Annotated in this window: 42 protein-coding genes and 1 tRNA gene; 12 read left to right on the top strand and 31 right to left on the bottom strand. The window is 48.4% G+C overall.

Annotation, left to right across the window (positions count from 1 at the left end; translation table 11 throughout):
• Positions 1–98: 98 nt before the first annotated feature.
• The 3 genes from EBS36_04435 (at position 99) to disA (ending at position 3,499) form a co-directional block, all read left to right on the top strand.
• Positions 99–896: a DUF3109 family protein gene (locus EBS36_04435; protein NBU32399.1), complete on the top strand. Its 798-nt coding sequence runs from the start codon at positions 99–101 to the stop codon at positions 894–896.
• Between the two features lie 38 nt (positions 897–934).
• The gene (gene radA / locus EBS36_04430) at positions 935–2,308 is read left to right on the top strand and encodes a DNA repair protein RadA (GenBank protein NBU32398.1); all 1,374 of its coding nucleotides are present in this window, start codon (positions 935–937) and stop codon (positions 2,306–2,308) included.
• A gap of 135 nt (positions 2,309–2,443) precedes the next feature.
• Positions 2,444–3,499, top strand: coding sequence for a DNA integrity scanning protein DisA (gene disA / locus EBS36_04425; GenBank protein ID NBU32397.1), 1,056 nt, complete (start codon positions 2,444–2,446; stop codon positions 3,497–3,499).
• Positions 3,500–3,520: 21 nt separating this feature from the next.
• On the opposite strand, the gene EBS36_04420 is transcribed toward disA, so the two are convergent.
• Together EBS36_04420 and EBS36_04415 are read right to left on the bottom strand one after the other, a co-directional pair.
• The gene (locus EBS36_04420; protein ID NBU32396.1) at positions 3,521–4,204 is read right to left on the bottom strand and encodes a hypothetical protein; all 684 of its coding nucleotides are present in this window, start codon (positions 4,202–4,204) and stop codon (positions 3,521–3,523) included.
• Positions 4,205–4,323: 119 nt separating this feature from the next.
• Positions 4,324–5,271, bottom strand: a complete 948-nt coding sequence (locus tag EBS36_04415; protein ID NBU32395.1) for an asparaginase — start codon at positions 5,269–5,271, stop codon at positions 4,324–4,326.
• Between the two features lie 58 nt (positions 5,272–5,329).
• On the opposite strand from EBS36_04415, the gene EBS36_04410 reads away from it, so the two are divergent.
• On the top strand, positions 5,330–5,800 hold the full coding sequence (locus EBS36_04410) for a D-tyrosyl-tRNA(Tyr) deacylase (GenBank protein NBU32394.1): 471 nt from the start codon (positions 5,330–5,332) through the stop codon (positions 5,798–5,800).
• Here EBS36_04410 and EBS36_04405 read toward each other — a convergent pair.
• From EBS36_04405 to EBS36_04390, 4 genes are all read right to left on the bottom strand, one after another.
• Positions 5,797–6,774 carry a folate-binding protein gene (locus EBS36_04405; protein ID NBU32393.1) on the bottom strand — a complete coding sequence of 326 codons (978 nt, stop codon included), beginning with the start codon at positions 6,772–6,774 and terminating at the stop codon, positions 5,797–5,799. The two genes, EBS36_04410 and EBS36_04405, sit on opposite strands and share 4 nt — an antisense overlap.
• A 56-nt stretch (positions 6,775–6,830) precedes the next feature.
• The gene (locus EBS36_04400) at positions 6,831–7,259 is read right to left on the bottom strand and encodes a transcriptional repressor (GenBank protein NBU32392.1); all 429 of its coding nucleotides are present in this window, start codon (positions 7,257–7,259) and stop codon (positions 6,831–6,833) included.
• A 2-nt stretch (positions 7,260–7,261) separates the two neighbouring features.
• Positions 7,262–7,825: an FABP family protein gene (locus tag EBS36_04395; GenBank protein ID NBU32391.1), complete on the bottom strand. Its 564-nt coding sequence runs from the start codon at positions 7,823–7,825 to the stop codon at positions 7,262–7,264.
• A gap of 136 nt (positions 7,826–7,961) precedes the next feature.
• Positions 7,962–8,987: a class II fructose-bisphosphate aldolase gene (locus EBS36_04390; protein ID NBU32390.1), complete on the bottom strand. Its 1,026-nt coding sequence runs from the start codon at positions 8,985–8,987 to the stop codon at positions 7,962–7,964.
• A 77-nt stretch (positions 8,988–9,064) separates the two neighbouring features.
• Here EBS36_04390 and EBS36_04385 point away from each other — a divergent pair, with 77 nt between their 5' ends.
• A complete protein-coding gene (locus EBS36_04385; GenBank protein ID NBU32389.1) occupies positions 9,065–9,718 on the top strand; it encodes a DedA family protein in 654 nt (217 codons plus the stop codon).
• Here the strand turns inward: EBS36_04385 and EBS36_04380 are convergent.
• Positions 9,715–10,248, bottom strand: coding sequence for an orotate phosphoribosyltransferase (locus tag EBS36_04380; protein ID NBU32388.1), 534 nt, complete (start codon positions 10,246–10,248; stop codon positions 9,715–9,717). The two genes, EBS36_04385 and EBS36_04380, sit on opposite strands and share 4 nt — an antisense overlap.
• 59 nt (positions 10,249–10,307) lie before the next feature.
• Complete coding sequence (locus tag EBS36_04375; GenBank protein ID NBU32387.1) at positions 10,308–11,072, bottom strand: hypothetical protein; 765 nt, start codon at positions 11,070–11,072, stop codon at positions 10,308–10,310.
• Between the two features lie 99 nt (positions 11,073–11,171).
• On the opposite strand from EBS36_04375, the gene EBS36_04370 reads away from it, so the two are divergent.
• Positions 11,172–11,594 carry a hypothetical protein gene (locus EBS36_04370; GenBank protein NBU32386.1) on the top strand — a complete coding sequence of 141 codons (423 nt, stop codon included), beginning with the start codon at positions 11,172–11,174 and terminating at the stop codon, positions 11,592–11,594.
• A 27-nt stretch (positions 11,595–11,621) separates the two neighbouring features.
• On the opposite strand, the gene EBS36_04365 is transcribed toward EBS36_04370, so the two are convergent.
• The 5 genes from EBS36_04365 to dnaK are packed head-to-tail and all read right to left on the bottom strand — an operon-like array spanning position 11,622 to position 16,160.
• Positions 11,622–12,410 carry an SDR family NAD(P)-dependent oxidoreductase gene (locus EBS36_04365; GenBank protein ID NBU32385.1) on the bottom strand — a complete coding sequence of 263 codons (789 nt, stop codon included), beginning with the start codon at positions 12,408–12,410 and terminating at the stop codon, positions 11,622–11,624.
• A gap of 39 nt (positions 12,411–12,449) precedes the next feature.
• A complete protein-coding gene (locus EBS36_04360) occupies positions 12,450–12,794 on the bottom strand; it encodes a MerR family transcriptional regulator (protein NBU32384.1) in 345 nt (114 codons plus the stop codon).
• On the bottom strand, positions 12,791–13,750 hold the full coding sequence (locus EBS36_04355; GenBank protein NBU32383.1) for a J domain-containing protein: 960 nt from the start codon (positions 13,748–13,750) through the stop codon (positions 12,791–12,793). Before EBS36_04355 ends, EBS36_04360 begins: the two co-directional genes overlap by 4 nt.
• 47 nt (positions 13,751–13,797) lie before the next feature.
• Positions 13,798–14,349 carry a nucleotide exchange factor GrpE gene (gene grpE / locus EBS36_04350; GenBank protein ID NBU32382.1) on the bottom strand — a complete coding sequence of 184 codons (552 nt, stop codon included), beginning with the start codon at positions 14,347–14,349 and terminating at the stop codon, positions 13,798–13,800.
• Positions 14,346–16,160 (bottom strand): molecular chaperone DnaK, encoded by a 1,815-nt coding sequence (gene dnaK, locus EBS36_04345; GenBank protein ID NBU32381.1) that lies wholly within the window; start codon positions 16,158–16,160, stop codon positions 14,346–14,348. The genes grpE and dnaK overlap by 4 nt, the downstream gene beginning before the upstream one ends.
• 120 nt (positions 16,161–16,280) lie before the next feature.
• Between dnaK and EBS36_04340 the strand changes: the two genes are divergently transcribed.
• Genes EBS36_04340 through EBS36_04330 form a run of 3 tightly spaced genes read left to right on the top strand, consistent with a single transcriptional unit; the run spans position 16,281 to position 18,652 of the window.
• Positions 16,281–17,555, top strand: coding sequence for an aminotransferase class I/II-fold pyridoxal phosphate-dependent enzyme (locus EBS36_04340; protein NBU32380.1), 1,275 nt, complete (start codon positions 16,281–16,283; stop codon positions 17,553–17,555).
• Between the two features lie 6 nt (positions 17,556–17,561).
• Positions 17,562–18,080: a methylated-DNA--[protein]-cysteine S-methyltransferase gene (locus EBS36_04335; protein NBU32379.1), complete on the top strand. Its 519-nt coding sequence runs from the start codon at positions 17,562–17,564 to the stop codon at positions 18,078–18,080.
• Positions 18,081–18,088: 8 nt separating this feature from the next.
• A complete protein-coding gene (locus EBS36_04330) occupies positions 18,089–18,652 on the top strand; it encodes a hypothetical protein (protein ID NBU32378.1) in 564 nt (187 codons plus the stop codon).
• Here EBS36_04330 and EBS36_04325 read toward each other — a convergent pair.
• Positions 18,645–19,550 (bottom strand): DUF2236 domain-containing protein, encoded by a 906-nt coding sequence (locus tag EBS36_04325; protein ID NBU32377.1) that lies wholly within the window; start codon positions 19,548–19,550, stop codon positions 18,645–18,647. The two genes, EBS36_04330 and EBS36_04325, sit on opposite strands and share 8 nt — an antisense overlap.
• Positions 19,551–19,663: 113 nt before the next feature.
• Between EBS36_04325 and EBS36_04320 the strand changes: the two genes are divergently transcribed.
• Genes EBS36_04320 through EBS36_04310 form a run of 3 tightly spaced genes read left to right on the top strand, consistent with a single transcriptional unit; the run spans position 19,664 to position 21,532 of the window.
• Entirely contained in the window at positions 19,664–20,071 is a 408-nt protein-coding gene (locus tag EBS36_04320; GenBank protein ID NBU32376.1) for an arsenate reductase ArsC, read from the top strand.
• Positions 20,072–20,077: 6 nt separating this feature from the next.
• Positions 20,078–20,620, top strand: a complete 543-nt coding sequence (locus tag EBS36_04315) for an HPP family protein (GenBank protein ID NBU32375.1) — start codon at positions 20,078–20,080, stop codon at positions 20,618–20,620.
• A 48-nt stretch (positions 20,621–20,668) separates the two neighbouring features.
• Complete coding sequence (locus EBS36_04310; GenBank protein NBU32374.1) at positions 20,669–21,532, top strand: CHAD domain-containing protein; 864 nt, start codon at positions 20,669–20,671, stop codon at positions 21,530–21,532.
• 199 nt (positions 21,533–21,731) lie between these two features.
• Here the strand turns inward: EBS36_04310 and EBS36_04305 are convergent.
• The 17 genes from EBS36_04305 to EBS36_04225 all read right to left on the bottom strand — a co-directional run.
• Positions 21,732–21,803, bottom strand: a tRNA-Thr gene (locus EBS36_04305).
• A gap of 133 nt (positions 21,804–21,936) precedes the next feature.
• A complete protein-coding gene (pulA, locus tag EBS36_04300) occupies positions 21,937–24,918 on the bottom strand; it encodes a type I pullulanase (GenBank protein ID NBU32373.1) in 2,982 nt (993 codons plus the stop codon).
• Positions 24,919–24,935: 17 nt separating this feature from the next.
• Positions 24,936–25,877 carry a sugar ABC transporter permease gene (locus tag EBS36_04295; GenBank protein ID NBU32372.1) on the bottom strand — a complete coding sequence of 314 codons (942 nt, stop codon included), beginning with the start codon at positions 25,875–25,877 and terminating at the stop codon, positions 24,936–24,938.
• A gap of 8 nt (positions 25,878–25,885) precedes the next feature.
• The gene (locus EBS36_04290) at positions 25,886–27,400 is read right to left on the bottom strand and encodes an ABC transporter permease subunit (protein ID NBU32371.1); all 1,515 of its coding nucleotides are present in this window, start codon (positions 27,398–27,400) and stop codon (positions 25,886–25,888) included.
• 112 nt (positions 27,401–27,512) lie between these two features.
• Positions 27,513–28,718 (bottom strand): extracellular solute-binding protein, encoded by a 1,206-nt coding sequence (locus EBS36_04285; GenBank protein ID NBU32370.1) that lies wholly within the window; start codon positions 28,716–28,718, stop codon positions 27,513–27,515.
• Positions 28,719–28,768: 50 nt separating this feature from the next.
• Positions 28,769–30,301, bottom strand: a complete 1,533-nt coding sequence (locus EBS36_04280) for a hypothetical protein (protein NBU32369.1) — start codon at positions 30,299–30,301, stop codon at positions 28,769–28,771.
• A gap of 143 nt (positions 30,302–30,444) precedes the next feature.
• Positions 30,445–32,967, bottom strand: a complete 2,523-nt coding sequence (locus EBS36_04275) for a hypothetical protein (GenBank protein NBU32368.1) — start codon at positions 32,965–32,967, stop codon at positions 30,445–30,447.
• Between the two features lie 204 nt (positions 32,968–33,171).
• A complete protein-coding gene (locus EBS36_04270; protein NBU32367.1) occupies positions 33,172–35,274 on the bottom strand; it encodes a hypothetical protein in 2,103 nt (700 codons plus the stop codon).
• Positions 35,271–36,230, bottom strand: a complete 960-nt coding sequence (locus EBS36_04265) for a hypothetical protein (GenBank protein ID NBU32366.1) — start codon at positions 36,228–36,230, stop codon at positions 35,271–35,273. The genes EBS36_04270 and EBS36_04265 overlap by 4 nt, the downstream gene beginning before the upstream one ends.
• Positions 36,220–36,705: a hypothetical protein gene (locus tag EBS36_04260; GenBank protein NBU32365.1), complete on the bottom strand. Its 486-nt coding sequence runs from the start codon at positions 36,703–36,705 to the stop codon at positions 36,220–36,222. The genes EBS36_04265 and EBS36_04260 overlap by 11 nt, the downstream gene beginning before the upstream one ends.
• 45 nt (positions 36,706–36,750) lie before the next feature.
• On the bottom strand, positions 36,751–40,656 hold the full coding sequence (locus tag EBS36_04255) for a hypothetical protein (GenBank protein NBU32364.1): 3,906 nt from the start codon (positions 40,654–40,656) through the stop codon (positions 36,751–36,753).
• A 207-nt stretch (positions 40,657–40,863) separates the two neighbouring features.
• Positions 40,864–41,823, bottom strand: coding sequence for a sugar ABC transporter permease (locus EBS36_04250; protein ID NBU32363.1), 960 nt, complete (start codon positions 41,821–41,823; stop codon positions 40,864–40,866).
• A gap of 9 nt (positions 41,824–41,832) precedes the next feature.
• Positions 41,833–43,374, bottom strand: coding sequence for an ABC transporter permease subunit (locus EBS36_04245; GenBank protein ID NBU32362.1), 1,542 nt, complete (start codon positions 43,372–43,374; stop codon positions 41,833–41,835).
• Positions 43,375–43,473: 99 nt separating this feature from the next.
• Positions 43,474–44,718, bottom strand: a complete 1,245-nt coding sequence (locus EBS36_04240; protein NBU32361.1) for an extracellular solute-binding protein — start codon at positions 44,716–44,718, stop codon at positions 43,474–43,476.
• A 6-nt stretch (positions 44,719–44,724) separates the two neighbouring features.
• The gene (locus EBS36_04235; protein NBU32360.1) at positions 44,725–48,564 is read right to left on the bottom strand and encodes a hypothetical protein; all 3,840 of its coding nucleotides are present in this window, start codon (positions 48,562–48,564) and stop codon (positions 44,725–44,727) included.
• Between the two features lie 170 nt (positions 48,565–48,734).
• Positions 48,735–52,049, bottom strand: coding sequence for a hypothetical protein (locus EBS36_04230; GenBank protein NBU32359.1), 3,315 nt, complete (start codon positions 52,047–52,049; stop codon positions 48,735–48,737).
• Positions 52,027–52,848 (bottom strand): hypothetical protein (locus tag EBS36_04225; GenBank protein ID NBU32358.1); only part of this gene is annotated, 822 nt, incomplete at its 5' end. The genes EBS36_04225 and EBS36_04230, both read right to left, overlap by 23 nt.

Genomic DNA, 52,848 nt, shown 5'->3' with positions numbered 1-52,848 from the left:
CCCTGCACAACTTTGCGCAACATTGTGGTCACTCCCCGAAATCAAATTCCCTTCTAACTTTATGTGTAGCGCACTCGTTTTTCAGATAGGCTCACCCTGTGCCAGAAAAGAAAATTGACTTCCCTCGTCACTGGGTGGAATTCGCCGATCCCGAAGATTCAACAAACATATTTCGTTGTGATTTGACTTGGCTAACGAGTCGCTGGACTTGTATCTGGGGTCAAGGTTGCAAAGGCATCGATAAAGATAGCCCCGATGTTGGCTGTTGCACTTACGGTGCGCATATGGCGGATAAAGAAGATGAAAAGAAAACCCGAACTTTTGCCAAACAACTAACTCCTGAAATTTGGCAAAACTATGAAGAGGGTCGAGCAAACGGCTTTATGGAACGTGATGCTGATGGTGATAAAAAGACGCGTGCAATTAATGGTGCCTGTATCTTCCATAATCGGGGCGGATTCTCCGGTGGCGATGGTTGCGCGCTACACATTTTGGCACTACAGCAGGGGAAAAACCCCATTGAGACCAAGCCCTGGGTGTGTTGGCAATTGCCAATTAGGCGCACTTTCGAAGAACAAGATCGTGGCGATGGCAGCAAAGTTGATGTTGTGGTGATTAGTGAATTCAATCGGCGCGGCTGGGGGGCTGGCGGTAAGGATTTGGATTGGTACTGCAGTACCGCTACGGAAGCACACATCGCTAGCAAAGCGGTATACGAATCGTACGAGGCCGAACTTATTGAGTTAATGGGTCAAAAGGCCTACCAGATTTTGAAGACACACTGCCAGGCCCGCGAAGTCACATTAGCGGCGGCGCAAAATATGGGTGATCGAAAACTACTAAAGGTCTTAGCCGCACATCCAGCTGATCCAAAACCAGCACCTACCAACCAATAGATTCTGCTGCTGTCGGACTGAGCCCGTAATCTAAAGCCATGGCTAAAACTGCGCGGGCGGCATTTAAATGCACTGAATGTGGCTGGTCTGGATCAAAGTGGGTAGGGCGTTGTCCCGAGTGTCAGGCCTGGAGTTCTGTTGTTGAATCTACGACTAGCACAAATCGTGCTGGCCTAAAAACAACCTCCGTTGGGGTATCACCTAGCCAGCCAGCTAGACCAGTTTCTGAAATCAAAATCGGTGAAGTTGAACGAACATTGACCGGACTTGGCGAACTCGACCGAGTGCTAGGCGGGGGCTTAGTCGCTGGACAATGTGTTTTGTTGGCTGGTGAACCAGGCGTCGGAAAGTCAACTCTGTTACTGGCTGCGGCAAATACCTTTGCCAACTCTTCAGGCAAGCCGCGGAAGGTGCTTTATGTTTCTGGAGAAGAGTCTGCCGAACAGATTAGTATCCGCGCACGACGCATTGATGCGATGTCACCAAATGTGCTTATCGCAGATGAAACAGATCTTGCTGTCTTGCTGGGGCATGTTGAAGATGTGGATCCAGACCTGCTCATTGTAGATAGTGTGCAAACAATTGCATCGGCCGAACTAGATGGACGTGCGGGAGGAGTAGCTCAGGTACACGAAGTTACTCAAGTGCTAACCCGAGCTGCCAAAGGCCGGCGTATGCCCTTGCTCTTAATTGGTCAATCGACCAGGGATAACTCTGTTGCGGGACCGCGATCCCTGGAACATCTTGTTGACACTGTGCTTACTTTTGATGGCGACCGCAGCACCCCGCTGAGATTACTACGCGCAAATAAAAATCGTTATGGGCCAGCTGATGAGGTTGCCTGTTTTGAACAAACGGATGATGGGCTTCACGAAGTCTCTGATCCGTCGACACTTTTTAGATCACAGCGTGATTCAGCGATTCCGGGCACCTGCATCACAATCACCCTCGAAGGTCGTCGGGCGCTCCTGGTTGAAGTTCAGTCCTTGACCACAACTAGTTCAGGAAATAATCCAGTTCGGCGCACAACTGGGTTAGATGTAACCCGAGCAACAATGCTCACTGCAGTAACGGAGCGGGCTGCTCGAATCAAACTTTGGGATCAGGATGTCTATTTAGCTACGGTTGCTGGAGCAAAAGTTTCTGATCCAGGCGCAGATTTGGCAATGTGTTTGGCCCTCACCTCCGCCGCTCGCGATCAGGCAATCGCTGATGATCTTGTGGCAATCGGCGAAGTAGCCCTCAGCGGTGATGTCCGTCCGGTGCCTGGCTTAAGCCAGCGACTGGCCGAGGCGGCTCGACTCGGGTTTACCACAGCAATCGTGCCCAGAGGTACGAGCAAATCTGTAAATTTGGCCGGCTTGAAACTCATCGAAGTGGCGAATCTTGCTGGGGCGATTGCTCACCTGTGAATTAAGGGCAGATTTGGCATCGGATTTGTGCAGAGGCATTTTATTTTTTTGATTTGAGCCCTAGACTTCTTGTGCACCCGCTAGGAAAAGGATATCGCAGTGCCCGCTAAAGAAGTAGTTGATACCGAGGCAATCTTGCGCTCGGTGCTAGCTCAAGTTGCACCTGGAACCGCACTTCGTGATGGTCTGGAACGTATTTTGCGTGGTAGCACTGGCGCCTTGATTGTTCTAGGTGAAGACAAATCTATCAATCAAATTAGCAGTGGCGGCTTCAACGTAAACATTCCGTTCACCGCTACTCGCTTACGCGAATTAGCAAAAATGGACGGGGCGGTGTTATGCGATCGCGAAGCAAACAACATTTTTGCCGCCGCAGTTCAACTGCTACCAGACCCCTCGATACCAACTGATGAACAAGGTACTCGTCACCGAACCGCAGATCGAGTTTCTCGGCAAACGGGACTCCCGGTAATAAGTGTGAGTAAATCAATGAACATCATTGCGCTCTATCTTGATGGTCGGCGTTATGTACTTGAAGATTCGGCATCGATTTTGTCGCGCGCTAATCAGGCACTTGCCACATTAGAGCGGTACAAGCAGCGTCTGGATGAAGTAGCTGGCTCACTCTCTGCACTTGAAATTGAAGATTTGGTGACTATTCGTGATGTTGCAATCGTTGCGCAACGACACGAAATGGTTCGACGCATTGCTGCCGAAATTGCTAGTTATGTCGTTGAACTCGGTACCGATGGCCGATTGCTCTCACTTCAGCATGACGAATTGATTGCCGGTACTGTCGACGAACAGCGCCTAGTAGTTCAGGATTATGTCCCTAATCTGACTCGGCGAAATAAGGCGGTTGAAAAGGCACTGATAGCTATTTCCGAACTAGATTCGGCTGGCTTATTAGATTTAGGCCAGGTTGCTGTCGCCCTAGGTCTGCCCGGTGACATTGATTCGCAAGATTCGCCGATTCAGCCACGTGGTTATCGTCTGATGGCCAAGGTCCCGCGGCTTCCTGAAGTAGTAATTGATAAATTGATTTCGCATTTTGGCGGGCTACAGAAAATTCTTGCAGCTACAGTTGAGGATTTACGCGACGTTGAAGGTGTCGGTGAAGCACGGGCCCGAACAATTCGCGAAAGTTTGTCGCGACTAGCTGAATCTAGCCTGCTCGAACGCTACGTTTAACCAAATCAGAAGTTTTGTAAATTACTCGACTACGAAGCGAGCGCCAGGGCTAGTTAGTGCGCCGTTTCGCGCATGTGCCCAATAGGCGCCGTATGTGGCATCTGCCAAAACCTGACAATTTTGCGCGGAAAGTCGGCCATTCCAAACCACTTTTACTGACCAAGTCTGCCCTGGCTTCAAGGATTCATAATTGCTCTCCGAGCCAGGCGAACAATGATCAGTAGACCAAACTAAAGCTGGACCAGAAATTATGGTAACTTCGTTTGCCCCAGACCCAACATCGCGCTTGCAAGTGCGGTTTGAAATGTTGGTCACGGACATAATTATGTCTTGCCCAGCGCCCGCCCTTACTACCTTTTTCTTGAGTGCAACTTTTACGCTTACTTCACTGTCAAGGCAACTTCCTGCTGGTTGACTGCCGGTGACAATCGGACTTGGCGACTGCAAAGTTATTGGATCAACAGCGTCGCTAGGTTCTGGTTCTGGACTCTCAACACCGACTGGTTCACTAGATTCGGTTGCTGATGGCGAAGGACTAACTGTGGTTGTCGGTGAACTTGAGGGAGCTGCAGCCACCTTGTTATCGGATCCCGAGTTTCCAAAAACTGATCGACCGATAACGAAAAGAGTCAGCAAAACAACTACTAGAAATACTGCACGCCTGCGCCAATAAACTGCCTGTGGTTTTGGTCCAACTGGATGCACAACTCCTGACACCCTTTCACGGTATTAACTGAGTAGTTATTTCCTCTGGAGGCACACCGCACATGTTGGCAAACTCATCATGTTTTTATCGGTGACAACTACGGCTGGCAATGCTGTGGCTACGAGATTAAGGGGATGACTTTGCCCACGGGCTGACCGCCGCCGAGTGTGACTCTACTGTCGAGTTGTCGGTCCACCTCTTCAGAGACGACGCCAAGTACATCGCGCAGAATAGCCATTGCAACTGGGATTCGAGCCCGCTCGCCACCATCAGCAATTTTGATTGCTAACGCGCGTCCATCACCAAGGCCAATCGCATAGACACCTTCTGCCCCATCCTTGGCGATTGCGCCCGGTAAACCTTGCATGAGCCTGGTTACATCGCGCCATGTTCCGGCGAGAAATTCGGGGTATAACTTAATCGCACTGCTGATCATGCGTTGATCCGCGGTTGCACTTGGACCGGCGAATTGGCCAAAAGCCCTGGCCAAACCGACTAGCGTGCTGGACATCACTGGCGCCCCGCATCCGTCAATTCCGACTACTTCCACTTTTTCGCCTGTGCACTCTTCGATTGCCGCCTGACAAGTTTGTTGGAGCGGGTGATCTGGTGCGCAGTAGTTTGAAATCGGCCAACCGGCAGTTTTGCAGGCTAGGAGCATTGCTGCATGTTTAGCACTGCAGTTCATGTAAAGCGATGATTTAGGTTGCCCTTGTGTAATTAACTCAGTTCGCTGCGTTTCATCAAGTGGGTAGTCGCTAGGGCACTGCAAATCTGAAACGCTACATTCTGCTTCTTGCAGAATTTGTCTAACGCCAGCGATGTGAAAAGCTTCGCCACTATGTGATGAACAAGCCAGCGCGAGTAGCTGATCGTTGAGTGGTAAGCCTACTCTTACCATGCCCAAAGTCTGCATCAGCTTGTTTGCTGATCGCGGGAAAAATGTTTTTGTTACATCACCTGTCGACCAAAGTACTTCCCCACTCGAGCCAACAACAACTGCACTGCCGAAGTGGGTGCCTTCAACAAGTCCACTGCGAATCACCTGGGCCAACGGAACCGACATAGGTTCATAGTGGCACGGGTTCAGATAATTTGCTGGGCAGGTAGACCAAAATGGAGTTATGCGTGCGGTAATTCAACGAGTAACTGGGGCGGCCGTACACATTGCTGGACAGGTAGTTGGCGAATTTTCTGGTCCTGGCCTTTGCGTCTTAGTTGGCGTGAGTGTTGATGACGATATCTCTAAATGTGTGACCCTTGCAGACAAAATCTGGAAACTTAGAATTTTCGAAGCGGGAGCGCTTCGCGCGCATGGGATCAAAATTGAACCAGAGAAAAATGAGGTTTCGGCAGCGGATGCAAACCTTCCCATTTTGCTAATAAGTCAGTTCACTTTATTTGCGGATACTAGCCGTGGAAGGCGACCGACTTGGCAGCAAGCCGCTCGAGGTGAACAAGCCGAACCACTGATAAATGAACTAACTCGTGCACTTCGCGACTTAGGTGCAAGCGTGGAAACTGGAAAATTTGGCGCTGACATGCAAATCACTCAGACCTGCGATGGCCCCATGACGATACTTGTGGAAGTTTAGTCAGCAACAACAATTGGGACTTGAGCGGCTGTTACGCCGCCAACAATCAGGATGTCAGCTAAGTCAATATTGCGCTTGATTACCCCAAGTCCCAACGGACCACTTTCATAATCTTGAATTACTGAAGTCAGTCGGCCAACTTCAGCATCGCCAAGAACAATTGGTGCTCCGATTATGGGAAGTTCGTTTGTAGAACCATCAATTTGCAACTGAACTAGTCGACGCGGTGGTTTTCCCAAGTTGTAAACGCGAGCTACAGTTTCCTGTCCGCGATAGCACCCTTTTTGCAGATGAACTGCGGGGGTGATCAAGCCGAGCTCATGCGCAATTGTTCGATGATCGGTTTCGAATCCGAATCGCGCAACTCCGGCTCTGATGCGGTGCGCCTCCCAAGCCCAGGTTCCGACCAATACTTCACCTAACTCGGCGGCAAGCAATTCTCTTGGGACGACTATTTCACTTACTTGCCAAGGAGCAGGACGCTTCGGAACATATGCGACAGGAGTATCTGAATCTCCGAGGTAGGCGGCTGGAGAATGCCAAACAGGAAATTCGCTAACTACCCAACCTGGCGCTCCAATGACTGCATAATCGGCGGTGACTAAGGTAACAGCCACATCCGAGCGGAACTTCATTTTGGTTAGATAAGCGACGAGAGATTGAGCGGAACCCGTTTCGCAAATAAGCCAAGTTATCTGACCGTCGTCAATCAGGTGAAGGTCGTGTTCGATGTGGCCATTTGGCGACAAACTAAGAGCTTGGGTGCTGGAATATGGTTCGAGTAAGTGCTGAGTTAGTAATGCGTGCAACCATTCATGTCGGTCAGGACCAGAAACCATGACAACTTCTCGATGTGATAAATCAACTCGACCAAGCCCCGCAACAAGTTGGCGCTGCTCTCGGAATGGATCGCCATAATGCCACGGCACAGCAGCATCGATTGCGGTTTGGTCCATCATCGGAATTGCCGTCATACTTCTATTGTCCCTGAAAAGTGTTGAGGAATTACGCGCTGTTCGCTACTGGCACATTAAAGATATTTAAGTCTTTTTACGCAGTCAGCACACTGCCCGTGTACAGAAACATGTGCCACATCGGTCTCAAAGCCAACTTGATCACGAAGTAGTTGCACAAACAGTGTTGCGGATTCCGCAGGAATCGAATCAACTGACGAACAGGTATCGCACACTAAATGAATGTGGGGATCTTCATCTACTGAATGATACGTCGGTGGACCATGACCAATGTGGGCGTGAGTAACTAGGCCAACCTGTTCCAGTACTTCTAGCGTTCGATAGATAGTGGATAGATTAACCGCTCCTGCGGTTTTCTGGACTTCGGCAAGAAGAGTCTCTGGGGTTGCATGGCCAAGCGCGTTAACAGCTTCGAGCACTAATTGGCGCTGAGGCGTGATTCGATAACCATGCTCCCGAAGGACTTCGTCCCAATCCCGACTCATTCCTAGCCTGCCTTGGTCAATAAAAAGGATGCTTGTGATGTTAATGGTACTTGAGCTGTTTCAACTTCATGCACCCAGCCAAGTCGGCCACTTGGGTCTAGCCCATAGGTCCGAATGTCCTGGCCAACCAAGCCATTCTCATCACTTGTTGGCAAGCCGGTTCTATTCATGATTGTGTGTGCACGGGTGATTGTTGCGTCTACTAGACCAGTTACTTTAACTTCTCCTATCCAAGTACGAGCATTGCCATCCGGATCAAGAGTAAATTCGACCTCTAGGTTAGGAAGTGGTCGCCAAATTCCTGATTCAGTGGTTAAAAGTTGCACTCGGTTCCCGGCTTCATCGACTTGCCAGATTCGAGACAGATGTGTCAGAAAAGGTTGGCCATCGGTGACCACAGTTAATTCATGTGCCGCCTGCACGCTACCTTGCATCCCAGGGAAATGAACAACACCTAAGCCGACCCAAGTGCCAAGCAGCCATGCAATTGGATTCACATCGTAATGAATTTCAGAAGTCAGCGCTGGCCCTTGAATAATTTGTAAATTACATACCCAGCAAACCAAGTAATTGCAACTGAAGTTGCAACTAACAGACCAGTGAAAAAGTGTTCGAGCACGCTTTTAAGTCTATCTTCTTTCTACCCAAAATGAATTGCGCCAGCAGCTACCTAGGTAGATGCTGGCGCAAAAGATTTTTAAACTATTTGATGCGCGTGCCAGTCGAGCGTAGGTCTTCACATGCAAGCACAACGCGAGCAGCCATGCCAGCTTCGGCTAGTTTGCCATAGGCACGTGGGTCGTAAGCCTTCTTATTGCCCACTTCGCCATCCACCTTCAAGACGCCGTCATAGTTCTTGAAGATGTGATCAACAATTGGTCGGGTAAATGCGTACTGAGTATCAGTGTCAATGTTCATCTTGATTACACCATAATCAAGAGACTCTCGGATTTCCGAAAGCAAGGAACCTGAGCCACCATGGAAAACTAAATCGAGTGGCTTGTCATTGCCCGGGTGCTTGGCCGAAACTGCATCCTGCAAATCCTTCAAAATCGAAGGAGTTAGTACCACATTTCCAGGCTTGTAGACGCCATGTACGTTGCCGAAAGTTGCAGCAACTAGATAGCGGCCACGCTCGCCAAGGCCAAGCTTGTCCACCATAGCTAGAGCATCTTCCGGAGTTGAAAATAGCTTGGCATCATGTTTTGCTTCAATGCCATCTTCCTCACCACCAACGACACCGATTTCAATTTCTAAAACCGTCTTAGCAGCAGAGCACTTATCTAGCATCTCGTCAGCGATATCAAGGTTCTCTTCAAGACTTACTGCTGAACCATCCCACATGTGCGACTGGAATAGTGGCTCAAGGCCTTTGGCAACTCGGTCAGCTGAAAGTGCAACTAGCGGGCGCATAAAACCGTCTAACTTCTCGGCTGGGCAATGGTCTGTATGAAGTGCGATGTTCACGTTGTAGTGCTTCGCAATAGAGTGTGCGAATTCGGCAAGGGCACTTGCTCCGGCAACCATGTCCTTAACAAGCTGTCCAGATGCAAATTCAGCGCCACCCCAGGAGACCTGTACGATGCCGTCAGATTCGGCCTCGGCAAAACCACGAATGGCAGCGACGATGGACTGGGATGAAGTGCAGTTAATTGCGGGATATGCGAAAGCGCCAGCTTTAGCGCGATCGAGCATTTCGTTGTAAACCTCGGGTGATGCAATAGGCATGCGTTAAGACTCCTCAAAGAGTGGCGGTTGGAGGGAACTGGGCACCTTTGCCCAATACCTATTGTGTCACGGATAAGGTGGGAAATGTGATTCAGAGTACTCTTGCCACACTGCTAACCCCAGCTGGAATCCTCAGCCCTGATGGCCTTTTGAAATCTGCTGGCCCATATGCCTTTGCCCTCGTATTGGCCATCCTTTTCATTGAATGTGGGCTTTTGGTTGGACTGGTATTGCCAGGTGACTCGCTACTTTTCATCACAGGCCTATTTATTGCAACAGAAGTGATTAAAGTAAATCTGGTCTTAGCACTAGTCCTAATGACAGTTTCTGCCATCTTGGGCAATCTTGTTGGCTATTGGTTTGGCGGAAGTGTTGGGCCGGCATTATTTCGGCGACCAGACTCGCGGATCTTCAAGCAGGAATACGTTGAAAAAACCAGCAAATTTTTTGCCCAATACGGCGCGAGATCGATTGTCTTAGCTCGCTTTACACCCATTGTGCGGACCTTGATTACGCTCACGGCAGGAATTGCCAAAATGGATTTTCGCAAGTTCGCCATCTACAGCGGATTAGGTGGCGTGCTTTGGGTATTCTCAATGACCCTACTTGGCTACTTCTTAGGCACGATAAAAATCATTCACGACCACATTGAAATATTCACACTAATTGTTGTGGCGATAAGTGTGGTTCCGATTATTTTAGAAATAAGAAACGCAAAAAAAGCTAATTAAAGGCCAAGGTCTGAAAGTTGGAAGGCTGCAAAGTAAGGCAGTCCTGCAGCCTCAATCATCGGGGCAGCTCCGCGTTCAACAATTACCGCTACCGCCACAACATTGGCACCAGCTTCACGAAGTGCCTCTACCGCTGTCATCACTGATCCACCAGTAGTACTGGTGTCTTCAACTGCTACTACATTTCGGCCGGCTACATCTGGCCCTTCAATTCTGCGCTGTAAACCGTGAGCCTTCTCGGCTTTGCGGACCACAAAGGCATCAAGGGAGCGTCCTAGGTTTGCCGCTGCATGAAGCATGGCAGTTGCCACTGGGTCTGCACCTAAAGTTAGGCCACCTACTGCATCAAATTCAACGTCTGCCAAAAGCTCCAGCATCACTTTGCCCACGAGTGGAGCTGCCACCGAATCTAGAGTGACTCGTCGCAAATCCACATAATATTCAGCTTCTTTGCCACTAGACAAAATTACTTTGCCGTGCACTACCGCTTTGTCCAAAATTTGCTGGCGGAGTTCATCGCGATCTGACATACCTAAACCCTATTCATGTCGAAAAGTTTCTGTGCACTCGAGGTAAGAAAATTTAGTTATCAAGAAATGAGAGTGCCGGCAAAAATCTGCCAAGCCAAGGCTGATTTTGCGACCAAACTCAGGACCACGTAGGTGCGCTCACCCGCCAGATAATCAGCCCAACGGCCGTTTCCGCGATATTGCAAAACCTGAACCACTGCAAAAATATTGAAGAAAATAAACAGTGTTGCAACGATTGCATAGACGAAAGCCGGTGGCTTACTCGCAAATTCTGCCCCTGGTGCAACCACGTAAATTGCAATCGCCAACCAGGGAACCGCTCCGGCAATTGAACCAAAGATGAATGGTAACCAACCGCCTGATTTTGGCTGCTCATACTTCTCTTGCAGCCAGCCAAACAAAATCATCGCAGCATTGACACCGAAGATTGAAAGTAGCGCAGTAACTTCGCTTATTCCACAAACTTGAGCAATTAACACAATCATCACTGATGAACTAATTGAATATTCGACCCAGCGGAAATTGTTGTGATTGGCAATTAAGCCAGCACTGTAACGAGGGAAGAATTTTGGACTAATGACAATAAAGTGAGCCAGTGCTGAAAGAGCCAAGAATGCCGCCACCGCCAAACCGACTCTGGTGTCGAACAAAGTAACTGGGTCAGCGTAGGTAGTTCCTGGGGGTCCAGACATGTATCGAGCGGTTACCGGCAAGGAAAAATCATTTGCCAGGTACAGCACAGCCACTAATTGAAGGAGGTGAAAAATACCAGCGATGAAATTGAATCTACGAAGTTTTGAAAGAGCGCTTTGATTTGTTGTCATATTTAGAAGTCTAACTTCCGGACGAGTTCTAGCTTAGAAAATGTTGAGCTTTGCGGAGGTGATTATGAGTCGGCTCTCAAAGCATGGCACAGTAGTCCTATGGCAACCGTGGCATTCTGTCCGACCGATACCGACATAAATCCACATGCCAAAAACATAAATCTTCAGATCGCTCCGTATGTGATAAGTCCTCCCCCTGCTGGCGCTCGGTGGATAACGCATGTTGCAGCACAGCTTGCGGGGACTGCAGATTCATTAATTCTGGTGTTTTCAGGTCAAACAAGTCAGTACGCACCAGCCCTTGGCTTCAGTCGCAAAGCTCTTCGTAGTCCAGCAGTCGGATACATTCTCATTGATCCAGTTATGCCAAGTATTGGTGGCGATTATGGCGACTGGCCAGATGCCCCCGTAACAATTGTGCTTACTGAAGTAGCGCCAGAATTTGCCCTTGATGCTGCCCGCCAAGCAAAGCTGCGTGGTTGGGAAGTTACTCGTGAACAGCTGGCTCAAATCTTGCACTAAGTGCCAGCGCAAATGAGCAAGACCGGCCTATCGAGGTAAATTTCGGTAGTTACGTTCTAAGGTCGAAAATATGCGAACTAATGGTCGAGGCAAATACTGCGCTGCGATACCGAGTGTTTTGTATTGAACGCTAGGGACGCTTACCGCCTTAGCCGCGGCAAAATCTAGCAGCGCCTCCTGCACAACTTCGTGCGGATCAAGCCAAAGGATTTCTGGAATAGTTTCGGTGTTCATACCGGCACGCTGCTGAAATTCAGTTCGTGTGAACCCTGGACAAAGCGCCATAACATGTGCGTTGCTCTCGCGCAGTTGCATAGCTAGTGATTCGCTAAATGTTGTGACATAAGACTTCGCTGCGCTGTAAGTTCCACTCGATAACCACCCAGCGACCGAACTGACATTTATGATGCCACCAAAATCTCGCTCAACTAAACCAGGAAGTGCCGCATGTGAAATTCGCATCACCGCAGTTACCAGGACATCGAGTAGCGCCTGTTCGCTGGCTAAATCACCGCCGACGAAAGGTGTGGCAAGGCCATAACCCGCGTTATTTACAACCAACGCGATATCTTCAAGGGCGGCGCGGTTGGCCACCAGATCCACTTGAGCGCGGTCAGAAAGGTCTGCAACAAGAATCTCTACATTTGATCCAGCATCTTCGTGCAAATCTTCTGCGATCTGAGCCAGGCGCGAACTGTCTCGACCACTGACAACCAAGTCCATGCCCCGATGAGCTAAAACCTCTGCGAAGGCTCTGCCAATTCCGGAAGTTGCGCCGGTTACCAATGCGGTTTTGCCGACAAATGTTTGAGTCATATCACTATCTTGCCAGTGTGAATGCACCTGGCAATTCGACTATAGCTGTCGGCGCGCGGGGCGCCAGACTACAAGAGCTGTAGAGGGTCCGATTTGTTCCCGCAGTGCAGTTATCTCACGCACGGCCGCCTCTAATTGATGTTCTAATTCCATAATGCGAATGATGCCGGCCAGAGTGACCCCAGCTGCTGATAGCCGTGCTACTTCTCGTAAGCGAAGGATGTCGTTAGCCGAGTAGAGTCGATTGCGGCCAACTGTTCTATCTGGCGACACCAGACCAAGCCGATCATATTGGCGCAAAGTTTGCGGGTGTAGACCAGCAAGTTGCGCAGCTACTGTAATGCCAAAAGCTGGCACATCTTGACCGATTTCATGTTCGCTCATGATGCGCTCGATCTCGACTCGTCTTTTAGGCCAGCCTGCTGCATTAACGCGGCGCGAGGGTCGAACTCGCTTGTAGCCAAGGCAAATGCCTCGAGTGCAGTTTTGGCTTGATCGGAGAGCTCAGCAGGAGCCACGATTTCTAATGTGACTAGCAGATCACTAGCCTTTCCATCTGTGCGAGTAACACCTTTTCCACGGGCTCGCACTTTTGTTCCAGATTTGGTGCCTGGTGCTACTTTCAAGGTCACTGTTGTGCCATCTAGAGTTGGCACCTTGACCTGACCGCCTAATGTTGCCTCTGTAATTGTGATTGGCACGGTTATGGTTAATGCTTTGCCCTCGTACCCAAATACTGGATGTTTTTGCACTTTAATTGAAACGTAGAGGTCGCCGTTTAGCGCACCAGGCTGTCCTTGAGCGCCTTTTCCTTTCAGCCGAATGCGGGCTCCATCAGTTACTCCAGCTGGAATACGCGCAGTTGTCGTACCCGTGCTCGTGCGCAGAGTTACCGTCGCACCGCGCATGGCATCAAGAAAGGTCAGTGTGGTTTGGGTTTCTAGATCTGCACCTTTTTGTGGCCCACGACCACCACCAAATAGTCCGCCGAAAATATCACCAAGTCCGCCAAATCCGCCACCGCTGTTCAGTAGATCTTCTAGATTTACGTTTCCTTGAGTAAATCCGCCAGGACCGCCAAAATCACTTGGGCGACGACCACTTGCCACCATCGCACGAACTTCATCATATTCAGCTCGAGACTTCTCATCACTGAGAACTTCATAGGCTTTAGATACTTCTTTGAAGCGTTCTTCGGCTTTAGGATTGTCCGGATTTTTATCTGGATGTAGATCCTTGGCTAATTTTCGATAAGCGCGTTTGATCTCGGTCGCGTCTGAACTATTTGCAACACCTAATGTTTTGTAATAGTCCTTCTCCCAGTAATCCTGCTGACTCATAGTCACCTCCCTTGCTGACCAATCGCTCTAACGCCTTACGAATCCGCTTATTCCGGATCAGCGACGCTGACAATTGCTGCGCGAATTATTCGCCCCGCAAACTCATAACCTGGCTGGAACACCGAAACACAAGTCGGCTTGACTACCTCAGCACTGTGCTCGTGGGTAATGGCTTCGTGGCGCATGGGATCAAATTCGTCACCGGGCTGACCAAATGAAGTAAGGCCCAGGCGCGCCACCGTTGCTTCCAGCGCTTCGCCAACTGACTTAAAGCCGCCTTCAAGTTCACCGTGCGATCGTGCTCGACCAATATCATCAAGAACTGGCAGTAACTCAGTGAGCACTTTTGCAATTGCCGCTTCGCGTTCAATTAGCCGGTCGCGCTCCACTCGCTTGCGATAGTTTACAAATTCAGCCTGGACTCGCTGTAAATCCGCAGTCAGTTCGGCTATCGGGTCAGAGATTGTTGCAGTACCCGATTCCAAGTCCTCTGTTGCTGAGGTATCGGGTGCCTGCGCACCCGATACCCGCAATTCGCCAGTTTCCGGATCAAGCTTGCGCTTGTCTGTTATCTTTACGCCTTCTTCAGACTCACTCATGCTTTTTGATCTTCATCAATAATCTCAGCATCTACAACATCATCGTCAGATGAGGTAGCGGCGTCTGCTTGTTGTGATTCATAGAGTGCCGCCCCAAGTGCCTGACTCGCGGTAGCAACTTTTTCGATGCCATCTTTAATTGCTTCAAAGTCCTTGGCCTCTAGCGCCTTTTTTAAATCTTCCAGCGGACCAGTGACGTTTGACTTGGCATCCTGAGGAAGTTTCTCGTCATTTTCCTGCAAGAACTTCTCAGTGGTGAATACGAGTGAATCGGCCTGATTAAGGATCTCGGCCTCTTCACGACGCGCAGCATCTTCTGCAGCATGTGCCTCAGCATCTGCCATCATGCGATCAATTTCTTCTTTAGAAAGAGCCGATCCACCAGTGATGGTCATGGACTGCTCTTTTCCAGTTCCAAGGTCTTTGGCTGAAACGTGCACAATACCGTTGGCGTCAATGTCGAAGGTTACTTCAATCTGTGGCACACCCCGCGGTGCTGGTGGCAGACCGGTTAGTTCAAAGGTGCCGAGCTTCTTGTTGTAGGCAGCCATTTCGCGCTCACCCTGGAATACCTGAATCAAAACAGATGGCTGATTATCTTCAGCAGTAGTGAACTTCTCTGATCGCTTTGTTGGAATCGTGGTGTTGCGCTCAATCATCTTAGCCATTACGCCACCTTTGGTTTCAATACCGAGGGTTAATGGTGTGACATCAAGCAAGAGCACATCTTTAACTTCGCCGCGCAATACGCCAGCCTGCAGAGCTGCACCAACTGCAACAACTTCATCTGGATTTACACCCTTATTTGGCTCTTTGCCACCTGTAAGTTCTTTAACCAAGTCAGTGACAGCTGGCATACGAGTTGAGCCACCAACTAGCACAACATGGTCAATGTCTCCTACTTTGATTCCCGCATCCTTGATTACAGCAGCGAACGGTGCTTTAGTCCGCTCAAGTAAATCTGCAGTCATTTGCTGGAACTGGGCGCGAGTTAGAGTTTCATCTAGGTGTAGCGGCCCGGCATCTGAAGCGGTGATGTAGGGAAGATTAATATTGGTTGACATTGACTGAGACAACTCAATTTTTGCTTTTTCTGCGGCTTCACGCAGGCGTTGCAATGCGACTTTGTCGGCGGCTAGGTCAACACCGTTTGCACTCTTGAAGGCTTTCACTAAGTGGTCGACAATCTTTTGATCCCAATCATCGCCACCAAGTTTGTTGTCGCCACTAGTTGCCTTAACCTCAACAATTCCTTCGCCAATTTCAAGTAGTGATACATCGAAAGTTCCACCACCGAGATCGAAAACCAAAATAGTTTGATCGCGTTCACCTTTGTCAAGACCGTAGGCAAGCGCAGCTGCAGTTGGCTCGTTGACAATACGCAATACGTTAAGGCCAGCAATCTGACCGGCATCTTTTGTCGCCTGACGTTCTGCATCATTGAAGTAAGCGGGTACTGTGATAACGGCATCAGTAACTGTTTCACCTAAGTATGCTTCGGCATCGCGCTTGAGCTTTTGCAAAATGCGGGCGCTGATTTCTTGCGCGTTGTACTTCTTGTCGTCAATTTCAATTGACCATTTTGGGTCGCCCATGTGTCGTTTGACGGAACGGATAGTTCTATCAACATTGGTTACGGCCTGACGCTTGGCAACTTCACCAACAAGAACTTCGCCATTTTTAGCAAAAGCCACGACACTTGGCGTGGTGCGTGATCCTTCTGCGTTGGCAATTACGGTAGCTTCGCCACCTTCTAGAACACTGACTACTGAGTTTGTGGTTCCTAAATCGATACCTACGGCACGAGACATAATTTCTTCCTCCAGGTTTGGACTTTTCCTTAAGTTATCCCATGTTCATGACATCTGAGAGGCTGACTATCAGATACCTTGAGTCGGGTTGGCTCAAGTTCATCTAGCATAACCCATCTGGTGGCCTACTTTATTCCCGGGCCTGAAACCTTAGCAAAATCAAGGGATTTAGCAGTCTGCAATTCTGGCCAAATTTTTGCCGAGACCACCAAACGGTCAAAACTGATTGCTACTGTGGAAAGCGTGGAAAACCTACCTGTTCAACCGCTAGCGCAATTACATAGGCGCAGAAGCGCCAAGTGGCGGATGTACGAGCAGGATGTCCTTCCCATGGGGTTGGCCGAGATGGACTTGCCTGTTGCTGAACCGATTCAAGCGGGACTAAGCAAAATGATCGCCGAGTCTGACTTGGGATATGGCGCAATTGCCCCAGAGCTTGGGCAGGCCTTTAGCTCTTTTGCGGGGCGACGCTGGGGCTGGGAATCAGACCCTAGCCAATGTTGGCTGGTCACTGATGTTGCCATAGCTGGCATCGAAACCATGCGGCAATTTTGTGAAGCTGGCGACAAAGTTGGAATTAGCTCGCCGGTTTACCACGATTTTCAAAACTGGATCTCGGAAGCAAACTGTGAAGTTGTCGACATTCCACTACAGCAGGTACCTGGCAATGGTTGGAGGCTTGACCTCAATGGCATTGAATCCGCATTCACTTCGGGACTTACTGCCTACATATTGTGCAATCCACACAATCCAGTTGGTTATGTGCCATCGCGAAGTGAGCTAGAACAGCTGGCTGATTTGGCGGATGAGCACAACGTTCTAGTTATTAGCGATGAAATACATGCGCCACTAATCTACCCAGGGCAAACATTCACTCCGTACCTAAGTGTTAATGCACAATCCCGGCGAACTGGGGTCTTAATTACCTCTGCAAGCAAGGCATGGAATACTGCCGGCTTGAAATGTGCGCAAATCATTACGCAAGATACGCAACGCGCTGCGGCCTTTAGCCATTTTCCCGAACATATTTCTTGGCGGGCATCACTACTTGGTGCTTGGGCAAATATCATCGCGTACAACCAGTGCTCACAGTGGCTCGAAAGCGCACTTTCGCTGTTTGATAGTAATCGAAAGCTCGTAGCTCAATTATTAGACGAGCACTTGCCGCAGGCGAGGTACCAGATCCCGCAAGCCACTTACTTAGCCTGGATAGATATTTCGGCTTATCGAGAGCAAGCACCAGCAGCTTTTATTCGCGAGCAGGCCAGAGTCGCCTTCAGTGAAGGAACAGATTTTGGGCCTGCCGGCGCTGGTCATATCCGCCTGAACTTTGGCACGAGCGCTGAAATAATCTCTCAAGCGATATCCAGAACCGCAAACGTCTTAGGGGCCTAGAATTCCATGGAACTCGCGCAACCGGTAAGTGCTGAGAAAATCGGTACGCCATTTGGTTCGCTCAACATTCTTGTCACTGCTGATTTGCAGCCGGTCATAATTGGAGCGGGTTTTGGTTCGTTAACTGAATTAACTACGCGTGTTTTATCCCAGCGCCCCGGATTACAAATAAAACGTCAGAAAATCCCAAAACCTATTGCCGATGTATTTCAGGATTGGCTCGCTGGCAATTTTCTAGCTCTGGATACACTCAAAGTTGACCAGGGAGGTTCGAAATTTAGGCAAGATTGTTGGCGTGCGATGCGCCAGATTAAACCAGGAAAAGCAATTTCATATTCGGAACTGGCGAAGAAGACTTCCAGTCCCGCGGCGGTTCGTGCCGCTGCCACTGCCTGCGCACAGAATCTGATCGCTCCAATAATTCCATGTCACCGAATTATCAAAACAGATGGTTCTCTCGGCCGTTACGGCTACGGCGAGTCTGTGAAACGAAAACTTCTCGAATTTGAAGGCGTTGACCTTTGACCGATTACATGTTGGTTTTTGCCGTGGTATTCGGCATCAATTTGCTGCCAGCTTTCGCTCCGCCTACTTGGTCGGTCTTAGTCTTTTTCGCCTTGAATCAAAACCTAAATGAAATCTCCTTGATCACTCTTGGGATTGTGTCCGCAACTAGTGCCCGGCTCATTTTGGCAGTTACCTTTCGAAAAAATCAGCACAGGTTCCCTCGTTCGTACATAAGTAACTTGGAGAATGCAGCTACACATTTAAGTAGGTCTAAAGGTCACATAGCCGCTATCTGGTTGCTCTTTTTTGTCAGCCCATTTTCGTCTGCGCAGTTATTTGAAGCGGCCGGGTTAATGAAAAGTGTGGCACTTAGGCCGTTGGTAGTAGCTTTTGCCTCGGGTCGCGTTGTTACGTATTCACTTTATGTATTTGGCACAAGTGCCTTTGCGGCCACTTCTCTTGGACAACTAATTAAGGAAAACATTACTTCGCCAGTTGCAATTGCGGTTCAGGTCCTGTTTATCGCTGCCTTAGTCGGCTTGGGGATGATCAAATGGAGACCATACAGGGAGAACTCAGCAACTAGTTAAGTACGCCGATTCGATGCAGTCTCTCTAATGCAGCCTCTTCCAATGGTGAATGTGAACCAATGGCAATCTGCATTAGTCGCATTAACGTGCGAGCTAAGGGAACAATTATCCACTTAGGTCTTGCTTTTAGACCAAGCATTGATTGATATGGCTGGGGTATCGACACTAAGGCTGCTTGGAATAGTAGACCGTACACAACTAATGCTGTTCGTGAAAGTGGAGGCTGTTTAATAAATTTAATAACTCGCCTAGTTTGTTCGGTTACTTGTAATTGATTTTTTGCTAGGTAGCCAGCCATTGCATCCTGAAGTTCTGTTTCAGATCTTGGCGCGGTACTTAAACCTAAAAAAGTAACTGCCTGTGCCCATTTTGCGACATACTCATCAGCGATGTTGAGATCGCGCTCCGTCGAATACATTTGGAAAGTGCGTAAGAAGGAATCAGTAAATGCCACATGCACCCACTGCAGCAAGTCGGGATCGGTCGCCTGATATTTAATCACACGGCCATCAGGTGTGTCGTAACTTCCCCGCACTTTCGAATGCATGGAATTTACTCGATCGGACTCTCTTTGGATCGCCTCTGCGCTGCCAAAAGTGAGAATCGTCAACCACTTGGTGGTGCCAGCAAGTCGGCCAAGCGGATCTGATTCGTATCTTGAATGTTGCGCAACTCCCGCCAGACTACCGGGATGTAGCGCCTGAATTAGCAGAGCGCGGATGCCCCCGATTAAAGTACTCAGATCCCCATGCACAATCCACGGAGCTTCAGATGGCAAAAACATACCCGCATCTTCACCTGAAGAAATTTCAGAGAGCCAGGGCGGAACACCTGCCGGATCACTAGTGATGATGCGCCGAAATCGAGTCCCAATCGCATGCTGAACTCGATTTGTCATTGCAGCCTGGTTTTCCCCTCTGAACGGTAAGTGAATTCAACTCTAAGCGAGTTGCCATTGCAGCGCACAGTGGACAAATTAGTAGACTGAAACAGTAGTCGAAAGGACAGCAAATGTCAGAAAAGCCAAGCGTGCTATTTGTTTGTGTTCACAATGCCGGCCGTTCTCAGATGGCTGCCGGATTCCTTCGAGAGTTGAGCGCAGGCAAAATCGAGGTGCGTTCGGCTGGCTCCGCCCCAGCAGACTCAATCAATCCCTCAGTGGTTTCCGCGATGGCCGAACTTGGGATTGACATTTCTGCGGAGCAGCCCAAAATCCTCACGACCGAATCGGTTGAAATCTCGGATGTTGTAATCACCATGGGTTGCGGCGATGTTTGCCCAATTTTCCCAGGCAAGCGCTACGAAGACTGGAAGTTGGCAGACCCTGCCGGACAGGGCGTGGACGCTGTTCGCCCAATCAGGGATGAAATCAAGGTACTTGTTGAGCAACTAATTAGCGAACTGTTGCCAAGCGAGTAGCTCTCCATGCCGAAAACTTCCATTTCTGATTTTTTAACCAAACTAAAGGGCCAAGGAAGCGAGCGCCCACCGATTGCAAGCAGGAATCACATCCTGATTTCAGCCATTGGGGCATTTATCGCGGTAGCCGTAATTGCAACTGCTTCAAAGGCTCCAAATAATTTACTGATTATGGGCTCTTTCGGCGGAAGCTGTGTGTTGCTATTTGGTTTCCCGGATTCACCGTTTGCTCAACCCCGAAATGTCATCATTGGCCACACCATAAGTTATGCCTCGGGGATTGCTGTCACTAAGTTTCTCGGGGCCCAATGGTGGACCGTTGGTCTTGCATTAGCTGTCTCATTGACATTCATGATGCTATCGGGCACTGTCCACCCACCAGCAGGTGCTAATCCAGTAATCATCTACTTGAGTTTTCATTATTTAGAAATTGATCCAGGCTGGCACTCAATTATTTTTCCAGCATTCCTTGGTTCGTCAATTTTGGTCGCTGTTGCCTTGATTTATAACAATGTAACTCGGGATGAGGCATACCCTCGATACTGGTAAATCAAAAATCAAGTCAAGGTAAGGGTATTTCCTGCTAACAATGATTAGGTGAGTACAGAGCTTCCGAGTATCGAAAACGATTTTGATTTTGAAACCGCGGGATTCATGGCCGTTCTTTTAAGTCGACAACATCAGACTCTGACCGAGAACATCACTAAGTTGCGCACTGAGATAACGATTGAAGCAATTCATGATGCTCGGGTGGCTATTAGAGCAACAAAGTCGCTGCTAAAATCCTTCTCGCCATTACTCAAACGGCGGGCTAGGCGCGAACTAGTTGATCAAATCAATGAGTTTAATCAACATCTAGAACCAATTCGGAACTTAGATGCATTGCTTTCACTTACAGCTAAATTAGAAAATCAGCACGTTCAGACAGTTCTGAGAGAAGAACTTATTCAGCAACGCGCCACCGAAGTGAACCGCCTTGAGCAATCACTCACGGAACCAATAGTTGAGCAACTCTGGAATCGATTCGCTGAATTTTCATTACATCCACCAGTGTCTAAATCCCAGCTCGAGCTAAGTAATCTTGAGCAATACCGCAACATAATTTACTTAATCGAAGAAAGTTGGATCCATCTCTTTGATCAAATTCTGAAACTTCCTAATAAGCCAAGGCCAAGCCAACTGCACCTTGTTCGTATTGCCACAAAGCATTGCCGATACACCTATCAAGCTGTTGGGCAGCTTGGCATACATAGAAACCAGCAGCTTGAGGTTTGGACAAAGAGCCTGCAGCAAAGACTTGGGCAGATTCAAGATCAGCAAACTTACATAACATGGATCTCCCATCAAAGATTTGATGCGGTAATTAAGACACAGGCTCTTGATCAATTTTTCAATGCAAAGCCCAGTAAGCGGAAATTACTTTCAGGGATTGATTTGGTATCAGAAGTTGAATTGGAATAGTGAGCAGGCCTTGATGGTCGGTTGCGAAATCAAGAGCGCTTTCTGCTCGCACCTACGGTGAGCCAATAGGCCAATCTGGTGCGAGCCGCCTCGGGGAACCGTCGAACACAATCGCTTAACGCGATTTGTTCTCCTCCCCACCCTTTCCGGGGTTCAAACGAATAGGGCTCTGAATCAAGGCCAGCAGGCCTTGATTCAGAGCCGCCTCGGGGATTTGAACCCCGGACCTACGCATTACGAGTGCGTTGCTCTACCCCTGAGCTAAGGCGGCCAGTCGCCATTGCGGCGCTAGAAAAGTTTAATGGTTTTGGTGCTGCCCAACACAATTAGGCATCATCTCAGCAAATTAATGGGGGATGTAAGCGGTCGCACACCCGCTCACATCCCCCAAAGGATTTGAATGATTACTTCTTTACGGCAATCACCGTTGACTGCGCAGGTACATTCAAGTTGTACACCCGCTTCAATGTCTTAACTGGCTTAGTTGGATTAGTTGAAACTGAAGTCCCAGTCACAAACAATTGCCATTCACCAGCAGATGGCAGACTAACCGATGCTGGCGTGGTCTGAGAATTATGAACTACAACGATGTTCTTCCATGTATCTCGAACCGCTGCCCCATTGATTCGGTAAGCGATAACGGAATCTGCAGTTTTCATGAACTTCAGATTCGCCCTGATTTGCGCCGAAGTTGACATCCTAAATGCTGGATGCTGCTTTCTGATAGAAATCAAACCGGCGTAGTACTTAACCGTCACTGCATTGGCTAACCGCGAACCGTACTTGAGCGAGTTAATCTCATTCGGAGCGTTGTAGCTGTTGCCATTGCCCTCTTTAGTGCGCAAGAACTCTTGTCCCGCATGAATGAATGGCATGCCTTGCGCCAATAACATAACTGCGCCAGCAAGTCGGACTTTGACAGCTGCTTGAGCATCTGTGCCTGGGGCGCTGGCCTTTAACTTGTCGTACAAGGTGTGGTTGTCATGGGCTTCTACATAGTTCACAGACTGGCCAGGATTTACAGTTGTCCAGTTGGGGTACAATTCTGCACTGTAATCTGTGTTAGCAGTAATGCCGGTCTTGACATCAACGCTTGCGTAAGGGTCTCCAGAAATCCATCCAGGCGCTACTAGATTGCCAGTTGATCCCTTGATTGCATCTCGTATCTGGTCGTTGAATACTCCAAACTTAGGAATCTGGGCGACGTTCGGCTGCGCGGCTTTTTGTGCGACCGGCAATACGCTTCCGATGTTCCAGCCTTCACCGTAAGTGATTACCGATGAGTCAACGGAGTCAATCGCCGATCGAATTCCGTTAACAGTCGTGATGTCCATTAGACCCATTTGATCTAACCGATATCCATCCATCTTGTATTCCGACGTCCAATACTTAAATGAGTCGGTTACAAACTTTCGAACCATTGGCCGCTCAGATGCAAGTTCATTGCCACAGCCACTTCCGTTTGCTAGCTCACCATTGGCTTCCGTTCGGTAGAAATAGCCGGGAACAATGCGCTGCTGACTAAAGTCAACTGCACTTCCAACGTGTGGGTAGACAACGTCCATCACAACGCGTAGACCGTTTGCGTGCATCGCCTGAATGGCCTGCTTTAACTCCTTAACGCGGGCAATTGGATCGTTGGGGTCGGTTGAGTAAGAACCTTCCGGAATGTTGAAGTTTTGTGGGTCATATCCCCAGTTGAACTGCGGACTTGCCGAAGGCGAAGGAGTTTCATTGACAGAGTTGAAGTCGTAGATGGGTAGCAACTCAACATGCGTTACTCCAAGTTCCTTGAGTGCACTTAGACCAGTCTTGGTAGTTACGGTTTTCGTTCCTACCTTTGTCGAATAAGAAGTGTTCAGGTCAGTAAATGCCAGGAACTTTCCTTTGTGATTTTCCGGAATACCACTGGTGGCATCTACTGAGAAATCACGAACGTGAAGCTCGTAAACCGAAGCATCTACGGCTTTGCCGCTGAATGCAGGTTTGCTATGGGTGGCCCAGCCCGTGGGATTAGTTTTGGACAAGTCCAGAACGACACCCTTGGTGCCATTAGCCATCGCCGAACGAGCATAAGGATCGATGGTGTCGTTGACTTCACCATTAACCGAGACTCGGTACTGGTAAATCAAACCATGCTGATCGCCATCAATTGAACCGAACCAAGTTCCCTTCACACCTTGAGTCAGCTGTATCACAGTTGGCGTATCTGAGATTGACGAAGGTGGCAGTGCATTTCCGAATGTCAGAAGTTTAACGTCGGTAGCTGTTGGTGCCCAAACGCGGAAACTGGTTTTGGTAGGTGTGTAGGTGTTCCCTAGATCATCTCCGTCGTAAGTGAATTTTTCCGCAAAGGTAGGCGAAGAGAAGATTTGACCGGTTACGACAGGTGCGCTGCCAAAGCCAGTTTCAACAGTTCCACTTGCGTCAGATAGTGCAATGTCTGGAGATGTTTTTGCATACGAGAAAGTGATTGCAGTTGGCGATGCAGTTGGCGTTGGTGAAGCTACTACTTTAACGACACCATCTATTCGACCATCAACATTTTTTACAATCACAGTTTGACCAGGTGAAACACCAGGTGCAGTAGTAGTCGTCAAAGTTGCAACATTTGATTTCACTTGCTTCTTCGTGACCGCAAATGATCGAGTGTTAGTTACGGTATATGTTTTGCCCAATACCATGTCGGCATCTGTTGTAAGCCGGAGCGCTCTGGTGGTTCTAATAGTTTTACCAGCTTGAGCTACCGCCACTGAGACAATATTTAATCCGTCAGAAATTGTCCAGCCTTGTGCGCCAGTGTCGCCGGTAACGCCACGGAAAGTTTCGCTCAGTGTGACATTGATGGTTCGATAATCATCTTGGGTTGCGCTATAAATTTCAGCACACAAACATGGAACTGAAGTATAAACTTTGGCAATTCCAGAGCGGATCCAAATTTCGGCATTTCCATTAGCATCAAACTCAGTAATAAATCGATCGGAGCCGACATCCTTAGACCAATCATCTTTGCGAACGATAAAGCCAATCTTTTTGACATCCTGAATATCAGTCAGAGTCAGAGTCAACTTCTTGCCATACGCATCAGTTCCATTGAAGAGATTTCGCGCTGAAGTATCTTGAGTGCCAATCAGGCCATGTTCTTTGGCGTAGTCGTCAGTGAACCCTGGAAACCAAATCCACATGTTCCAGTCGGTGTAGTTATTATCCGGGCGATTGTAGTGAATCGTTATGGTGCTTGTTGTGGATGCTGATGCCGGGGCAAATCCATATGCACCTAAAAACCCTGCTAGTAGTGAAAATGCGGCAAGGATTCTGATGATTGCCTTGCGCTGAACTGATACCTTCATTTGATACTTTTTCCCTTTTTCTATGTTGTTTAACATCAAGATTTCGTTATTTACTAGCCCTTAACAGAGCCTGCGGATAGTCCCTCGACGATGAAGCGCTGAAGTACTTGGAAGAGGATTACAACTGGTAGCGCAGCCAACATGGCGCCAGCCGCAAATACCCCCCAGTTTGATGCGTATCGCCCTGAAATAAATGAACGAAGGCCAACAGCCAGGGTCATCTGATCGGTCTTAGTCAAGAAAATGCTGGCTAAGACGAAGTCGTTCATGAGTCCGATGAAGGAGAGCAACATAACTACCGCGAGCATTGGGGCTGCCAATGGCAAAATGATTTTCATGAACACTTGGTTAGCGGTAGCTCCATCAACAATTGCCGCCTCATCGAGCTCACGAGGTATGGTGTCAAAGAAGCCCTTGAGCAAATAAGTGTTGTAGCCCATTGCCCCGCCCAAATAAATAAGAATTAGTCCGGCAATGGTGCCAGTTCCCATGAATGGGAAAATTGTTCCGATTTTCTGCATAATCAAAAAGAGTGCAATGAAAGAAAGGATCTGGGGAAACATTTGCAGAATGAGCAGTCCACCAAGACTAAGTCGGCGCCCTTTGAAAGCAATGCGACTAAATGCGTAAGCGGCCACAGTTGCGACTGTTACTTGCAAGATTGCTGCCACAGAAGAAATCATGAGCGAGTTACCATACCAATGTAGGTATGGATAATTCTCATAAGTTACGTCATTGCTAATGTCATGCTTGCCGAATAAGAATCGGAAGTTATCAAGACCAAAGTCGCTCCAGTGCAAATTCAGAGTTGAAAGTGTGCCAGCCGGATTCAAGGCTGCCATCATTACCCAGACAATTGGCATGACAGCGAATAAAAATGCTAGGACGGCGGTTAAATACCGCCACCAAAGTTTGCCTCTATTCTTGTTGCGCTTTTTCGGTGCACGCGACTGCACCTGGCGAGCTGCCACAGAATCCAAAGTTTGAGTTGACATATGCTCTCCTAGTTCAAAGTCTCTAAAGCACGGGTACGGGTGAATGAAAGTGTTGAGATGCCCGCAACAATAAAGAAGATCAAGATCGAAATAGCACAAGCCAGACCGTAATCGTTACCGTGTCCCGATTCAATAGCCAACTTGTAGGTGTAGGAAATCAAAATATCGGTTGAGCCAGCAATTTCAGAATCTGCAGCTGGAGGTCCACCACCAGTCAATAGATAAATGCCGCCAAAATTATTGAAATTGTAGGCAAAGGATCCAATTAGCAATGGAGATACGGTGACCATCAGTAATGGCAATTTGATTCTGGTAAGTATCTGGCGCGGTTTTGCTCCATCTACCGAGGCCGCTTCGGCGAGCTCGGCTGGAATGGACTGAATAGCGCCCGTGCAAATTAGGAACATGTAAGGGAAACCAAGCCATAAATTAACCAGCACCGTTGATACTTTTGCCCAAAATGCATCCGTTAGCCAGGGAATGTTTGTTCCGAGCAAATTATTGATAACGCCAAAATCATCATTAAGGAAGCCGGCCCAGATCAGTAAAGACAAAAAGCCGGGCATTGCGTACGGAATAATTAGCGAGGATCTCAAGAACTTGCGACCTTTGACGCCTGGATGATTCAAAATCAAAGCCAAAGTTAAGCCCAGGATAAAGGTAGTTATCACAGTTAAGAATGCGTAGACGAAGGTCCAAATCAAAACTCGAACAAATGGGCCTCGGACTACCGGATCAGTGATTACAGAGTGAAAATTCTTGAATCCTACATTTACTCGCCAACCAGGTGTTAGTGAAGTGCCGTCTTCAGCTACGAATGCACCTTCGACTTCCTTGAAAACATATCCAGTTGTTGTATCTATCAACTGATCTTTTTTGGCGTCATAGATTACGGTGGTGGAATACTCATAGCCAACGGGATAGGTATCACCTTTTATGTAAGTGTCCTTACTTATCGGAGAGGCGAAGTCCGTGAGCGAATTTTGGATTGACTCGGACGAATTGATTTGATCGTCACTGTATACATTCCAATCCGCTGGAGGCAGCGGCAGGCCATCTGAATCAAATTTAGGAGAGGGAATCTCTGTTGCTGCATCTTCGGTGCCTAAGTAAACCTTCTCGGTCTCTGGATTGACTATCAGAAGTCCGAACTCTTTACCTTTGTGGATAGCTCGAATTGGGTATTCAGGACTATCTTCAACCTGCTGAACATATGAAAGCAGCACGGCCTTTCGGGCTTCATCTCTGCTGACAAAGTGTTCGGTCGAATAATTGCTAAAAGCAGCTACTGCAGTAAATAAGACCGGATAGATCTGGAAAATTACTAACAGAATGGTGCCTGGCAACAGCCAGCGAGAAGCCTTAGTTCGCTTGGCCAAATAGACGATGTTGATAATCACAGTGGTAATTACCAACCAGGTCAAGGCTAACCAGTTGCTGGAAACTACTAAGTGGGTTCCAGCCCAAAATGCCAAAGAATCAATAAGTCCCAAGAACAGAATTCGGGCAACTAAGCCAACCACCGATTTAACCCCACCTAATTAAAATATGTAGTTCATCGACTAGCGCAGACACTGGCAAATTGCTAAGTATCTGCGCTAGCCGATTCGTGAACTTTCGCTTTCGTAACTCTTTTTACTTTATTGCTTTCGAGATGGTTGACTGCGCTTTCTTGAACCGCTTGGAAGCAAGTTTCTCGGTCTTGACCTGGCTCCAAGCATTACCTAACGGAGTCCAAACAGCGCCCATCGCCAGAATCTGCGGCATGGTGATTGCACCTTGACCGGCCTTGAAGAATGCCGCGCTGTCAGGATCTTTAAAGGCAGCTCGAGCAAGTTTATTTGCCGGAGTCCGAATGGTTAGATTTGCAATCCGAAGTTGTGCGTCCTTGGTTGTCAGATCCGCAAGAACCTGGTTTACCTGCAACACGTTCTTATGCTTGCCAGGCGCTGCCCACTTAGTGCGCATCGCACCCTGCACGCCATAAAACGGAACTGCCTTGAATCCCTTAACTACCGTTGGGAATGGTGACATCTCGTAATTGATGTTCTTTAGTCGGATCTTGTCCAAGTTCCATGGACCTGTAACCATGTATGGGGCTTGCTTGCCGGTAAAAGCTGCAAGAGCAGTATCGCCAGTCACATTTACATTAAACAGTTTCTCGCGATACCACTTGTCAATCAAGGTTGAATTCTTGAGGAACTTGCTGTTTGCAATTCCCAGTTTGTTGGTGTTCCAGTTCCCTGATGAGCCACCGAATATATATCCGCCTAGTCCAGAAAAGAATGGGTACATGTGATACGGATCACCTGGCGAAACTGCGAGACAGAATTTTGCTTTCTTGTTCTTCTTAAAAAACTTCTTGCAGTCCAACTCGATATCTGCCATCTTCTTTGGTGCTTTAGGCACCAAGTTTGCATTTCGGAACAGTGCCACATTTTCGACAGCTACTGGCACGCCATAGGTGGCACCACCGAGTTTGAATGCATCCTTGTCGCGCTTATCAAACTGGGAAGCATTGGCTATTGTCAGCGGAAGAATCGAACCATCTGATTGCAGTGGGCCAATCCAGTCATGCGCGCCCACGATAATGTCTGGAGCATCAGTATCCGAAACAGTCTTCAATTTATCTTTATGGCCGTCCTTGCCGATAACATTTACGACAATTGACTTATGCTTTCGGTTAAAGGCCTTAGCCCATGATTGAAATGCACTTGCCCGGTCCAAATCGGTCCAAATCGTAACTACAGTTGCTGCCTGAGCTGCAGGCATTGTCAACCCTGTTACCAACATAGCTGCAGCTACTATGCCACCTACTATTCCAACTTTCTTACTTTTCATTTTTCCTCCGAAGGACTTGGTTTTAGCACGTTAAACACATGCAGGGTTGATTAGTTAATAGTGATTCTGAACTGGTTGGTATAAAGTTTGAAAGCTGCATTACCACTTTGCATTGCACCAAGTTTGCAAGTTCCAGGACTCTTAGCGAAGAGTTTGCCAGACTTGATTTTGCAATTTTGTGGCGTAATCACTGTCCACTTAACCACAAGCTTGGCATCGGTTTTTGCCGGCAAAGCTACACTCTTGCCTCGCTTGAGAGATGTTGGGACCTTTGATAATTTTTGGGCAGCCTTAATTGCTGGATCTGGAACAAGCACTTTGTCGAAGACTGTCTTATTGCCTTGCTTAATCCATACCTCAGTCATTGAGCCAGTGATGTTAACAGTGCGCTGACCACCGAGTCCAGTTGGCAGTTCCCCCGAAGCAAGGTCCATAGTTGAACCCTTCTTGATGGTGATAACAATCGAAGATGCTGTGCGATCGAATTCGTAAACGCACGCAATGCGGCCGAAACTGTCCTTCAAGTCAGGGCTGTAGGCAACACCATTTCCAAGGTGATTAACTTTCCAACCTGCATAATCTTGCAGTGGGCGACTGTAATGAACTGCCACCAAATTTCCGGTGGGATTAGTCAAACTAGCTTTATCAGTCATGTCCAAATAGGTAACGGTTTCCTCGCCAACAGTCTTGTCGACGGTAATGTCCACCAGCGTGCCACCGTCGTCAAATAGATTGGCATCCAGCCAAAAGTCTGTGTACTTTTTCGGAGACAAAGTTGCAGTGAATACCTCTGACTGAAGCGTGAGTGCATTTCCACCCTTACGCAAAATAAACTTTTGGTCCACTTGGGTAATGTCGGGCAAGTTAATGCTTGCTACCCGACCAAAGCAATCAGGCGCACTAGCAAATGGCACGGCCTTGTTGTCAGCCGAATCCTCTTCTTGGGTCAGGATGTCCCATCCGGTGTACTTATTATCTCCTCGCTTGTAGTGAATCCGAAGTACTCGATCGTTTGGATTTGAGGTATAAATCATTGAATCGTTTTGCTTAAGCCAAACTTCAGTGGTTCCAGTTGGCTTCATGTCTATGAAGCGATCTTCAGCAACATCATTTTTATTTGAACCAATACGAACTATGAAGCCTACCTTTGTTGAAGCACTGGTAACTTTAATGATCGCTTTCGCACCGAAATTATCCTGGTCGGCAGGATCAAATTGCCATCCGCCACCAACTTCTCCCCAGGTTGCAGTATTGCCTGAGTCTGAATCACCGGTCTGCCAGAGCCATAAATTCCAACCATCATAGAGTCCACAAGGATCTTCATCGCAGTATCCGTTAGCAGATGTTCCGTCATTATCGAGTGTTGTACGTGAGTAATGAATTATGAGAGTTCTGTCGCCAGCGGCTTGCGCTGACGTAGCGGTCAAACCGCCAGAAAAAAGTGCTACAGCTAGTGCAGCCAAAACCATTGATTTAATTTGACGCGCAGTTCGCTTCATCAAAAATTGTCCTATTCGAATTTTCGCTACCTTGAATGAAGGTCGCATGTTGTTTTTCTGACTAATTGCCTTCGATGTATCCACGATTCCCCCTCATAATCAGAGCCGTTGCTCCTTTTTAACTATCCGTGGATTGGATAGCCTCGTTAATTACCTCAAGGTTGGGGCTTGCAACAAAGTGTTACAAGCCCCAACCCCTTAAGGTTTTACCCCTTTAGTTTTGCAACTTAGGCAGTCGTAGCTACGGTGCCAGACTTGGTTGCAGTACCACCAGGAGTTACCACAGACACTGAGGTACCAGTCTTATTGGTAGGCGCAGTGAATGTGATCTGAGTGCTGCTAACTACGGTGAATTCAGCAATGGTATTTGCACCAATGCGAACCGCAGTAGCACCGGTCAGATTTGTACCAGTGATTGTCATCGTGGTTCCCTTAACGAACTTAGATGCATTTGCACCAGTTCCCTTTGTTCCAGTCACCGCAGTGATTGAAGGAGCTGGGATGATCGTTAGGTCGTCTGCGCTGGTTACAGTGCCACCAGGGGTGGTTACTGAAACCTTGCCAGTAACAGTTCCAGCTGGAACCTGGTAGGTAATTGAGGTTGCTCCGGCGGTCTTCTTCACCAAAACCTTAGTACCCATCTTTACTGCTGTTACTCCCGCAAGATTTGCACCATTGATGGTAACAATGCCACCGACTGCTACAGAACTTGGCGACAAGCTGCTGATTACTGGCTTCATTCTGAACAATGCCGACGAGGATGCAGTTCCACCAGCAGTGGTGATTGAAATCTTGCCATCTTCAGCACCAGCAGGTACCACGAAGGTCAACTTGTTAATCGCAGTGACGGTGAAGTCAACTGACAATGTACCAAGTTTCACAGCCGTTGCTGCGCCAGCGTTAGTTGCGGTGACAGTAACTGTATCTCCAACTAGACCAGCAGCTGGTGAAGCAACTGGTGCACTTGGCAGATTGTTAGCGGTTGTCAAGGCAATTGAGCCAGTAGAAGTTGCGCTTCCACCTGGGGTGGTTACTACAAGCTTGCCGGTAATCGCTGAGGTTGGCTTGGCCAAGCTAACTGAAAGCTTGGTAGCCGACAGTGCGCGAGCTACTGCTGGTGCAGTAGCTGCAGGAACAGCAGCAGTACAGACATAGCCCTGCGAACGAGTTACAGATCCACACTTGTACACATTGCCAACCTTGGTAGCAAGCACAGCTGGTACTGCAGCGCGAACTAGATTCGCCCGTACGCTTCCATCAGTTGGGAAGTTAGTTCCGCTTACCTCGAAGGTCTTGTTTCCACCAGTTGTGGTTGGAAGCGAGCCACTTAGAGTAGGTGCTCCGTATGGATTTGAGGAGTAGACCGCTTTTTTGCCCTGCTTTACATAGACATCAACAGTCCCTGCACCTGATGGAGCACCGTCCTGAACTGAAGTGAATGTAACTGAGTCCTGGTTACCATTTCCATCGAGACCGTTCTTGGTAGCCGTATCCCAGTTATCACTACTGCGCAATAAGAAACCAAATCCGGAAACTGCAGCGGTGTTGTTCACGGTCAAAGTCGCAACCTTGCCGTAAGCATCTTCACCACTAAAGTCGAGCTGACCACCAGTACCGATGTTCCAGTACCAAATGTTCCAGCCGTCGTAGTCGCCTGCTGGGCGGTTGTAGTGGATGCGAATGGTCTGGCTTGATGAGTAGCTGATTAGGCTCTGACAAACTGCGTCGAATCCAGTTCCAGTACAGCTGTAGTTTGGATCTGATGCGCCAGCTTCCCAAGGAGCTGAAACTGCGCCAGCGGCTTCTGCATCTGCTTTGGATGAGAAGAATGGTCCGTCTGATCCGTCAAGAACCCAAACTTCAGTTGTTCCACTTGGATCTAGGGTGATCAAGTGGTTACCGTCTCCATCACCAGTACACTGCGCACATGAAGCACGAGTCGACCAGTCATTCTTACGAATGATGATGCCGATAGCAGGAAGCAGCTTTGTTCCAGTGAGGTTTTTCTTGAATACCTTGCCGTAAGCATCCTCGCCATTGAAATTATGGCAGGCGAAATCGCCAAAGTTATAGATACATACATCCCAGCCACGGTAGCTATTAAAGCCAGTGACGTTCTTACCTTGGTAGTGGATGGTCAGTGCTTGAGTGTTAGATGCGGTTGACACCGGAGTACAAACACCATCAGCACAGTCGTAATTAGGGTCAGTTGCGCCAGCTTCCCAAGGAGCGGATCCAGCGCCAGCATCCTGAGCGTCTGCCAATGAGGTGTAGTAAGCAGCCTTATCAGTTCCGGCAACAATCCAGACCTCAGTTGAACCGTCAGAATCTAGAGCAATGTAACGGTTGCCCTTGTCCTGGCCTGCGGGTGCATTCCATTCTTTCTTGTCCCAAGCATTTGTGCGCACGATTGTGCCGATTGTGCTGAGCGTTGCTGAATCGCTAACTGTAAAAGTGTAACTTTTACCAAACGAGTCAGAGCCATTGAAGTAGGTTGCTACATTCCACTGAGCAGTGTCAGTTGAAGTACCAGCTCCCTTAAAGAGCCATAAATTCCAACCCTTGTAGCTATCAAAATCAGTTGCTGCTGGATCCTGATAGTGAATCGTAACTGTATTGCTTACGTTGTCCGCTTTTGCAGGTGATGCAAAGCCAGCAGACAACCCAGCAACCATTAATGTTGCTAGGAATGGCACGAAGATTTTTCGAGCCAGTGCCTTTGATGAAATCACGATGTGATGTCCTTCCATTCGTAACCGATGCAAATTGATTGAGCAACTGTGTTGAATTCCCCTTCAATCGCAAATTCATAATAGGCAGAAATTAACGAAAAAGTAATGAAAAATTTTGAAAAAATTGTAACGATTTTCGTGTAAGCGGTTTCACAAAATTTGTAAGCGGTTTCACGCTAAAAATACCGCAAAGTGAACAGGTATTGAATCAAATTTCCTAAATCATTTCATCCGGTAGCTCAGGATTTTTGAGGTAGAAATTTCTCCATTCAGCATCACTACTTCAGCTTTGTAGGCGTAAGTCGTTGCACGCTTCAATGAACTTCTTAGCGGAAAGATTCGATGCGTGTTCAAAGTTTGTGAACTCGTACCTGCTGAGTAAATTGGCGAGTTGTCACTTCCTAGGTAGGTCCATTTTCCAGCAGGTGCTTTTCGATAAAAACGCACCTGCTGATAAGCAGTGTTTGTAACTTTTGCCTGCAACTGATATTGATTGCTGTCGTATGCACTAGTTCTAATTGGATCTAACTTAATCGAAATATTTTCGGCTGTAGGTGTTGCAGATCCTGACTTAAAGATTCCCCAGCTATTTTTTGGCACCTGGACTTTCACACTAGCAACATCTGGATTCAGACTTCCTTCACCTAGCACTCTTGACCAGTTTGAATTGGTAGCGCCGACTGTAACATTTTTATCAATTGCTGAGTTGCCTGAGTTAAATACACAAAGATACTCAATGCCAGTGTCTGGATTTATTCTGCTGAAGGCTAGGATTCCCGAGCCAGTTAATCGGATTATTTGTGGGCCAGCAGTGAATGCCGAATCGCTACTGCGAAGCGCAGTTACCTCTTTGATAGTGTCCTGAATCGGATTAGTTGAATCAAAGCTGCTTCCAGAGCCGATAGGGGTGCCACCAATTCGAGCTTCGGTTTTCCACTGACTAACTTGGGTTGGGAATAGATCCTGCCGTGCCTGTTGATCACCGCCACCACCTAAGCCGAATTCGTCACCGTAATAAACGGCAGGGTTACCACGCAGGGTGAACAACAGCGCATGTGCTAGCTTTACCCGAGCCAGTTGTAAAGCTTTGTCGTTTGTTGCTCGCGTAATGAATGAACCAACGCGACCCATGTCATGATTGCCCAGAAAGGTCACTAGTTGGTTTGCATTACTAGTTGCCGTTGTATACGAGTCATCGCCATTCAAAACTGAAACAAGGCCATTTGTCGAACCAGTGTTGATGAAACTGAGTAGTTGGCTTTGCAACGGAAAGTCTAGGACTTCATTAAAGGATGCGTTTTTGACCCAATAAGAAGTTTGACTCTCATCGGCATCATAAACTTCGCCCCACATTGGAAAATTAGTTTTTCCTTGCTTCGCTGCCGCCTTGCGCATTGCCGGTAAGAATGATTTCCAGAATTTTTCGTTTACATGTTTGGCCGTATCTACTCGAAAGCCATCAACGCCAGTGTTTGTTATCCAATCCGCGAAAATCTGGGTCATCCCCTTCACTACTACAGGGGATTCGGTGAACAAATCATCTAGGCCAAAGAAGTCGCCAAACTGGCTAGACTCACCGGTAAAAGTTGTGTTTCCACGATTGTGATAGTTACGAACATCATTTAGCCAAGCCGGAGTTTTAACCCTGGAGTCTGAGTTATTAAGCAGTGGTGGGTTGGGGAATGAAGTATCGGGATTTAGTTGGCTCAGCTTGGGAAACTTTGTTGACCCAGCTAGTTTGGTTGCATCAAACTCCTTGCCATTTTTAAGTAGGTAAGGAAAGAAATCGGTATCTGAATACCCAGTACCAGCAGAAGAGTAAATCACATCACCAGTGTGGTTAACGACAATATCTAAAATTACGCCGAGGCCTTGGTCGTGAGCAGCCGAAACAAAGTCTTTAAAATCTTGCATCGTCCCGAGGTGTGAATCAACTTGATTAAAACCTGCACCCCAATAGCCGTGATATCCCGCACTGCTCTCATCTGGTGCAACGGTAACTTGGCGCACAACCGGCGTAACCCAAATTGCATTAAAGCCAAGTGATTTTATGTAAGAGATTTTGCTAGTGAGTCCGGCTAAGTCGCCACCGTGATAAAAGCCCGTTGCCAAAGGGTTGAACCCCGATTTAGTTGCGCCACCACTTAGGAAGCCACTGTCATTTGCTGGATCACCATTTGCAAACCGATCTAGCATCACGAAATAGATCATTGGATTCTTGACCATTTGAAATGGCTGGGATTCGGCGCGCACCGAAATTTGACTAAACAGTGTGCCGAACAGCAGAAAGGCCAAAGTCATGAAGGTCAATCGGGTTCTCTTCATGACAATCGCCAAATTCCCCCACCTGCAGAGTCGATGTTAACCGTGACAGTCTTCCCTGAATGCTTAGCACTAAAACCAAATAGTGCTTCAACTTGAGTAAAGCTCCATGTTGGAAGTGTGATTTCAACTTCACCTGCTGGCTCACGCGCGATAACTGCGAAAATTCGCTCCTCTTTTATTTCGCGCAGGTACGCCAACACATCGTCAGTTGCAAAAATAATCCGCAACCCGCCATAGGCGAGCGCTTCACTACTGGTACGCAATCTATTTAGCAATCTGTAGGAATCGAGTAGGTCGATGTCCCATTTGTCCTGCAAATGCCATGGGTGGGTTGTGCGCGAATCCTCGCCCCAGAGTCCTTGTGCCCCTAATTCGTCGCCCGCAAAGATCATTGGCGTGCCTGGAAAGGTGGTCATTAATGTGGCAGCAGCAATTTGTCGACCCCGGGAACCAACAATTGACCGAACTCTCGGCGAATCATGGCTACTCAATAAATTCCAACTTGAGCAGTAGCTGCGCCACGGCATTCGTGAAGAATACTGGCGAATAACTTTCAACATTTCTTCTGCAGAAACCTGTGGAATTATGCCCTGGGGTACCTTGGCGTAATCTAACTCTTCGATGTTGGTCATTGAGTCAGCAACGAGCCACATCAATGCAGGATTACGAAATGCAGTGTAATTCATGTTTCCGTACCAGCCATCGCCATCAAGATCAGGCCCTGAATCATGGTTGTGCTCGCCAATCAAAATCTTGTCTGGGCCTTCGAGTGACACTGCTTCGCGAGTCAATCGGGCAACTTCCTTGGTCATGTCTAATGTGCCAAGGCGTCCAGACATGTTTGCCACATCAACCCGCCAACCATCTAGGTTGTAAGGGGCCCGCAACCACTTGCGGATGACGCTGTCAGTTCCAGTAATTAATCGTTCACGCAGAGCTTCCGACTCATAGTTGATCCCAGTTTCTCGCTACTGCCCAGGCCGGAACTTCATATTCTCGTCCTGAACTGGCAAAGCGATCTGGAAATATTTGATAAATAGTCGAACGCCGTGCCCAATCAGCAATTTGCTTATGCGGCGTAATTACAAAATCAGCGGCATCATTAACGTCATGATCAACCCAGCCAAGTTGAGTGAGCCAGCCATAGCCAACATTGCCGCCGCTAATCAGCCAGCGATAATTCGTGCGTGGGTTATGCACCAGGCACTCGGCCTCATACCAATTATCAGAATCGCCCGGGAAAGGTGATGATACTTGCTTAGCAAGATTCGCTACCGGCTCGCCATCTCGCACCTGCCGCAATGCAACCACTGTTGGCGTTAATTCACTGGGAATACGAAGGTACAGCTTTACCGTCTCGCCCAGCTTCGGGTGGGAGTTACTTAAATAAAGGTCAGATCCATCGTGATGAATCAAGTCGGTATTACGCACAGTGAATTACCTCGTTGAGTGTAGGTAGGAGTTACCCTACCTACACTACTTGGCAGTGACCTTGAGGGCTGCCTTGCTCTTGACTACCCCACCATCGGTTGTGACAGTGAAAATACCCTTAGCTGTCACCGCTGCCCGCTTTGGCAGGGTGAAAGTAAACTTGGTTGAGGATGCACCAGGTCGTAACTTCACAGTCACATTACCAACTTTCACGACAGCGCCAATTAGATTGCGACCGATTACGGTTACAGTTCCAACGCCACGCTTCTTAGAGGCGCTCTGGGTGAATGACTTGATTATTGGGGCTGGAGTTGAAATGGACACCTGCCTGGTAACTACGCCACCTGGAGTCGTAATAACCAGAGTTGTGCGTCCTGGGCCAAGCTGCGGAACGGTAATCTTGAGCTGAGTATCTGTGGAACTTGCAGAAACCGTTGCCAGCACTCCTCTGACCCGAACTTTAGCCCAAGTAAATCCTGAACCACGCATTGTCAATGTGCTACCCGGCTTTAACGAAGTGTCGCTCATCCAGGTAACAACGGGTGGCGAAACGATTTCATAAACATCATCGGAAGTCGCTACGCCACCGGCAGCTGTCAAAGTGATGGTTCCGGAAGTGGCACCAACTGGTACGACCACAACAACTTGTGAGTCTGTCATCTTTGTAAGTGGATCGGTTAGATCGGCTAGGACTGGTGAGCTGTCTTCGTCGCCATCGAATGAGACGGAGACTAAGCCGCCTAGATTTGAACCGCTAATTGATAGAACTGAGCCTTCTTTGCCCATCAAAGAACTCAAGGAGAGAATTTCAGGCGCTGAAGCCAAACTAAAGACATCAGCGGAAACCGCTGAGCCACCGCTGGTAGTGACTGAGACATTTCCGGTTGCGGCTCCCTCTGGAACAACAACAGAAATGCTCGATCCATCTTCAGCTACTACGGTGTTGAAGTCGGTTAAATCAGCTTCGATTCCATTAAAAGTGACCGACAGGACACTATCAAGATTGGTTCCGTAGATGGTGATGACATCACCAGGAATTCCACTAGTTGAGCTGAGTGAATCAATGGTAGGTGCTGGCAGAACTTCATAGGTGTCTTCGCTTGTCGCGATACCACTGAAAGTCGTTACAGTAATCGTTCCGGTACTTGACCCAGCCGGAACAGTCACCGTGACCGATGAGCCATCTGGATTAGCAACATAATTGGAATCAGTTAAATCTGCAGTAACTGAACCAGATACCCCATCGCCATCAAATGTCACTGATGAGATTTCAGTTAAGTGAGCACCATAAATTGTGACAACATCTCCTGCTTTGCCGCTTTGATCACTAAATCCGTCAATTGAAGGTGGGTCGGCAACGATGCCGACACTGGTTGAGGCAGTCTTTTGGTTGTCCCAACTAATTAGAATTTCGGCTGAACCTACCGGCAATCCTTCTGGAACCAAGATGAGGATTGAGTGTCCGTCACAATTGTTAAAGTCTGGATCAAATGTTCCATTTGGATTGAAGGCGAAGCCGCCACAATCAATCACGGTTGTCTCTTGGCCACCTACTGTTACCACTGGGTTATTGCCAAAGTTTGTGCCCAGAATGGTAATTACATCTCCCGCTTGCACGGTCTGTGGCAGAACAAGTGATACGACTGGGTCAACGCCCGGACTGTCTGTTGGTGTTGGTGTATCTGTTGGTGTCGGTGTATCTGTTGGTGTCGGATTTACGCCTTCAGTTACCGAAAACGCAGTCGTGACTGAACCAGCGAGATTAGCAATATCCAAAATATACTCACCTGGAGCTAAGCCAGCTGGCACCTCAAAAGTAATTGATGTTGTTGTTGCCGACAGCACATTTGCCGGCAAGTTGCCCAGCAAGACAATTGCACTTGAGCCTGTTTGTGGGATGAAGTATTTTCCGGTTACGGTAATTGCGTCACCGGGAGCACCAGAAATTGGACTGACTTCACTGATAATCGGGCTAGGTGAATCAAGCGCTGTTAGAAAGCCACTTGCGCTACCGCCCTCTGTATTAACAACAACTGTTGTCTCGCCCGAGGTGACTCCATAAGGCATTATGGCAGTAACAATTGAAGCGGTTGCCTGCAGGACTGCTGCTGACACCCCACCTATCGTTACTGTGGCACCTAAAAGATGTGAGCCAGTAATTGTTAAAACGTCACCTTCAATGGCACTTGCTGGATCGACTAAGTCTATAACTGGAGCTGCAACATTCAGAAAAGTTAACGGCGGGCTGGTGGCTGTACCTCCTGGTGTGCTAACCGTAACCACGCCAGAAATTGACTCAGGAACAATAACCGTAATTGAGGTGTCTGTGATGATGACTCCGACTCCAGTTAGATCAGCTTCTACACCCGAGAAATTGACACTGGAAGTAGTTGACAAGTTTGTTCCAACAATTTTCACAACGTCACCCGCGGTTACCTCAGTGATTGGGTTGTCTTGCAAATCAGTAACCGAAGAAACTGTTGGCGCAGCAGGAAGAACTGTGTATCCCGCAACTGTTGAGCCCGAAGCTGTCGTAACACGAATTAAGTAAGCACCGGTAGCAAGATCGGCAGGCAGAGTGAAGGTAATCACAGTGTCACCAGAAACTGCCTCAAGAGGTGTTTCAATGCCATCAATAGAAACAACGCCATCCAAAAGGCCGCTACCGTTAATTACTACTACATCCCCAGCATGAGCTGATTCGGGGCTAAAGGAATCGATGGTCGGGCCACTTGGGTTTGTACTGTCAACAATTGTTAGCGCTGCAGAATTTGAGGTTCCTGAGTCCGTTGTGACAGTGACAGAAACATCTCCTGCCGCAAGGCCACCGGGGACAATGAATGACACTGCACTAGTCGAGCTTGCGTTCACGTTAGCTGCGAAACCGCCAACAGTAACGGTTGGCGAGTTTGGGTCTACCTGAAGATCAGTTCCAAAAATTGTGACTTCATCGCCAGCAGAAGCCGATGTAACGCTAAGCGATGTGATTGCTGGTGCTGTTGGAGTTGTTGTATCAGTTGGCGTCGGTGTTGGCGTAGGAGTGCCACTAATGTTGCCAGGATCTGTTGCAAAAGCAGCGTTTCCAGTTGTGTCACCCGAGACTAGCCAAGCACTGGTAGTTCCGCTGGTATCCACTGAAAGATACCGGTGGCCATCAACATTTCCGCCGTCTTTGACCCACGTGACGCCATCGGCAGCAAGTGAGTACACAATCATGTTTAATGTTTTCGTTTGCCCAGCGTAGTAAGGCAACGTAGTTTCAATGAATGCGCCAAATTGATCCGAACCAACTGTGTAACCGGCTGGGCTTGTGGCATCAAAGTCATAGGTTTTAGGACTCACCCAAAAAGTGGATGGCATAACTTTACTTTCGCTGCCAAGGTAAAGTTTCCAGCCGCTGTAATTGCCGTCAGTACGGTTGTAATGAATTTTTAAAGTTTGAGTTGCCGATGGGCTTGGCGAGAGGGAATCAGAAGTATAAATCGTTGTGTCGGCTGTGGCTGATGAACCCGAACGTAGCCAGACTTCAGAAGTTAAACCTTGCACGTTGAAAAAACGATCGGTATTACTTGCCAAATCGCGACCACAATTGTTTGTCCATGAGTTTGTAGAGCACTCAATTACACCAAAGCGGTCGATGTTAGCAGCGCCAGTTAAGGTAAAGGTTGAAACGGCGCCGTAGGAATCAATACCTGCGTTGTTGACTGGGACCCAAGCCGAACCTGAACCTACTGGTATGACGCCAGTGCCGCCGAAAGTTCCAGAAGCATTCGTGCCGGTGTACCAAACCCAGGCATAGCGTCCCGTGAAGTCACCAGCTTGGCGTGCATAGTGCATGGTCACAGTCAAGTCCCCACTTTGTGCAGCACTTGCTGGCACGGTCGAAGACAAAGAACCGATGGCCAGAATTGTTACAAGTAATTTAGTCGAAAACTTGATGAACTTGGACACTGAAAATATCCCCTTCTGATGAGATAACTCAATTAGCAATCGAATGAAGATTCTTTCGCTAAATCGTGCATCGCCTATTGCTAAAGACTATCCCCAGAATTTGCCCTAAATCAACGAAAAATTTTCTATTTTCCGTCACGATTTCGTTACAGACAAGCCGACAACGACTAATAAGCCACTTTCTAGACCTGAGACTGCCTTCGGCGATTAACCTTTAACCGAACCAGAGGTTAGGCCGCCTACGATATAGCGCTGCAAGAACTGGAAGAGCACGACCATCGGGATACTCGCTAACAGCGAGCCGGCAGCGAAAACACCCCAGTTCGACGATCGAGGATCTCCGACTAGGGTATGCAACCCCGTTGCTAATGTGTTACGAGTGTCATCACTACCAGTCAAAGTTAAAAATGTTTGAACGAGCAAAAAGTCGTTTATTAAGCCTATGAACGAGAGTAATCCGACCACTGCCAAAATTGGTGCTGAAAGTGGCAAAATTATTTTGAAAAATATCTGGGTGATTGTTGCACCATCCAGCAGAGCTGCTTCATCGAGTTCTGTTGAAATAGTGTCAAAGTAACCCTTAATCAGATATGCATTGAATCCCATTGAGCCACCTAAATAAACAAGTAGCAAGCCGGCATAGGTATTCTGATCAACTGCTGGCCAAATTGCGCCGATACGTTGTGCGATGGTGATTAATGCAACCAGACCTAAAGCCTGCGGAAACATCTGGATAATCAACAAACCGCTAATTGTTGCTTTTCTACCCTTAAAGCGCAGGCGGCTGAATGCGAATGCAGCGTAAGTAGCAATTACTACCTGCAAGAATGCGGCAGTAAATGAAAGCAAAAGCGAATTTCGGTACCAAGACCAAAACGGTGGATGCGATGCCGGAAGCGAAGGGTCACTATTTGGATCGTTGAAATCAATGAACAAGTGGCGGAAATTATCTAAGCCAAACTGCTTAGGCAATAGGTGGGTACCATCAAGAATGCCGAGGGAATTAAAAGCAGTAGACACCACGAATAAAACTGGAAAAAGTGAGAAGCAAATGGCTACTAGCCCAATAATGTAACGCCACCAAATCGTTCCTCGTTGATTCAGGCTGATAAAAGGCTTAGTAGACGATTTTTTTGCTACCAAACGAGCATTAGTTGTAGTTGCCATCACTTCCCCCTAGCTCAAATTCTCTAACGATTGAGCACGCTTAAATCCGTAAATGGAAATTGGCGCGATGAAGAAGAATATAAGTACTGAAATCGCGCAAGCCAAACCAAATTGTTGGCCAGAGCCAGAATTGAAAGCCATTTTCCAGGTGTAACTGAGCAAAATGTCGGTATCGCCAGCATTGGGGTCATTGCCAGTGAACGGCCCTCCCCCGGTGAGCAGATAGATGTTCATAAAGTTGTTGAAATTGTAAGCAAGTGAACCAATCATCAAGGGGGTCAAGGCCACCATAAGTAAAGGCATTTTGATCCGAGTCAGTATCTGGCTTGGTCGAGCGCCATCAACTTCAGCAGCCTCAGATAGTTCTGCTGGAATAGCTTGTAGCGCTCCAGTGGTTATCAAGAAAAAGTAAGGGAAAGCCATCCAAAGGTTGACCAGCAAGACTGAAACCTTGGCCCAAGTTGGGTCGAGTAGCCATCTGATGTTTGTCCCGAACACTCCATTGATGAACCCGTAGTCATCATTGAGCAAGCCCGCCCAGACAGATACTGCAACAATTCCAGGAACTGCATACGGAATAATTAGTAGGGAGCGCATTGAACGACGAAACTTCATGCGTGGGTGGTTGAGTGTTAATGCGAGGAACAAGCCAATAACAAATGAGGTAACAACTGCCAAGATTGCATAGGCGATATTCCACAGCAAGATCTTCATGAATGCGGATCTAATGTCTTGATCGGAAAATATCTTGGTGAAGTTTCCAATGCCTATCCAAGTTTGCCATCCAACCCAGGACTCGTCGCGTGTCATGTCTTCGCCATTGGGGCCAACGAACGAGCCATTAGTCTCACCGTAAACGTATCCGCTAGTCGTATCTACTAGCCGATCCTTCTTCTTGTCGTAGATAACAAGCGCCGTAGCGTTATATGGATTACTCGCTCCATCCCAAACTATGAATTCATTTTTGCCATTTGGGATTGCGAACTGCTCGCCTGGCTGAGCGGTGACAAAATCGACTTGCTTTTGCAACTCAGCATCAGAGGTTCCGTAAGCGGTCCAGCCTTCGGGAGGGACAATTGAACCGTCGGCTAGCTTCTTTGGATTTTCGATGATTGAATTTCCTGAGGAAGTACCGAATGAAACTTCACCAGATAGGGCATTTATCAAGATTAGGCCGAGTTGGTCACCTTTAAATACTGCTTGCTGATCGTAATAAATACCATCTTCACTTTGTTGTAGAGAGCTGGCAACCGTCGCAGTAATTGCTTCTTCGCGTGTTCCTTCATGGCCAGTAGCATTATTTGTTCCAGCCAGAACCACATTAATAATGATTGGGATGATGACGAAAATAGCAAGTAGCGTTGTGCCGGGCGCTAGCCAGCGAGAGGCTTTTGCCTTTGGCCAGAAGTAAACAATGTTTAAACCAATGAAGACGGTAAAGAAAACTATGGTTACCAATAAATCTTTTTGGCTTAAAACTCGTGGGATGGAGCCAATTGCAAGTGCGTCTAAAATGCCCAGAACCAGAATCCGCGCGACTAATTTAAACACTTACAAACCCCTCAGAATTTTAAACACTTTTTATTAGTAGGTGTGGGTACGAGAATACCCGCACCCACACCCAAAATCTAGAAGATTTTTGCGTCGGCTCTACTTGACAGCCTTGCGAACTACCGCATCTGCTGACTTAAAGGCTGGGGCGGCTTTAGATGCTCCGGATGTTGCCTTTACCCATGCAGTTCCGACGGAGGCCCATACTGCATTCATCGCAGTCATCGCCGCCATCGGAATGCCGCCTTTCCCAGCCTGCTGAAATTCTGACGCACCTGGGCGATTAAACTGCTTCGCTGCATCGAGGTTAGCTGGCGTACGAAGCATCAGATTCGAGATGAAGAGTTGTGCATCCTTTTGGGCTAGGGCGGTTAGTACTTTCTTTGCCGCAATCGTGACTCTATGCTGATTAGCCCACTTGGTCAGCATGGCACCCTGCACACCGATAAGTGGAACTGGCTGAATTCCTTTAACAATGTTTGGCACCGGTGTGATGGCATATTCAACGCCGGAAGAACGAATCTTGCCCAGGTTCCACGGGCCTGTGATGTAGAACGGCGCATTACCGCTAGTAAAAGCAGTAAGTGCGATTTCGGCACTTACTGAGGCCTTGATGAGACCCTCTTTATACCACTTGTCGATGATTACCGAGTTCTTTATGAACTTCGAATTGGCTACACCTACATCGTTAGTTTTCCATTTCAGCGAGTTGCCGCCGAAGAAATAACCACCTAGGCCACTGAATAATGGATACATGTGATATGCGTCGCCACCGGCACCCTGCGGCACTGCGAATGGCACGAAGTTACGGTTCTTAGAATTCTTCTTTTTAAGAGCAAGGGCAACCTTCTCAAGATCTGCGAAGGTTTTTGGTGCTTTAGGAACTAACTTTGTGTTGCGGAAAAGAGCTACATTTTCAGTCTGCATTGGCACGCCATATTGACGGCCACTGATTTGAAAAGCAGCTTTCACTTTTGGGTCGAATTTTGCAGTAGGGGGCAGGATTACTGGTTGAATTTTACTATCCGCTTTTAAGGCGCCAATCCAGTCGTGGGCGCCAATGATGATGTCTGGAGCATCAACTGGGCGAACTGTTTTCAGGCTTCCTTTAACGCTATCTTGGCCAACTACCTTTATTGCACCAAGTTTGCTGGCGTTTGAGGTGGCCCACATTTTGATGATTGCAACTCGTGCGTTGTCACACCAGATGACTACCGGCTTACTTGCCGCCTGGCTGGGGCTCGCAATTAGCGAGCCAGTTATTAAGGCAACGACTATCGACGCACTGAAACTGCGTTGAAAAGTTCTTTTCATTGGCGTAATCCCCTCCATCAAAATATCCATATTGTGCTACGGCTTGGTATCGGTCAATACCACGGTTGAGTTTGCTGGCACACTAACCTGACCATTGGTGATGGTTGCCAGTGTTGAAACGCCAGCCGCTGTGTCATTGACAACAACATACCAAGTGCCAGATGGCAGGCCCATGGTTTTCGCAGTGTCGTTTGGATTGGAGCCAATCACAATACGATTCCAAGTATCACCAAGTTTGCTACCGTCGCTTGCAGTGTTCTTGTACATAAAACCAAGTGCATTACTTGCGTAACCCGGCAACCATTCGAAACGTTTGTTAATTTCAGCAACACTGTTCATTCTAAAAAGTGGGTGGGCCTTACGCAGGGCGATCAAACCACGATAGTAATCAACATTGATCTTATTGGTCGAAGCTTGATTCCACTTCAGTGAATTAGTTTTTAGTTCCCAATCAAGTTTGAGTGCAGTGGTAGTAGCTGAGTCAGGTGGTGCATAGCTATTAGCGTTTCCACCCTTGCTACGCAAGAATTCCTGTCCTGCATGCAGGAATGGCATTCCCTGCGACAGCAGCATTAGTGAAGCGGCTTGCCTACCCTGGCGTTGCAATACAGTATCAGTAACTCCAAATGTGTTAGCTGCTTTCAACTTGTCCCAAAGTGTTAAACCATCGTGGACCTCAACATAGTTAACCGACTGCCCAGGAGTAGTTGCGGTCCAGCTTCTGCTGCTGGCTTTGTCGGTGTTGAAGTTAGTTGCAGTTTGACCAAAGATGCCATTTATTACCTGGTTAATGTAATTGCTCGCTAGGCCATTCACATAGCCTGGCAGGGTATCGGTTCCAGTATCGCCTTTAAGTCCGTCACGCAATTGATCATTAAAGAAGCCGATGCCTTGCAACTCTGTGTTGCCAGCATTTGCCTGGCGGGACTGCATTGAATAAGGCAACTGAGCCTTATTTTCGTCATAACTCCAACCTTCACCGAAAACGATAATGGTCGGATCAATTTTCTTTAGTTCAGTCATCACTTGGCCCATAGTCACCTTGTCGACCAAGCTCATAATGTCGAAGCGGAAGCCGTCCATGTGATATTGCTTTGCCCAGTAAACAACTGAATCAACGATGTACTTGCGAACCATTGGTCGTTCGGATGCGACATCGTTTCCACAACCAGACTGATTGGTTAGATTGCCCGAAGCGTCTGTGCGGAAGAAGTACCCAGGCACCAAGCTTTCCTGACTGAAAGTGTTTGGATTCATGACATGGTTGTAAATAACATCCATAACCACGCGCATACCATTGTTATGGATGGCCTGGACACCTTGCTTTAATTCGGTAATTCGAGCAGCAGGGTTAGTCGCATCGCTTGAGTAAGAGCCCTCAGGAACATTCGGATTTTGTGGATCATAACCCCAGTTAAAGGTTGGATTGGTTTCATTCACTGAACCAAAGTCGTAGACCGGCAAAAGTTCCAAGTGGGTAATGCCAAGATCCTTGATTGCGCCCATGCCAGTCTTGACGATTGATGCTGAGGGACAGGTCCATGGCGTTATGGCAGCTGGCGCGCTAGGCGTTGGTGCCGGCATCGCAGTAACTATTGATGTCGCTGAGGCTGCGCCTGAAACTGCTGTACTAGCAGGTGAATCGACGGTTGAATTTGATGCCTTCACTGTGTAGAAGTAGGTAGTACCATTTACCGCAGTCGAATCCGTGTAACCGTTGACAGTTGCTGTACCAATTTGAGTTGTTGCAGTGGTTGAACTTGCGCCGCGGAAAATTTTATATCCGGTGGTGGTTGCAGTTTGGTTCCACTTCAAAAATACTTTCGCATTTCCAGCTGTTGTCGCTAAGCCAGTGGGAGCGGTGGGAGCAGTCGGCGCTGGAGAAGCCACAGAACAGTAGGTGGTGTTGAAGTTGGTCAGTGCAGAGAACTTACCTTTTTGATCAGCTGGGTATCCGCTACTTGCATCCATAGACAGGTCCCGAACATGTAGTTCGTAAACAACTGCATCGGTTGCACTGCCACTGAAAGCAGGAGCCTTATCATTAGCCCAATTTGCTGGGTCAGTTTTAGTTAGATCTAAAATGACGCCGCGCGTTCCATTAATCGTGGTTGCACGGACATATGGGTCAATCGTTTCTAGGGTACGGTCATCAACGGTCACCCCATACATATAAATCTTGCCATTTAGGTCACCGTTTACAGTAGCTACCCAGGTTCCCTGCGTGCTCTTGGTCATTGGCACAGTGCTGCTTGGTAGTGCTGACGTTGCACTGTCATAAATCTTGACGGACAGTGCGGAGGCGGTGGGCGCCCATACGCGGAATTTGGTATTTAGAGCGGAATAAGTGGCACCTAAATCGTCACCGCTGTATACAAAATTTGCATTGAACTGCGTTGAGGTCAAAATCTTGCCCGAGTAAGTCTTTTGACTGCCAAAGTCAACGTTGTTTTTGTCCTTTAAGAAGATTAGGTAGTTGGTGCCTAGTGTTACATCAGAGCCAAGATTTAGCGTCGCCACCGATCCACTAACTGTTGCCGTTGAGATCGTTGGTACACCAGTAGCGCCCGGACATGGAGAAGTAGGGGCAACGACCACGTTTGACGGCGTTGGCGTTGGCATAGCTAGCACAGTTGATGTGGAAATCGGGCGGCTAGCGACAATGGCTGAAAGAGGAGAGTCAACTGTTCCATTGGTGGCTCGAACACCGTAGTTATAGGTGGTGAGATTTACTGCAGTTGCGTCGGTGTAACCATTTGCTGTTGTCGTGCCAAGAGCCGTAGTTGGCAGCACAATTGCGGCAGCTGCTGAAGGTGTTGGCGCTGGCATCACGGCGATAGTCGAGGTAGCGACTGGCTTGCTGAGTACTGCCGTTGAATTAAGCGAATCTCCTGCCGCATTTGATGCCTTTACCGCATAGTAGTAACTCGTGTTATTAACGGCCGTGCTGTCGGTGTAGCCATTGGTACTGTCGCCGCCCAAAAGTGTTGTGACCGAAGTTGCGCTCGCGCCGCGATAAACCTTGTAACTAGTCGCGCCAGCAACATGGGTCCACTTTAAGAAAACTTTCGCATTGCCGGCAATTGCGGTCAAACCGGTTGGGGCAGCTGGCAAAGTTGATGCTGCTCGGTAGACCTTATATCCGGTTGCGCCAGCAACATGGGTCCACTTTAAGAAAACTTTCGCATTGCCGGCGGCCGCTGTTACGCCAGTTGGTGCAACTGGAGATGGTGCTGGTTCTGCAGACGTGGTGGGGACCGGACAAATTGTGAAGTTAGCTGCAGCGGTACCAGTAGCAGGCGCGCGATTTAGGTTAACAGTAATCTTTCGGAAGTCATCGATGCTTGCACTCTTAATGCCTGGGCCTAATCGAGGCACAGAAGTGTAAACATTCTTATCGCCTTGCTTCAGCCAAATTTCAGCGTTGCCTGAAACAGGATCAATGTTAGTAATGAATCGGTCAAAGCCGATGTCTGTTGCATCCCAAAGACCTTGGCGAACAATGAAACCGATCTGAGTATGAACTGGCTGCATTCCTGTGATAGTTAGTTTCAATGTTGCACTGTAGTTCCAACTATCAAGAACTTTCGTAGTCGTCGGCTGGGTAAACGCATTTCCATTTGGGGCATTAACTGCTACGTCATCGGCTCCACCTGGAGCATCTTTCCAGATCCAGACATTCCAAGGGCCTGTGGCGCCAGCCGGGGTTGCATAATCACCTGCGTCGCGGAAATAGTGGATGGTTAGGTTAACCGTTGCCGGCAGCGCCTTAGCCACACCGACATTGAAACCTAGGAGTAAAGCTGTAACTGCCAACAGCGCGATAGCCGCTTTACGACTTAATCGTGCAATACTCAGTCCTGACATCCTTGTCATCCTTCCACTTTCCTGATGATTTCCACCTTAACTTAGGGTAAATCTGATAATTCCCACAACGGAAGCCCACTAACCCAATTGTTATCAAACTGTGTCTTTTCGGAGCTTAAAACTGCTAGTTGCCGGGCCCGCCTCGGACCCGGCAACTATTTAAGTTGCTTACCTTCGGATTAAGAAGTGACTGCAATCTTTTGCGAACTAGTTGATGACTGCCAAGCGCCACCAGATGTGTTGATGTTGACCGAGGCAGCCGTGGAGACAGTGGCAGTTGGCGGGATGGTGAAGGTTAACGAGGTGCCTGCACCATTGATGTTAACCGCCGAACTAGCTACGGTCACACTTCCAACCTTGATTGTGGCATTGGCTAGGAAGGAACCAGTGATGGTTACCGTGCCTACTCCACGCTTAGTTCCGGATTGGCTAACTGCGGTCACCGTAGGCGCTTGCACCTTAACCATGATCGACTTGGTGCTATCTGAACCTCCAGCTGTGGTAACTACCACCGTCTGACTTCCTAGCGGAGCATTGGCAGGAACCGTTACGGTAATACCTGTTGCCGTAGCTCCAGCCGACACGGTGGCTGTTGCACCGCCGATGGTTACCGTTGAGTTCAGTAAGTTAGTTCCGTTTATTCGCACAGTCAGGCCGCGATTCTGCGTAGTAGCCCCAAGCGAAGAAACGGTAGGAGCCAGCGGAATCACAGTCAAGCCCGTCGTCACAGTTCCACCCAAAGTGGTGACACTTATTGATGAACTTCCGCCAGGAACAGCTAGTGGAACAGTAACTACTAACTGGCTTGCCGTTGCACCCGCTTTCACAGTCGCTGTCAATCCCCCAATCTTTACCGAGATCGCTGAAGGCGATGGGCTAGCCGTTGGATTTAGTAGTCGAGATCCATTGATTGTGATTTCAGTTCCCACTACTGCCGAGCTACTACTCAAGCTTGTGACTGCTGGAGCGCCAACTACCGTGAATGGTGCACTGGCAGTTCCGCCAAGTGCATTAACCGAAACTGTGCTATCTCCCATTGCGCTGCTAATTGCTGCTCCAGCCGGAACCAGGATTCGAGCCGAAGTTGCAGTTGCCACGAATGATGGTGCTGGCGATGCCGTAACTCCGCCAATTTGGAATGTTGCACTGAGCAAGTTGGTTCCGGTGACTGAGATTACGGTTCCAGCCTTTCCAACATTAGGTGAGATCGTAGTCAATGTTGGTGGCTGGTAAACCGTAAATGAAGCAGATGTAGCAGATCCACCACGAGCTGTCAGCGTAATCGTTCCCGTGATAGCACCGGTTGGCACCTTGACGGTTACGGCGGTATCCGTGATAACGGTGGCCGGATCACTTAGATTGGCTGACTTGCTGGAATTGAACTTAACCGAGGTAGTTCCGGTGAAATCTTTTCCATTAATGGTCACTAACGAGCCGAGTGCACCAGCACTCACCGATAGCGAATTAATCACAGGCTTGTCATAGCCAACGGTGAATGCCACCGCCGCTGACGGTACACCGTACTGGGAAGTCACAACCAAGGTTGTAGACGCACCTGGCGTTACCCCATTGGGCACGATAACTGTCATTCCCGAATCTTTTGGCGCGGGGCTGGCAGCAATCTGCGCAGAGACTCCACCGATTGTCACCGATCCATTTAAGAACCCACTGCCGGCCAACTCTACTCTCTGGCCTCGAGCAGCTCCAGTTGCAGTCTTGCCCGCTACCTTCATTGACGAGATTTTCGGCGCTGGATAAATCGTAAGGATGTCCGCACTCAATACTGAGCCAACAGGCGTATAGATTCTGACGCGGCCAGTTTGCGCACCTGCAGGGACACGAACTGTGATTGCTGTTGTCATTAACGCAACATCGGTTCCAGTAAGGGCGGCGTCAACGCCAACTGTTGCGTTAACAAGTCCACCTACTGAGAATCGAACTCTTGTTGGGTTATCTAGCCAGTTACCGTAAATGGTGATTAGTTCACCAGGTCGGACTGCTGAAGCACCAAAACCAGTGATTACCGGCAAGTGCTCGATGACATCGATGTACATTGTGTTTGACGCGCCACCCATCGGAGTTGTTGCAACAACTGCTTGATCGGTGCCAAGCGCGGCATCCACTGGAAGCATAACGCGAACGACTGTGTCGCCACCCTTGACTGTTGACACAGGGACATCGCCTACCGTGAAGGAAGCATTGGCAAGGTTTGTACCATAAATGTCAAACGTGCGACCGCGGTTTGTAACGTATGGTGCAGTCGTGCCCATCCATGACGCGAAGCCAGTGATGGTCGGTGCATCAGCAACCGTGAAATCGAGTCCTGAGGAACTACCTGTAGCTGTAGTTGCCACTACAGTTACTGCGCCAGAAGCTACGCCAGATGGAACAGTAAAGGTAATGCTTGTGTAATTGACTGAAGTTGTCGTCGCCGTTACTCCACCAACCTTGATACTTCCACCGGTTAAGTAATTTCCATTAGCAGTAATCGATGCGCCACGAATTCCGTAATCAACGCTTAAGTTAGACAACTGAGGTGGCGGAGTGACCATGGTATAGCCATTGCTGTAGGCGACACTTGAATCAGCACGACCTGACTGTGCCGCAGTGGCACTGAACACAATGCTCTTGCCAATTTCGGCAGTAGTCAAAGTGATGCTAAAGACGCCATCGCCTTCATACTCAGTTGCCTGAGCTTCTCCACCATCAACGGTTGCGGTAACAGCCCCATAGGTCTGATCGCCACCAAGATTTACTTTGGCGCTAATCGTCAGTTCGTTTTGAGTAATAGCACCAAATGTCGGGGCTGCTGCGACAAGCACCGTATAAGCGTCAGTCGAAACTGCAGCTGAATCAGCAATTCCGGTTCCTGAGGCAACTGCCGTGAATACCACGTTCTTGCCGATGGCAGAACGAGCTACCGTTACCGAGTAGGTGCCATCAGAACTCGAAACGGTTGCTGCCGAACCATCAACAGTTGCAGTTACGCTGCCAATTGATTGCCCGAGACTTACTTCGACCGTGACACTTACCGTTAAGCCACTCTGGGTTACGGTGCCTAGCGTTGGCGTATCGGCAACACCGAAGGTTAGGGAATCGCTGCTGGTTACTTCGGACTCGGCTTTGCCACTTTGCGTTGCAGTTGCTGAGAAAGTAACCGACTTACCCTTGTCACTTCTGCTTAAGGTTATTGCAATCCGACCATCTTCGTCTGGTGTGACTGAAACTGGACTTGCCGAACCAATCTGAGCCAAAATTGTACCCAGTGATGTGCCCGAAGCTAGAGTAACTTCGGCTTCGACATCAAGGCCAGACTGAGACAAGCTAATTGCACTCGGTGCCGCTGCCGCAGTGACGGTGAAGGCACTACTTGAAACAACATCTGATTCCATGAAACCTTCTGCAATAGCAGTTGCACTGAAGACCACTGAACTTCCGATATCACTTCGGGACAAAGTTACCGAATATGTATCACCTGAAACACTGTAAGTCACTCGATGTTGGGGTGAACTTGACGCTGTAATCGGCTGAGCCTGGAGTTGGAACTGCTGTTGGAGTAGCCCAAGCAAATGTTCCAGCAACCGAGTTGCCGCCAAATGTAGCACTTCCACCAGTTAGTGAAGATGCACTCAAAGCAGCTGGGTTGCGAATTTCACTAGCTGTTGGCCAAGTCACATCTGGCGTTGCCGCTGCAATTGCGAATGTGTCTGATCCAGAGCCAGCATAATTCGCATCGTTCACTGTGACGCTTACTGAGTAGTTGCCTGCATTTGTCGGAACAGTGGTTGAACCGTTGTAGGTAACTGTGACGCTTAGCCCACTTGGCGTGGTATCTACCGTGACTCCTTGTGCCGAACCGGTGTAGTCGGTACTTGTTCCAGTTATCGAGACCGAGGCATTCGCCTTGTTGGTTACAACTGTTACTGATCTATTGACCGAGTTGTAGTTGTCTCCATCAGTTGGCGTAAATACGGCAGTCTGCGAAGCGCTTCCGGCACTTGGCGCAATCGTTGAATCCAGCCATGCCCATGAACCGGCAACACTAACTGAGCCGGTGCCCAGAGTTGAATCTGCCAGAGTCTGACCGTAAGTGATGACCGATGCAGTTGGCAATGTGGTCACAGTTGGATTGGCCTTGTTTACCGTAACGCTTACCCCAAATGTGACCGTGCTGTACGTCGTGGTATCAGATGGGGTAAAGACCACACTCTGATTTTCCGTGCCGGTTGCTGGCGCTGCGCTTGGGGTTGCATAAGCAAATGAACCAGCGACTGAAGCACTGCCACCCGAAAG

The sequence above is a fragment of the Actinomycetota bacterium genome (genome assembly GCA_009923495.1).
In the GTDB taxonomy this organism is placed as follows: domain Bacteria; phylum Actinomycetota; class Actinomycetes; order S36-B12; family UBA5976; genus UBA5976.
Note: the sequence above shows the minus strand (reverse complement) of the source record. Positions and strands in the feature narration are given on the sequence as shown.

Excerpts from the sequence above, each read along its gene's own strand:
- EBS36_04380 (NBU32388.1), bottom strand. The coding sequence starts at position 10,248 with ATGTCAGATCGCGATGAACTCCGCCAGCAAATTTTGGACAAAGCGGTA.
- EBS36_04355 (NBU32383.1), bottom strand. The coding sequence starts at position 13,750 with ATGAGTCAGCAGGATTACTGGGAGAAGGACTATTACAAAACATTAGGT.
- EBS36_04270 (NBU32367.1), bottom strand. The coding sequence starts at position 35,274 with ATGAAGAGAACCCGATTGACCTTCATGACTTTGGCCTTTCTGCTGTTC.
- EBS36_04285 (NBU32370.1), bottom strand. The coding sequence starts at position 28,718 with ATGAAAAGTAAGAAAGTTGGAATAGTAGGTGGCATAGTAGCTGCAGCT.
- EBS36_04250 (NBU32363.1), bottom strand. The coding sequence starts at position 41,823 with ATGGCAACTACAACTAATGCTCGTTTGGTAGCAAAAAAATCGTCTACT.
- EBS36_04325 (NBU32377.1), bottom strand. The coding sequence starts at position 19,550 with ATGACAAATCGAGTTCAGCATGCGATTGGGACTCGATTTCGGCGCATC.
- radA (NBU32398.1), top strand. The coding sequence starts at position 935 with ATGGCTAAAACTGCGCGGGCGGCATTTAAATGCACTGAATGTGGCTGG.
- grpE (NBU32382.1), bottom strand. The coding sequence starts at position 14,349 with ATGAGTGAGTCTGAAGAAGGCGTAAAGATAACAGACAAGCGCAAGCTT.
- EBS36_04320 (NBU32376.1), top strand. The coding sequence starts at position 19,664 with ATGTCAGAAAAGCCAAGCGTGCTATTTGTTTGTGTTCACAATGCCGGC.
- EBS36_04370 (NBU32386.1), top strand. The coding sequence starts at position 11,172 with ATGGCAACCGTGGCATTCTGTCCGACCGATACCGACATAAATCCACAT.
- dnaK (NBU32381.1), bottom strand. The coding sequence starts at position 16,160 with ATGTCTCGTGCCGTAGGTATCGATTTAGGAACCACAAACTCAGTAGTC.
- EBS36_04240 (NBU32361.1), bottom strand. The coding sequence starts at position 44,718 with ATGGATATTTTGATGGAGGGGATTACGCCAATGAAAAGAACTTTTCAA.
- EBS36_04415 (NBU32395.1), bottom strand. The coding sequence starts at position 5,271 with ATGTCGGTTCCGTTGGCCCAGGTGATTCGCAGTGGACTTGTTGAAGGC.
- EBS36_04390 (NBU32390.1), bottom strand. The coding sequence starts at position 8,987 with ATGCCTATTGCATCACCCGAGGTTTACAACGAAATGCTCGATCGCGCT.
- EBS36_04410 (NBU32394.1), top strand. The coding sequence starts at position 5,330 with ATGCGTGCGGTAATTCAACGAGTAACTGGGGCGGCCGTACACATTGCT.
- EBS36_04375 (NBU32387.1), bottom strand. The coding sequence starts at position 11,072 with ATGACAACAAATCAAAGCGCTCTTTCAAAACTTCGTAGATTCAATTTC.
- EBS36_04235 (NBU32360.1), bottom strand. The coding sequence starts at position 48,564 with ATGACAAGGATGTCAGGACTGAGTATTGCACGATTAAGTCGTAAAGCG.
- EBS36_04275 (NBU32368.1), bottom strand. The coding sequence starts at position 32,967 with ATGGAAGGACATCACATCGTGATTTCATCAAAGGCACTGGCTCGAAAA.
- EBS36_04400 (NBU32392.1), bottom strand. The coding sequence starts at position 7,259 with ATGAGTCGGGATTGGGACGAAGTCCTTCGGGAGCATGGTTATCGAATC.
- pulA (NBU32373.1), bottom strand. The coding sequence starts at position 24,918 with ATGTTAAACAACATAGAAAAAGGGAAAAAGTATCAAATGAAGGTATCA.
- EBS36_04405 (NBU32393.1), bottom strand. The coding sequence starts at position 6,774 with ATGACGGCAATTCCGATGATGGACCAAACCGCAATCGATGCTGCTGTG.
- EBS36_04330 (NBU32378.1), top strand. The coding sequence starts at position 18,089 with ATGTTGGTTTTTGCCGTGGTATTCGGCATCAATTTGCTGCCAGCTTTC.
- EBS36_04365 (NBU32385.1), bottom strand. The coding sequence starts at position 12,410 with ATGACTCAAACATTTGTCGGCAAAACCGCATTGGTAACCGGCGCAACT.
- EBS36_04295 (NBU32372.1), bottom strand. The coding sequence starts at position 25,877 with ATGTCAACTCAAACTTTGGATTCTGTGGCAGCTCGCCAGGTGCAGTCG.
- EBS36_04335 (NBU32379.1), top strand. The coding sequence starts at position 17,562 with ATGGAACTCGCGCAACCGGTAAGTGCTGAGAAAATCGGTACGCCATTT.
- EBS36_04360 (NBU32384.1), bottom strand. The coding sequence starts at position 12,794 with ATGAGCGAACATGAAATCGGTCAAGATGTGCCAGCTTTTGGCATTACA.
- EBS36_04315 (NBU32375.1), top strand. The coding sequence starts at position 20,078 with ATGCCGAAAACTTCCATTTCTGATTTTTTAACCAAACTAAAGGGCCAA.